This is a genomic window from Trichocoleus sp. FACHB-262 (assembly GCF_014696035.1).
In the GTDB taxonomy this organism is placed as follows: domain Bacteria; phylum Cyanobacteriota; class Cyanobacteriia; order FACHB-46; family FACHB-46; genus Trichocoleus.
Window position 1 is genome coordinate 1 of sequence record NZ_JACJPK010000085.1, and the last position, 57,671, is coordinate 57,671.

The 57,671-nt window shown below is 49.6% G+C and carries 50 protein-coding genes and 1 pseudogene (1 of these 51 running past the window's edge); 22 read left to right on the top strand and 29 right to left on the bottom strand.

Annotation, left to right across the window (positions count from 1 at the left end):
* Positions 1-137, top strand: a pseudogene (locus H6F68_RS16700) (IS1 family transposase); the annotation flags it as partial.
* 259 nt (positions 138-396) lie between these two features.
* On the opposite strand, the gene H6F68_RS16705 reads toward H6F68_RS16700, so the two are convergent.
* The 3 genes from H6F68_RS16705 to H6F68_RS16715 all read right to left on the bottom strand — a co-directional run bounded on the left by H6F68_RS16705 (position 397) and on the right by H6F68_RS16715 (position 5,020).
* Positions 397-1,533, bottom strand: coding sequence for a hypothetical protein (locus H6F68_RS16705; protein ID WP_199300136.1), 1,137 nt, complete (start codon positions 1,531-1,533; stop codon positions 397-399).
* A gap of 299 nt (positions 1,534-1,832) precedes the next feature.
* Positions 1,833-4,037: a GAF domain-containing protein gene (locus H6F68_RS16710; RefSeq protein WP_190560716.1), complete on the bottom strand. Its 2,205-nt coding sequence runs from the start codon at positions 4,035-4,037 to the stop codon at positions 1,833-1,835.
* Positions 4,038-4,213: 176 nt separating this feature from the next.
* Positions 4,214-5,020 (bottom strand): MOSC domain-containing protein, encoded by an 807-nt coding sequence (locus tag H6F68_RS16715; RefSeq protein WP_190560718.1) that lies wholly within the window; start codon positions 5,018-5,020, stop codon positions 4,214-4,216.
* A gap of 213 nt (positions 5,021-5,233) precedes the next feature.
* On the opposite strand from H6F68_RS16715, the gene H6F68_RS16720 reads away from it, so the two are divergent.
* Complete coding sequence (locus H6F68_RS16720; protein ID WP_190560720.1) at positions 5,234-6,043, top strand: hypothetical protein; 810 nt, start codon at positions 5,234-5,236, stop codon at positions 6,041-6,043.
* A 92-nt stretch (positions 6,044-6,135) separates the two neighbouring features.
* Here H6F68_RS16720 and H6F68_RS16725 read toward each other — a convergent pair whose 3' ends face one another.
* The 14 genes from H6F68_RS16725 to H6F68_RS16790 form a co-directional block, all read right to left on the bottom strand.
* Positions 6,136-6,975, bottom strand: a complete 840-nt coding sequence (locus tag H6F68_RS16725) for a metallophosphoesterase (RefSeq protein WP_190560722.1) — start codon at positions 6,973-6,975, stop codon at positions 6,136-6,138.
* A gap of 59 nt (positions 6,976-7,034) precedes the next feature.
* Positions 7,035-7,718 carry a response regulator transcription factor gene (locus H6F68_RS16730; protein WP_190560724.1) on the bottom strand — a complete coding sequence of 228 codons (684 nt, stop codon included), beginning with the start codon at positions 7,716-7,718 and terminating at the stop codon, positions 7,035-7,037.
* On the bottom strand, positions 7,715-9,196 hold the full coding sequence (locus H6F68_RS16735; RefSeq protein WP_190560726.1) for a cell wall metabolism sensor histidine kinase WalK: 1,482 nt from the start codon (positions 9,194-9,196) through the stop codon (positions 7,715-7,717). Before H6F68_RS16735 ends, H6F68_RS16730 begins: the two co-directional genes overlap by 4 nt.
* A 137-nt stretch (positions 9,197-9,333) precedes the next feature.
* Positions 9,334-9,885, bottom strand: coding sequence for an HD domain-containing protein (locus tag H6F68_RS16740; RefSeq protein WP_190560728.1), 552 nt, complete (start codon positions 9,883-9,885; stop codon positions 9,334-9,336).
* 78 nt (positions 9,886-9,963) lie between these two features.
* Positions 9,964-10,416, bottom strand: coding sequence for a nitrate reductase associated protein (locus H6F68_RS16745; protein ID WP_190560730.1), 453 nt, complete (start codon positions 10,414-10,416; stop codon positions 9,964-9,966).
* Between the two features lie 197 nt (positions 10,417-10,613).
* Positions 10,614-11,195 carry a phosphate-starvation-inducible PsiE family protein gene (locus H6F68_RS16750; protein WP_313930182.1) on the bottom strand — a complete coding sequence of 194 codons (582 nt, stop codon included), beginning with the start codon at positions 11,193-11,195 and terminating at the stop codon, positions 10,614-10,616.
* Positions 11,099-13,309, bottom strand: a complete 2,211-nt coding sequence (locus H6F68_RS16755; RefSeq protein WP_190560732.1) for a molybdopterin oxidoreductase family protein — start codon at positions 13,307-13,309, stop codon at positions 11,099-11,101. The genes H6F68_RS16750 and H6F68_RS16755 overlap by 97 nt, the downstream gene beginning before the upstream one ends.
* 206 nt (positions 13,310-13,515) lie before the next feature.
* Positions 13,516-15,033 carry a NarK family nitrate/nitrite MFS transporter gene (locus H6F68_RS16760; protein WP_190560734.1) on the bottom strand — a complete coding sequence of 506 codons (1,518 nt, stop codon included), beginning with the start codon at positions 15,031-15,033 and terminating at the stop codon, positions 13,516-13,518.
* 111 nt (positions 15,034-15,144) lie between these two features.
* Positions 15,145-15,978, bottom strand: a complete 834-nt coding sequence (locus tag H6F68_RS16765; protein ID WP_190552325.1) for a nitrate ABC transporter ATP-binding protein — start codon at positions 15,976-15,978, stop codon at positions 15,145-15,147.
* A 65-nt stretch (positions 15,979-16,043) separates the two neighbouring features.
* On the bottom strand, positions 16,044-18,089 hold the full coding sequence (locus H6F68_RS16770; RefSeq protein WP_190439729.1) for a nitrate ABC transporter ATP-binding protein: 2,046 nt from the start codon (positions 18,087-18,089) through the stop codon (positions 16,044-16,046).
* A 105-nt stretch (positions 18,090-18,194) separates the two neighbouring features.
* Positions 18,195-19,031 (bottom strand): nitrate ABC transporter permease, encoded by an 837-nt coding sequence (ntrB, locus tag H6F68_RS16775; RefSeq protein WP_190439727.1) that lies wholly within the window; start codon positions 19,029-19,031, stop codon positions 18,195-18,197.
* A gap of 85 nt (positions 19,032-19,116) precedes the next feature.
* On the bottom strand, positions 19,117-20,448 hold the full coding sequence (locus H6F68_RS16780) for a CmpA/NrtA family ABC transporter substrate-binding protein (RefSeq protein WP_190552323.1): 1,332 nt from the start codon (positions 20,446-20,448) through the stop codon (positions 19,117-19,119).
* A 317-nt stretch (positions 20,449-20,765) separates the two neighbouring features.
* Complete coding sequence (locus tag H6F68_RS16785; protein ID WP_190560736.1) at positions 20,766-22,721, bottom strand: ferredoxin--nitrite reductase; 1,956 nt, start codon at positions 22,719-22,721, stop codon at positions 20,766-20,768.
* 334 nt (positions 22,722-23,055) lie between these two features.
* Positions 23,056-23,919 (bottom strand): formate/nitrite transporter family protein, encoded by an 864-nt coding sequence (locus H6F68_RS16790; protein WP_190560738.1) that lies wholly within the window; start codon positions 23,917-23,919, stop codon positions 23,056-23,058.
* A gap of 524 nt (positions 23,920-24,443) precedes the next feature.
* Here H6F68_RS16790 and H6F68_RS16795 point away from each other — a divergent pair.
* The gene (locus tag H6F68_RS16795; protein ID WP_190560740.1) at positions 24,444-24,908 is read left to right on the top strand and encodes a ubiquinol-cytochrome c reductase iron-sulfur subunit; all 465 of its coding nucleotides are present in this window, start codon (positions 24,444-24,446) and stop codon (positions 24,906-24,908) included.
* Positions 24,909-24,943: 35 nt separating this feature from the next.
* A complete protein-coding gene (locus H6F68_RS16800) occupies positions 24,944-26,308 on the top strand; it encodes a HEAT repeat domain-containing protein (RefSeq protein ID WP_190560742.1) in 1,365 nt (454 codons plus the stop codon).
* 72 nt (positions 26,309-26,380) lie between these two features.
* Here the strand turns inward: H6F68_RS16800 and H6F68_RS16805 are convergent, their stop codons facing one another.
* The 5 genes from H6F68_RS16805 to aroA all read right to left on the bottom strand — a co-directional run bounded on the left by H6F68_RS16805 (position 26,381) and on the right by aroA (position 31,776).
* On the bottom strand, positions 26,381-26,569 hold the full coding sequence (locus H6F68_RS16805; RefSeq protein WP_190560744.1) for a CsbD family protein: 189 nt from the start codon (positions 26,567-26,569) through the stop codon (positions 26,381-26,383).
* Between the two features lie 87 nt (positions 26,570-26,656).
* Positions 26,657-27,244, bottom strand: coding sequence for a molybdenum cofactor guanylyltransferase (locus H6F68_RS16810; protein WP_190560746.1), 588 nt, complete (start codon positions 27,242-27,244; stop codon positions 26,657-26,659).
* 96 nt (positions 27,245-27,340) lie between these two features.
* The gene (locus H6F68_RS16815; protein WP_190560748.1) at positions 27,341-27,766 is read right to left on the bottom strand and encodes a hypothetical protein; all 426 of its coding nucleotides are present in this window, start codon (positions 27,764-27,766) and stop codon (positions 27,341-27,343) included.
* 85 nt (positions 27,767-27,851) lie between these two features.
* Positions 27,852-29,573, bottom strand: a complete 1,722-nt coding sequence (locus H6F68_RS16820; RefSeq protein ID WP_190560750.1) for a GGDEF domain-containing response regulator — start codon at positions 29,571-29,573, stop codon at positions 27,852-27,854.
* Between the two features lie 850 nt (positions 29,574-30,423).
* Positions 30,424-31,776, bottom strand: coding sequence for a 3-phosphoshikimate 1-carboxyvinyltransferase (gene aroA / locus H6F68_RS16825; RefSeq protein ID WP_190560752.1), 1,353 nt, complete (start codon positions 31,774-31,776; stop codon positions 30,424-30,426).
* A gap of 154 nt (positions 31,777-31,930) precedes the next feature.
* Between aroA and H6F68_RS16830 the strand changes: the two genes are divergently transcribed.
* The 4 genes from H6F68_RS16830 to H6F68_RS16845 all read left to right on the top strand — a co-directional run bounded on the left by H6F68_RS16830 (position 31,931) and on the right by H6F68_RS16845 (position 35,067).
* Positions 31,931-32,413: a hypothetical protein gene (locus tag H6F68_RS16830; RefSeq protein ID WP_313930183.1), complete on the top strand. Its 483-nt coding sequence runs from the start codon at positions 31,931-31,933 to the stop codon at positions 32,411-32,413.
* A 500-nt stretch (positions 32,414-32,913) separates the two neighbouring features.
* On the top strand, positions 32,914-33,162 hold the full coding sequence (locus H6F68_RS16835) for an Asr1405/Asl0597 family protein (protein ID WP_190552315.1): 249 nt from the start codon (positions 32,914-32,916) through the stop codon (positions 33,160-33,162).
* A gap of 152 nt (positions 33,163-33,314) precedes the next feature.
* Complete coding sequence (locus tag H6F68_RS16840; RefSeq protein ID WP_190560753.1) at positions 33,315-33,986, top strand: ferredoxin; 672 nt, start codon at positions 33,315-33,317, stop codon at positions 33,984-33,986.
* A 109-nt stretch (positions 33,987-34,095) separates the two neighbouring features.
* Positions 34,096-35,067, top strand: coding sequence for an S-layer homology domain-containing protein (locus tag H6F68_RS16845; RefSeq protein WP_190560756.1), 972 nt, complete (start codon positions 34,096-34,098; stop codon positions 35,065-35,067).
* A gap of 34 nt (positions 35,068-35,101) precedes the next feature.
* On the opposite strand, the gene H6F68_RS16850 is transcribed toward H6F68_RS16845, so the two are convergent.
* The 3 genes from H6F68_RS16850 to H6F68_RS16860 form a co-directional block, all read right to left on the bottom strand.
* Complete coding sequence (locus tag H6F68_RS16850) at positions 35,102-35,506, bottom strand: hypothetical protein (RefSeq protein ID WP_190560758.1); 405 nt, start codon at positions 35,504-35,506, stop codon at positions 35,102-35,104.
* A 107-nt stretch (positions 35,507-35,613) separates the two neighbouring features.
* Positions 35,614-36,774 (bottom strand): DNA replication/repair protein RecF, encoded by a 1,161-nt coding sequence (recF, locus tag H6F68_RS16855; protein ID WP_190560760.1) that lies wholly within the window; start codon positions 36,772-36,774, stop codon positions 35,614-35,616.
* 211 nt (positions 36,775-36,985) lie between these two features.
* The gene (locus tag H6F68_RS16860; protein WP_190560762.1) at positions 36,986-39,787 is read right to left on the bottom strand and encodes a cation-translocating P-type ATPase; all 2,802 of its coding nucleotides are present in this window, start codon (positions 39,785-39,787) and stop codon (positions 36,986-36,988) included.
* 587 nt (positions 39,788-40,374) lie between these two features.
* Between H6F68_RS16860 and H6F68_RS16865 the strand changes: the two genes are divergently transcribed.
* The gene (locus H6F68_RS16865; RefSeq protein ID WP_190560764.1) at positions 40,375-41,559 is read left to right on the top strand and encodes an EAL domain-containing protein; all 1,185 of its coding nucleotides are present in this window, start codon (positions 40,375-40,377) and stop codon (positions 41,557-41,559) included.
* Here the strand turns inward: H6F68_RS16865 and H6F68_RS16870 are convergent.
* Positions 41,492-42,382 carry a lipid kinase gene (locus H6F68_RS16870; RefSeq protein ID WP_190560766.1) on the bottom strand — a complete coding sequence of 297 codons (891 nt, stop codon included), beginning with the start codon at positions 42,380-42,382 and terminating at the stop codon, positions 41,492-41,494. The genes H6F68_RS16865 and H6F68_RS16870 overlap by 68 nt on opposite strands.
* Before the next feature lie 167 nt (positions 42,383-42,549).
* On the opposite strand from H6F68_RS16870, the gene H6F68_RS16875 reads away from it, so the two are divergent.
* The 3 genes from H6F68_RS16875 to hisA all read left to right on the top strand — a co-directional run bounded on the left by H6F68_RS16875 (position 42,550) and on the right by hisA (position 45,671).
* The gene (locus H6F68_RS16875) at positions 42,550-44,247 is read left to right on the top strand and encodes a transglutaminase family protein (protein ID WP_190560768.1); all 1,698 of its coding nucleotides are present in this window, start codon (positions 42,550-42,552) and stop codon (positions 44,245-44,247) included.
* Positions 44,248-44,332: 85 nt separating this feature from the next.
* Positions 44,333-44,713 carry an ATP-binding protein gene (locus H6F68_RS28515; protein WP_190560770.1) on the top strand — a complete coding sequence of 127 codons (381 nt, stop codon included), beginning with the start codon at positions 44,333-44,335 and terminating at the stop codon, positions 44,711-44,713.
* Positions 44,714-44,897: 184 nt separating this feature from the next.
* Positions 44,898-45,671: a 1-(5-phosphoribosyl)-5-[(5-phosphoribosylamino)methylideneamino]imidazole-4-carboxamide isomerase gene (gene hisA, locus H6F68_RS16885; protein ID WP_190560772.1), complete on the top strand. Its 774-nt coding sequence runs from the start codon at positions 44,898-44,900 to the stop codon at positions 45,669-45,671.
* 6 nt (positions 45,672-45,677) lie between these two features.
* Here hisA and H6F68_RS16890 read toward each other — a convergent pair whose 3' ends face one another.
* Together H6F68_RS16890 and H6F68_RS16895 are read right to left on the bottom strand one after the other, a co-directional pair.
* Complete coding sequence (locus H6F68_RS16890; RefSeq protein ID WP_190560774.1) at positions 45,678-46,262, bottom strand: DUF4303 domain-containing protein; 585 nt, start codon at positions 46,260-46,262, stop codon at positions 45,678-45,680.
* 25 nt (positions 46,263-46,287) lie between these two features.
* Complete coding sequence (locus H6F68_RS16895) at positions 46,288-47,220, bottom strand: TIGR02281 family clan AA aspartic protease (RefSeq protein WP_190560777.1); 933 nt, start codon at positions 47,218-47,220, stop codon at positions 46,288-46,290.
* Positions 47,221-47,459: 239 nt separating this feature from the next.
* On the opposite strand from H6F68_RS16895, the gene H6F68_RS16900 reads away from it, so the two are divergent.
* From H6F68_RS16900 to H6F68_RS16925, 6 genes are all read left to right on the top strand, one after another.
* On the top strand, positions 47,460-48,425 hold the full coding sequence (locus H6F68_RS16900) for a diacylglycerol kinase family lipid kinase (RefSeq protein ID WP_313930184.1): 966 nt from the start codon (positions 47,460-47,462) through the stop codon (positions 48,423-48,425).
* A gap of 127 nt (positions 48,426-48,552) precedes the next feature.
* The gene (gene carA / locus H6F68_RS16905) at positions 48,553-49,746 is read left to right on the top strand and encodes a glutamine-hydrolyzing carbamoyl-phosphate synthase small subunit (protein WP_190560780.1); all 1,194 of its coding nucleotides are present in this window, start codon (positions 48,553-48,555) and stop codon (positions 49,744-49,746) included.
* 149 nt (positions 49,747-49,895) lie between these two features.
* On the top strand, positions 49,896-50,246 hold the full coding sequence (locus tag H6F68_RS16910; protein WP_199295836.1) for an STAS domain-containing protein: 351 nt from the start codon (positions 49,896-49,898) through the stop codon (positions 50,244-50,246).
* Between the two features lie 151 nt (positions 50,247-50,397).
* Entirely contained in the window at positions 50,398-50,856 is a 459-nt protein-coding gene (locus H6F68_RS16915; RefSeq protein WP_190560782.1) for a ribonuclease III domain-containing protein, read from the top strand.
* 88 nt (positions 50,857-50,944) lie between these two features.
* Complete coding sequence (rlmB, locus tag H6F68_RS29820; RefSeq protein ID WP_190560784.1) at positions 50,945-52,534, top strand: 23S rRNA (guanosine(2251)-2'-O)-methyltransferase RlmB; 1,590 nt, start codon at positions 50,945-50,947, stop codon at positions 52,532-52,534.
* 68 nt (positions 52,535-52,602) lie between these two features.
* The gene (locus tag H6F68_RS16925; RefSeq protein WP_190439644.1) at positions 52,603-52,887 is read left to right on the top strand and encodes a DUF1816 domain-containing protein; all 285 of its coding nucleotides are present in this window, start codon (positions 52,603-52,605) and stop codon (positions 52,885-52,887) included.
* A 72-nt stretch (positions 52,888-52,959) separates the two neighbouring features.
* Here the strand turns inward: H6F68_RS16925 and H6F68_RS16930 are convergent, their stop codons facing one another.
* Positions 52,960-53,823: an alpha/beta fold hydrolase gene (locus tag H6F68_RS16930; RefSeq protein ID WP_190560787.1), complete on the bottom strand. Its 864-nt coding sequence runs from the start codon at positions 53,821-53,823 to the stop codon at positions 52,960-52,962.
* Between the two features lie 124 nt (positions 53,824-53,947).
* On the opposite strand from H6F68_RS16930, the gene gatA reads away from it, so the two are divergent.
* From gatA to H6F68_RS16950, 4 genes are all read left to right on the top strand, one after another.
* Entirely contained in the window at positions 53,948-55,408 is a 1,461-nt protein-coding gene (gene gatA, locus H6F68_RS16935; protein WP_190560789.1) for an Asp-tRNA(Asn)/Glu-tRNA(Gln) amidotransferase subunit GatA, read from the top strand.
* Positions 55,409-55,482: 74 nt separating this feature from the next.
* Positions 55,483-55,752, top strand: coding sequence for a hypothetical protein (locus H6F68_RS16940; RefSeq protein ID WP_190560791.1), 270 nt, complete (start codon positions 55,483-55,485; stop codon positions 55,750-55,752).
* Between the two features lie 105 nt (positions 55,753-55,857).
* Positions 55,858-56,760, top strand: a complete 903-nt coding sequence (locus H6F68_RS16945) for an alpha/beta hydrolase (protein ID WP_190560793.1) — start codon at positions 55,858-55,860, stop codon at positions 56,758-56,760.
* 281 nt (positions 56,761-57,041) lie between these two features.
* Positions 57,042-57,671, top strand: the beginning of a protein-coding gene (locus H6F68_RS16950; RefSeq protein ID WP_190560795.1) for an NB-ARC domain-containing protein. It continues 3,018 nt past the right edge of the window; the window shows 630 of its 3,648 coding nt (coding positions 1-630); the start codon lies at positions 57,042-57,044; its stop codon lies beyond the right edge, outside the window.

Sequence of the window (57,671 nt, forward strand, 5' to 3'; positions counted from 1 at the left end):
ATACCCGACTGAGGCATTATTTAGCACGATTGCACCGGAAGACCTTGTGCTACTCCAAATCAGTTGAGATGTTGAAGTGTTCACTTCGGTTGCTGCTGCATTATTTGAAGTATCGGACAATTCCTCTCTCAGCTTAAATCATTACCTATTCAGCAACGCCCAGTGTAGAAACATCACTGGTAAGCATGGCGTGCCGTAGTTTTTCTTCTAATGTTTCGATCGCTCTATTTTCCATTGGTGGCTTCTCTTTTCCAATAATCTTTGAAGATGACAGGATTCATTGATTGCCAGAGCGTTATATTTCGTGTGGCTACCAGCATTCAAAAATAAAACTCCCGCTTTGTCAAAGATAGCCGTGTGGGAGTTTCTTTAGAGTGGACGACTTGAGCGATCGCCTCAATGTAAGCTAACGAATTCCAGTGGTTCGGATGGCGTGATATACATCAGTTCGGCTCCTTGGGGTTGCGCTTCTGATGGTTTTAGTTGCAGCCATTCCTGAAAACTCATCCCTAGTTGAGCGATCGCCTCAATTTCTGATTGATAGGATTCAAATCGACGGTTCGTTTCAACCATCGATTCTATAACTTCCAAAATTTGAGGAAGACGCTTATCGGCTTCTTTCTTTAGCTCCTCTTCACTAGGACCAAACCATCCTCCTTGAACTTCAACACGAGATAAAATTGCTGGTGGAAGAGATTTTACCCAAGCGCTGCTAGCTGGATTAAAGGTCCTGCCGAGACTAAATAAGTTTTCACGTTGCAGTTCAAATACAGCAGATTCATCTAAGTTAGGATCAATCCATTGGTAAATTTTAGTCAATCTTCGCAGGTCAATTGTTTCTTTGAACTGAGGTTGCAAATAAACTGCTGGGTTAGAAGTGAGCAGTAAATCCACATATTGTTTAATACGAGAACGAATTACTTTTGATCCTTCTTGAAATCGGCGTAAGGCTGTCTCTGGTTCCTCTAATTCTAGGTAGCAACGAGCTTCAGTGATATATGCGAGTGAGAGCGTCAAGAGATACTCATCAGCAATTTGACTGTCTAATTTAAGCTCTTGGTCGGTGTAGTCAGCATAAATATGCTCTGCTTCTAAGAATCGGTTGATTGCTGCCATTGCACTACGTTCACGGTTTTCTGGCTTGCTCATCGTGAAGGCATTCATTGCCATGTCAAGTGCAGCACGAAAGTTAGCATAGAAACCTAGATCAATTTTGCGATCAACTTTGATTAAAAGTTCTTGAGCTTGTTGTAAGCGATCTTCTAGTTCCCGAAGTTGTTTCGATATTACAGCAAAACCCATGACTGAAATGCCAAGGTTGAGTATGCTAGCAGCAGAAGTAACTTGCAAGATCCCCTGAGCATGTTGTATTACGTGCTGGAGACCACTAATCTGTTGTTCAATTCCACCTAAATGTTGGTTAACATCAGAAAAACCTTTACTAGTAATAGCTACATTAGCCCCCGTAGCAGTTGTATTAACCCCTGAAACAACAAGATTAATAAAACTGCTTGGGTCAGAAGGAGTTGGCAAGTTCTCTTTAACAGAGCCTGGGGCATATTCTCGTAGCCAAGTTACAACTTGCTTCGTTGCTGTGTCTCGAATAACACCCCCATATCGCTCATAAATTCCGCTAGCCAGTCCCTTTGCAATAGGTGCTGCGATGGCAAATGTTACTGTAAGGGGGTCCATTATCTTCTTCCAAGAGACTACAGCGGATTTTGTTCAAATCCTAATTCAGGATTCCCAGAATTCTTAGATACAGGATTCCCAGAATTCTTAGATAAAAGATGATTTCTAATATTGCAAAAGTTAGAGATAGCCAGCTTTTCTTAATGGCGACTTAGTGGTAATTCGATGATGAAGCTGGTTAAATTACCAGTACTTTGAACTTGAATTGAGCCGCCTAAATGTGTGACTAATTTACGAACTAAAGCTAAGCCTAATCCGGTTCCTGCCTGTTTCCAAGGGTCAGAATTGGGGATACGGTAGAACTTGTCAAAAATCCGGGTTTGTTCGTTTGGCGGAATTTCTACACCAGAATTACTGATACTCAACTGCAAAGTTTTTGGTTGAGCAGTAGCCGAGACGGTAATATGTTCCTGAGCAGGGGTGTATTTACAGGCATTACTGAGCAACTCGGCTAAAATGCGCTCTAGATGTGAAGCATCAGATATGAGAAAAGGTAATTGATCAGGAAGCTGGAGTTGGAGCTTTTGCTGTAAATTGTTGGCTTGTTCTACAAAAGGCTCAATGATTACAGGTAGCCAATTGTGCAAATTAATTACCCCTAACTCTAAGGATTGATTGCCTGCATCCAGCCGTTGCAGATCAAGCAAATCATCAATTAAATTAATTTCTCGCTCACATTCATCTTTGAGAATTTTTAGATAACGAGTCGTTTTGCTGCCTTCCGGTTGAGGTTTAGAGGCGTACTGGATGCGCTCTTTTTCTAAAGATAATTCCAGCATGTGAGTTGCCATTTTCATGCTGGCCATTGGGGTTCGTAACTCATGGGAAACCGTGCTGAGAAATTCATCCTTAAGGCGATTCAGCTTTTCGAGCGCTTCTACTTGAGCTTGGGAAGATTGGTAAAGCCGAGCTTGGCGAATGGCGATCGCGCACTGATTTGTTACTTGAAGTACCAAGCGAATTTCCAGTTCATTGAAAACGGCATACTTTTCTTTAAACAGCCACAAATCGCCAATCACACCTTGGTCGTCAAAAATTGGGCAAGCCAACATCGCCAAGCGGCCTCGACCGGAAGCTGGGATAATTTCGCAAAACTGCGAATACTGTCCTTGGTGAAGTTGCTGATAAATTTCGGGAAATTCAACTGCTTTTGGCACTAAGCGGCAGCCTACCGTATTAGGCATCATGTACTCGTGAGGAATCTTGGCGCAGAGCTGCTCTCCCCCATAAAGGCTGGTACCACAGCAAGAAACTTCCAACACATTAACCAGTTCTGCTATTGCCGTTTCAAGGATTTGGCTCTCATCCAGGCTGTCACGAACTTTATCGGTAATCCGTTTCAGCATCGCTTCATACTCCAGCGCTCGCTGCAATTGAGTCGTGCGCTCCTGCACCTGGCATTCTAAGTCGGCGTTGAGATGTTGGACCTGTTGGTAAAGCTCTGATTGCTGAATCGCGATCGCTACTTGGGTTGTGAGTCGTTCCACCAACTTGATTTCGGAAGGTTGCCAGCGCCGGGGACCAGAGCAATGATGAGCCAGGAGTAGTCCCCACAGTTGGTCTCCCTGCAAGATCGGCACAACTAAGTTGGCGCGGACGTTAAATTGAGCTAACAAGTTAATGTGACAAGGCGCAATCCCGGCGGTGTAAATATCCTCGACTGCTCGCACATGGCCCTGCTTGTACTGCGTAATGTAGGTGAGGGCGAAGCAAGGATCTTTCGTATTCTTGCCCAATACAGAGGGCCATTCGCTTCCAACCGATTCGACTGCGATCGTGCCGCTCCAGTCTGGTTCGAAACGATAAACGCTGACGCGATCGGTCTGAAGAAACTGTCGTACCTCGACAACTGTAGTGTTGAGGATATCTTCTAAATTGAGCGATTGCCGAATGCGTTGCGAAATCACCCCCATCAAGTGTTCCCACTCGGTTTGTTGGTGCAGTTCTACCATCGCTTTGCTGGCTTGAAGCAACCGCCGCACCCGTTGCCGTAACACGGCCCAATGGATTGGTTTGGTGATGTAGTCCGTAGCTCCTGCGGCAAAGGCTTGATCAACCGAAGCTTGGTCATCTAGTCCGGTGATCACCAATAGAGGGGTACGATCGCCTCCTGGTAATGTTTTGAGCTGGCGGCAACAGGTGAAGCCATCCATCACAGGCATGATGGCATCGAGCAAGACAATGTCTGGGCGGAGGCGAGCATAAATCGTTAAACACTGCTCTCCGTCTCGCGCTTCGGCGACTCGGTATCCTTCTTCCTCCATGGTTTCTCGTAACAGCGATCGCGCCGTTTTATTGTCATCGACAATGAGAATTAGAGGAGCATCTGGAGAGACAGAACTCATGCTGGGCACTTCTAGTCTGGGGCAGACTGCATTGGGGGTGAATAGAAGCTTTGTAGTGAACTTCTAGTGAATAAAGTTTTTGTTTATAATCTGCCCTAGTATGCCCACTGTTCAAGGTTCTCTATAGGGCAAAAGCGCGGATTCTACATCGGCCACCCCAGCAAGAAAGTCCGCAATTAAGAGGATGTCACTTCGATTAAGCGATCGCCGATCGCAACTGTACCGCCTTGGATCACCGTAGCTAGGACTCCAGTTTGGCGATGACCCAAAGTGGGTTGCAAGGCCGCAAAAATTGAGCAGTCTTGGGTGCCTGTATCTGGATTGACATCGACATTGACACAACGGTTGATTGGGGCTGCGATTGCCACTTGAGCAGTACCCAGTTGAAAAGTTTTGCCTACCCAGTTCAATTCCTCCCAAGCAGGAATGCCTGTGAGCATAACGTTGGGTCGAAAGCGGCGCGGATCAACGGCATGTCCTAACTTCTGACCTAAATCTTCTAAGCTGGCTTGGTTGATCAGCGAAATATGGACAGGATCTCGGTCAGGGTAGCGGGTGCTGTTGCCGTCTCCGACTAAACGCAAAGGTGCTTTTTCGGGATGGCGAGCGGTGGCAGTGGGTTGCAGCGCCGCTAAGTATCCGGTAAAAAAAGCGCCAATGCGATCGCGCCCTTTGGGTGTGTTAGTCACTTCAGCTAATAACTCTACCCCTTGCTGCTTCACCATTAACTGGCTGGTGCCTGGGTCATACTCACAAGTTAAGCTGGCTAAACCAGGCCAGTCAGCCTGCATGGCAAAATTGTTTTTCCTCATCCACGGCACTTCGGCTTCTGACTCCACTGAGGCTGCATCGGCATACATCAGGGCAAAGCCGCGATCGCCTGGAATGCCGTGGCCTGCTTGGAGCGAGACGCGATCGCCAGCATGAGGGGTTAGCCCTTTGATGAAATAGGTAAACAGGTGGGTGACTTCTATGGTGCTCATCTATCTGTTGTGCGATCGCTCTTAGATCAAAATTTCATTTCTAATCCTGCCATTTATTCCGGATACAGCCCTGCCTTCTGAGAAGAAAGGAATGGTAGATGCACCCTGAATTCAATCCCTGGCTTCGGCTGGGGGTTTTTTGTTTCTGGTCCAGTTGTAAATTTTTCAACCCGGACTCCGTAGGTTTAGAGCTAGGCAGGTACTTTTAGATGCATGAGTATGCATCAAACCCGCGATCGCCACAAATATGCCATTCTTTCCTGGGCGGTTTTGCTGGTCAGCCTCACAGAAACCCTTCTAGGAATTCCTACTTTAGCTCAGGGGAGTAGCAAACCCGCCAACCAATTACCGTTGCCGCCCGCCTATGTGGAGGCGATCGAGGATGCCAAGTTAGCAGAGCCGCAGGAAATTTACCGCAACCTCACACCCATTGTTTGGTACAACCCTGCTTTAGTTTGGGATCGAAGCCGCGTTTTAGTGACAGTGTGGACCACTTATCCTGGGTACACCAGCCGAGTGGGTGGTTTGATGCGTTTGCCTCTCGACCTTTGGGTCACAGCGGCTCCCGATTTACAAAATTTCTGCAAAACCTACCGTCCTACTCAGGAAGTCTCCCTAGCCTATCGGCTCAACCAACTGTTGGGATTGCCTCCAGATGCAGCGAACCAGTCTCGATCCATCGTGGAATTGTGGGTAGAACCGAGACACCTGTTTCGTCCCACGCCTGACCCTGACATTAGCGATCGCGAGGCAACCTTAGAATTTCCGCTGAATGAGTTTGTCACAACCCCGCCGAGTTATCAGGAGTGGTTTAGCGCTCAGTTTGCCAGTCGCTACCCCGCTACGGGTAAGTCTTATCCCTGGACCCAACTGGGATACACCTATGACTGGGGCAGTCAATCGGATTGGCAACGGGTTAAGCCAAATCACCCCGCTCAGGTGGGCTTAAGCGAATTTGTGGTTCGCCAGGGAGCCCAGGTAACAGTTCGTTCTACTCAGAGCGCTGAAGCGTATTGCCGCTAGCTCAACCGTTGTCTAATATTAGATCGCCCTGCTGATTTAGGATAAACGACCTGAGCGGGCAGCCAACTCCAGGATAATAGCTCATGACGTCCTCACGAGTCCTGGCAAACGAGGGTAATCGCAGTGACTTCCGGTGGACAAAAGAGCCGCCCAGGGAGATAAGTGCCGAGACCCCGGTTGACGTAAAGTAAATTATCTCCGACTTGATGTAAGCCGCTAGCCCATTCCCAATGCTGCACCACTCGGTGGCAATGTTTTCTCATAGACGGAATGGCGCTGCGGATCGTTTTAGGAATGCTGTAGAAAACATCTTCGTACAATTTGGAAATTGTGCCAAAACCAGGGATGACGACTTGACCGCCGTGAGTGTGGCCAGAAAGTTGCAAATCTACCCGCCACTTTTGCAGAATTTGGGCCGTATCCGGGTTATGGGAAAGAACAATCCGGGGCAGAGCGGGATCTAGCTCGCTGAGGACTGGAGTGGGGGTAAACTCTCCTGACCAAAAATCGGCTAAACCCACAAAGGCCAAATCGCTGCCCAAGGGGTAAGCCACTTGATTCCACAAAACCTGAGTGCCAATACTGGTGAGGGCAGCCGTGACTTCAGCTTGAGAGTGATCTTCGTGCAGATCGTGGTTGCCTAAAACTGCCAAGATGCCTAAGCGGCTGCGTAATTGCTTTAGATGCCGCACCAGATCATAAATCGGTTCTGGCTCATCCGTGACATAGTCCCCGGTCAGCAAAATTAAATCTGGCTCCAAGGCATTGCTAGCGGCGATCGCCTGGATGAGTAAATCGTCTGAGAGCCGCAGGCCATCGTAGTGAAAATCAGAAAACTGCACGAGCTTTGTATTGTGCAGAGCCCGAGGGAGCCCAGCGATCGCAACAGTCACAGGATCAACGCTTAACGGTCCAGTCAGGAGTCTGTGCATGGCTTCAGGATGGCTGACTTCACTGGCCTCAGCCTAGCATTTTGGGTCTGCAAATATACTCAGTCACGCAAGACGTAACCTACCCCCCGCACGGTTTGAATCAGGCGTTTTTCTTGGTTGGCTTCGAGTTTGAGGCGGAGATAGCGAATATAGACTTCAATAATGTTGGAGTCGCCCATAAAGTCGTAGCCCCAAACTTGCTCCAAAATGCGATCGCGGGTAATTACTTGGCGCGGGTGAACCATGAGGAAATCTAGCAGATCAAATTCTTTCGCAGTAAGTTCAATAGCGCGATCGCCCCGGAAGACTTCGCGAGTTTGGCGATTCAAGCTGAGATCTGTGAACTGTAAAACTTCTGGTTCAGTTTCTTGCACTCGTCGCAGGTGCGCTCGGACCCGCGCTAGCAGTTCTTCAATACTGAACGGCTTGACGACATAATCATCGGCTCCTGCGTCTAGCCCTGCCACGCGATCGCTAACTTCATCCTTGGCCGTGAGGAGCACCACCGGAACTTTATCGCCTGTGGTGCGGAGGCGACGACAAACTTCCAAACCTGACAAACCAGGTAGCATCCAGTCGAGAATAATTAAATCTGGCTTGGCATCTCGGGCTGTGGTCAGCCCTACGAAGCCATCGTGCGCCAGACTCACCTGATAGCCTTCATAGCTCAGCTCCAGCTCAATAAATCGAGCCAACTTCACTTCGTCTTCAACCACTAGGATGTGGGCTGGAGGGGCGGTCATAGTTTTACAGAGGGATTGGGTAGAGTGACCGTAAAGACGCTGCCCTCCCCTAGTTTGGAGCGCACCGTAATGCTGCCTCCCATGCCTTCGATCAAGGTTTTCACAATCGACAGCCCTAGGCCACTGCCTCCAGTCGAGCGAGAACGAGCTTCATCCACGCGGTAGAAGCGCTCAAAGATGCGGGTTTGGTGGGGGAGATCAATACCGCAGCCGCGATCGCTGACTTGGAGAGCGACAAACTCATCAAACTGATGCAAGCGTAAAGTTACAGGGGTGTGAGGTTCAGAATATTTAACCGCGTTATCGATCAAATTGATCAACACTTGGCGCAAACGGCTGCGATCGGCTTTGACATGAATCGATTCTGCCCCAGAACCGTGGGCATCAAGGCGCTCAATTTCAACTTGAATGGTATGACTACTGAATGGGTCGGCCATGCTAGCTACTTCGCGCAACAGTGCAGCTAAATCAATCGGTTCCCAGGAGAGATGCAAATAGCCGCTGTCGGCTCTGGCGAGATCGAGGAGATCTTGCAACAACCGAATAATGCGCTCGGTTTCGACCGCAGCAATATCCAGGGCTTCCTGCTGAGCTTCTGTTAAGTTCTGGCTACGGCGCTGCATACTTTGCAGATAGCCATGCACAATAGTCAGCGGCGTGCGTAATTCGTGAGAAACATTGCTGACGAATTCTCGCTGTTGTGTCCAAGAGTCAGACAAGCGAGACAACATCGTATTGAAAGTCTGCGCTAAATCAGTGACTTCGCTAGGGGCACTATCGAGTTGCAATTGTGCTTGTCCTAAGTCATCCACCGAAATAACTTGAGTCATCTGGCTCATCTCTCGCAAAGGTTGTAGCGATCGCCGAATATAAGACGCGATCGCCATTGCCAACGCCAGAATTGCTAGCAAATTGACTAAGCTTAAGCTGCGAATCAAGCCCAAAAACCGAGCTTGATCCCGGGTAATATCTTGAGCAATATAGAGTTTGCCGATGCGAGTGCCGTTAATGGCTAAAGGCTCGCTACTGAGCAACAAATAAGAGCCATTAATCCAAGAACTTTGGGGTTTAGTCGGCAGCCAGGGCAGAGAATCCACTGCCGCTACAATTTGGCTGGCCCGCTCCGTTTTCAAAGTTTCGGCTTGCGCTAAAACACTGCCATCCGGTGCCCTGGCCCAAATGAGCAGATTCGGACTAGTGACGTTGTTGATTGCCCGTCGCAACCCAATGTCTACCGGAATCATTTCGCTGTAAAGTTCCACATCACGCGGCAAGCGATCGGTGAGATAGATAATATTTTGTTTGTGAGAATCAATCAGAATTTGGTAGGTCGTCCAGGTTGTCCAGATGGCCACCCCACCAAAACTGAGAACTGATGCCCCTATAATGCCAACCGTGAGCCGAAATTGTAGCGAAAATGGATCGATTCGCCCCTTGTTTTGAGTAATTTTTGTGAGCAAATCGCCAATGAGATTCATTCAACTAGCTATTGGTGAAGATTCAATTTTGTCTACTCAAACCTATTTTTTTACTTCACAATCAAGTAAAAGTAAAACTTAAAAAGATGATGTGGCTCTAAACCAAATATTAGTTTTTCCTGAGAAAGTTAGATGCTTTAGCGATCGCTCAATTGACTGATACCTTGTTGATAAACCTGATCAAATACAGCTTCTAACGGAGCATGGTTACCTCGCATCTGATCCACCACTTGCTTTGCCCAGACAAAATATTCGCGCTGGCGATCGCGAGACCAGTCCGCCGGAGGTGAGGCAATAATATCTCGCAAATTAGAGATTTTGTCAGCCAGTTTCACCAACTTTGCCTTGTCACTTAAATGCGCTGCATGCTCAACTTGCTGTTGTTTTCGCTCTGGTTTGGGTAGAGATTTGTCATCTGTCACCTCTTTGACCAACTGCTGCACTTCCTCGCCAAACTCCTGAGCCAACTCTGCAAAAGTTGTTGCAGTGTCCTCAACCGTGTCATGGAGTAGTGCTGCCATAATTACCGCTGGATCTGTGACTCCTCCGGTATTCCACAACAAATTCACCAAACTAATTGGGTGATTAATGTAAGGAGAAGCCTCTAAATCTTTGCGTCGTTGGTCTCGATGCTTACGCGCCGCAAAATCTAAAGCTTGCCAGATCAACCCAGCTTGTTGCGATTCCATAGAACTGCTCCACGTCAGTACCTTTAGTCTATGAACTACAAGACTGATTTAGCTCTGAGTAATTTCGCGGAGTTTTTGTCAGACCAACTGGAACTCCTGCATGGCTGGCAAAAAATTGCTGTTTTCGTGACCCGACCGACTAAGTTTGAGCAGCACAAAGCGTTGCAGCGGTAAGAGCGATCGCCATTGCTCCAGCGTCAACCCTACCCCAGTTTCCGTAGCCTTCTCCTGCACACTCGCCGGAATTGCAGTTTCATCCATCCAAACAGGGCAGGCCTCAATCGGCAAATCACTCGCAGCGTGACCCGTATGCTCCATAACTATCCGCTGCAAATGCTCCCGATAACTCACAACCTCCGCCTCCATCAGACAAGGGAGATCTACCAAAGATTGCCGCTCCCCTTGCGTAAACTGATGCCAATGTTGCAACTTCAACTTCACACCACAAGTATCCAGCTTGTAGCGCACCTGCATGGGAATACAACGGAGAGACTCAACAAAATCAGCTTCAAACTGAAAAAAATCAGACATGAGGGAGGGGAGTAGAGGAGGGATGAAGGAGACAAAAAAGCCGAGAATGAGGAGCCAGGATTTAAAGAATAGAAGCTACGAGGTAGAGAGGCTCGAAATGCTGATAGTTAAACTCGTTTGGAGGGGGTCTGGGGGACGCAACCGTCCCTCAGCGGGGGTTTGGGGGCGAGTGCCCCCAAGGTTCGGATTTCGTAAATTTAGTGCTCCTTAGCATTCACATGACGAACCACCCAATAACTAATAGAGAGAGAGAAAATCGCGATCGCCAAACCAATCAACTCCACCCCCGTCGTCTTCTCAAAATCCAAAATAATAATTTTACGCGCCACCGCAATCAGCGAAGTCACCACCACCAGTTCCACTTGCACCACATGCTTGCGCAGATAAGCCGCAATATTTTCCAGAATCTCTAGCGCAATCAAGATATTGAGAAATAGCCCAAAGATCTCAATCAGCGTGGTGCTAAATAACCCAAAAGGCTCAGAAAAGATCTCTAAAATCAGAAATCTCACCAAATCAATCACTGCTACGGCTAAAACCACCACCATAGCAATCGACAAAGCTCTAGAAACTAATGCCTCAGCCCCACCCAGGAACCTGAGAAAGTTCTCATTGCTGCCAGCATCGGCACATTGTCTGGTGACTTTTTTCAGCGATCGCATCTTTACAGCGCTCAGCCAGATTAAGAAGATGGTGCGAGAATACTCGATCGCGCGGCGGGATGCAAATTCTCTTGAGGACTCATACCCGCTTTGATCGGCACCAATTGCACCGCGCAAGCTTTCAACTCTGGCTGTTTAGAATCGGGGCAACACTCTGGATGCGTCAGGGCATTCGCTTCGGCCTGGTCAGCCCACAAAAAGCCCCAATGCATCGGCACAAACACCGTCCCAGGTGCGATCGCCTTCGTTACCGTGACCGGAAAACGGGCTAAACCCCGCCGCGATCGCACCTCCACCCAATCTTTGTCCTGTAAGCCCAATTCAGACGCATCACGAGGATGAATTTCTAGAAAAGGATTAGGGTGCATTTGCCGCGTTTTCTCAATTCGTCCGGTGCGAGTCTGGGTGTGCCAGTGACCGTAAAGGCGGCCTGTCGTCAGCACCAAAGGATATTCTGGGTCAGGCCGTTCGGCTAAACCGCGAGAATGGTAAGCCCCAAAACGCGCCCGCCCATCGGGAGTGTGGAATCGAAGCTCTTGATAGAGTCTGGCAGGTTCTCCAAGCTTGACCTGACCCGAGTCTCGACAAGGCCACTGAGCCGGGCCTTTAACTCGTAGGCGTTCGTGGCTCAGTCCCGTCATTTCGCAAGGGCGATCGCGAGTAACTTGAGCAAATTCAGCGTAGACTTCCGCAGAAGTCGTAAAGGCAAACTGTTGAGCAAATCCTAAGCGCCGTCCCACTTCCGCAAAGATTTCCCAATCCGCTTTTGCTTCACCCGGGCGATCGCGAAACGCCTGACAAAGGGTGACTCGTCGCTCCGAGTTGGTCATCACTCCAGTTTTTTCACCCCACTGGGCTGCTGGTAAAAGTAGATGAGCATACTCAGCTGTTTCCGTGGGGAAGTAGGCATCTTGGTAAATGGTGAAGGGCGATCGCTTCAGCGCGGCTTTGGTGCGCTCCAAGTCAGGCATACTCACCGCAGGATTGGTGGCAGCAATCCACAGTACACCCACATCTCCCTGCTCTAGCCCGGTGATCATTTCCCAAGCCGTCCGACCTGGATGCGGAGAAATCTGCCCAGGCTTAAGGCCCCAAAACTGCTCCAGTTCCGCTCGGTGCTGGGGATTTTGCACCACGCGGTAGCCTGGAAGCAAGTGAGCTAAGCCACCTGCCTCTCGGCCCCCCATCGCATTGGGTTGACCAGTTAGAGAAAATGGCCCTGCTCCGGGCTTGCCGATTTGCCCTGTCATCAGGTGCAGGTTGATCAGGGTTCGGACTTTAGCCGTACCTTCGCTAGATTGGTTGACTCCCATCGACCAGAGGGAAAGTACTCGCTCAGATTCCCCCCAGTAACGAGCCGCGGTTTCTAAATCTTCCACGGCAATGCCACAGCGCTGCGCCGTCATCTCCGGCGTGTAATCTTGCATGACCTGAGCAAAGGCCGGGAAGTTAGCAGTGCATTCATCGATAAAGCTGACATCAAAGTGGCCCCACCGCATCAGCAAGTGAGCCATGCCGTTCATTAAGTCGATATCAGTGCCAGGACGAATAGCTAAATGGAGATCTGCGGCTTGGGCGGTGGCGGTTTCGCGCGGATCGACCACAATCATTTTGACGTGGCGGTTTTGCTTGTGGTACTTCCGCAGGCGATTAAAAATGATGGGATGACATTCGGCAGTGTTAGTTCCAATCAGAAACGCGCAATCGGCCAGTTCTAGATCGTCGTAGCAGCAGGGAGGACCATCGGCCCCGAAGCTTTGAATGTAACCAGAGACCGCTGAAGACATGCAAAGACGCGAATTGGCATCAAAGTTGTTGGTGCCGAGACACCCCTTCAGCAGTTTTTGTGCCGTATAGTAGTCCTCGGTTTGGAATTGACCAGAACCGTACATGCAGATCGCTTCTGGCCCTTGCGTATACCGGACGGTTTGCATGCGCTGCACGATGCAGTCATAAGCTTCTTCCCAGGTGATGCGGCGAAACGGCTGGGTTAAAGTATCCCGCAGCATGGGGTAGAGCAGGCGATCTTTATTCAACGATTCTGCGATCGTGGCTCCCTTGACGCAGACCATTCCTTGGCTAGAAGGATGAGCGCGATCGCCCCGGACTTGCCAAATGGGTGTACCAGCACTATCTCTGTTAATCGGCTTACCAGGCTGCGCGGGTGGCAGCACTTCTAAGCCACAGCCAACACCGCAGTAAGGACAGAGAGTTTTAGTCGAGTCAGTCATAACTGTCGTCTATTGGTAACCGTACGTCTAAGGGAAAAAATGGTAGCGTCAAGCGGCGAGAGCTATAGTGCTGCCTGCTTGACGCTTTTTCTCTGTTAGCGGTACGGATGTTCGATGGGCTTACACTTTTGATAAGCATAAATACTTACCATTCTAATGTAGGCAACCTGAAAATGAGGCAGCACGCCCCCTTTAGGGATGGGTGATTAGGAATTAGTATGTGATTCATCCGCCAACATAGGAATGGACTGGAGATCTGAGGTTTCAGCTTGGTCATCGTAGTGAGCCGCAAAGGAACCTTGGGGTTCTTGCAACAAGAAGGCGCACAAGCTGGCGCAAATCAGCGCGGCGATTCCCATCGTTTGGAATAGCACCTGAGCATTGGTAAGGCTGAAGATGGTTAGATAAACCACGCCACCAAAGTTGCCGTAGGCACCGACATTTCCAGCGACTTGTCCTGTGATCTCTTTTTTAATCAGAGGCACGATGCTGTAGGTGGCTCCACAACCAGCTTGGGCAAAGTAAGCCGAAAACATGGTGACAGCGATCGCCAAAGGAATGGGCCAGTTTTGGTTAATGTTATAGGCCAAGAGATAGCCAACGCCGATGCCAAACATGAGGAGGGTCATCGTCCATTTACGGCTCCCAAATTTGTCGGAGATCAAGCCGCCGCTGGGACGAGAAACTAAGTTGAGGAAGGGATAGCAAGCTGCGAGCATCGCTGCCATCACATGCTCTAGCGCAAAGGTGTTCTCGAAAAAGGCAGGCAGCATGGAAACAGCCGCGAGTTCAGAGCCAAAGCTGGTGACATAAGTGAACTCTAGCAAGGCAATTTGGCGGAATTGGTAGCGATCGCTAGGTTTATAGATTTTTTTGCCGCTCAACAATTCGCGGTTGACATCCCAAGCTTTGTGAGTTTGGTAAGCAAACAGAGCGGCCAGTAAACCCCAAGCCACCAACATTTGAGGCGTTTTGAAAAAGTTGATTTGGGGTTGCGCTAAATGCCATGCTAACAAGGCCAACGCCAGGATCAAACCTAAGTTGGATAGGATCAACGCCCAAAAGCTTTTAACACTGGTGACTTCGAGCGAGCCGCTGCGCTTGGGACGGTGATATTCCTGCCCGGAGGGAGTGTCTTGCGCCATCCGCATGTAGATGTAGCCGTAAATGGCTGCAACGATGCCACTCAGGGCGATCGCCACCCGCCAGCCGCTACTGCTGCCGACTAAAAAAGCACTAGCAACGGCAAGCGAGGGGAGAGCAAACTCCGCTGCAAAGGCTCCAAAGTTTCCCCAGCCGCCATATACGCCTTCGGCCACCCCAATTTCTTTAGGCGGAAACCACTCGGACACCATGCGAATGCCAACGACAAAGCCAGCGCCAACAATACCCATGAGGAGACGGCTAATCACCAACTGGCCGAAGTCTTGGGATAGAGCGGTGGCTAAGCAAGGAACGACAGCAAACATCAACAGCACGGAATAGGTAATCCGGGGGCCGAAACGATCCAACAGCATACCAATGATGATGCGGGCTGGAATTGTAAGAGCCAGGTTACAAATGCCTAACGTTTTAACTTGCTCAGTGGTGAGGTCTAAGTCTTTGCCAATGGTAGTAGCAAAGGGCGCAAAGTTAAACCAGCAAACAAAAGTGAGAAAAAAGGCAAACCACGTCAGGTGAAGAATGCGGTAGCGACCCCTGAATGACACCAATCCTTGAAGCACGTCAAAACCTTTGAATTCAACAGAGGGATCAATCCCTAATTCCAAGCGGGTAAAGTTGCGGGTACGGAGTGAGAGATAGCCCCAAAACCGATGAAGTTGTCAGAGCCAGAGTTAGTGCGCTAGGGCAAAGCGACTGTAGAGGAAATCGAGAGCGTAGTTACGGAGGCTGTAGTATTCTGGGCTTTCTAGCAACTGAGCGCGATCGCGAGGACGAGGGAAGGGGATCTCTAGCACCTCACCAATCTGAGCCGAGGGGCCATTGGTCATCATCACCAGGCGATCGGCTAGGAATAGCGCCTCATCAATGTCGTGGGTAATCATCATCACGGTGCAACGATGATCCCGCCAGATTTGCAGCAATTCCTCTTGCAGTTCTTCTTTCGTGATTGCGTCTAGCGCTCCAAAGGGTTCATCCAAGATCAACACTTCCGGACGAATGGCCAGAGCACGGGCGATCGCGACCCGCTGTTTCATCCCGCCCGACAGTTGCCCTGGTTTTTTGTCAGCGGCTTCTGTTAGACCCACCATTGCCAGGTGCTCCCGGACAATCTTTACCTTCTCGGCCCGTGGCTTGTCGGGATAGACTTCATCCACGCCGAGATAGACGTTGTCGAAAGCGCTCATCCAGGGCAGCAAAGCATAATTCTGGAACACCATCATCCGGTCGGGTCCAGGCTGAGTAATGCGTTTGGTTTGCAGGCGCACTTCTCCGGTGGTGGGTTTGTTAAAGCCTGCCACCATGTTTAGGAGGGTTGACTTACCACAGCCAGAGTGACCGATGACGCAGATAAACTCGCCTTCGTAGACCGTGAGATCAATGCCATCTAAAACTGTGTAGGGACCGTTGGGTGTGGGGTAGACCTTAGAAACGTTGTCAATAACCAAGAAGGGGTCTCGGTTCATGGCTGGAGATGAATCTAAGGCTTGACCGTCGAGAATTTGCATGGTTCCTAGGGGAGGAGGGATGAGAGGAAGGATGAAAAGGGAGGGAGGAGGATGAAAAACAAAAGCTAGGCGGCGATCGTGGGACTTGTAGAAGTAGGAGTGGTGGAAGTTGGGGTGGGGGTGGGTTGATCGAGGATGATTTCTTCGATGCGGATATCGCGATGGATGGTGAGGCGATTGAGATAACCGATGGGATCGTCGGGATTGAAGAGAGTGCCATCGAAGAGCTTGAAGGAATCACGATCGGGTTCGGTATCGGGCCAACCGAGTTGTCTAGCGGCTTCTCCATACAGATCGACCCGCCGGACTCGATCGAGAACTTCGACCCAATTTTTGGGGAAAGCAGTAATACCCCAACGAGCGAGTTGAGTCAAAATCCACAGCCCTTCTACGCGACCAGGACAGTTGGCTTGACCGACGTGAAACTGGTTGTAGCGAGGCAAGTTTTGGGGTGCTTCGCCGTTGCCGCGATTGTAAGGGTCGATGAAACCAGGCCGAATGTACTGGGCGGCGGTGCCGACATATTCAGGCCGAGCTAGCAGTTCTACAATCTCTTCCCGGTGGCGGCGATCGTCACAGTATTCGCAGGCTTCCAGTATCGCTTTGAGCAGGGCAATGTGCGTTTCAGGATGCTCGTTTGCCCATTCTTCACGCACTCCTAAGACTTTCTCTGGGTGTCCGGGCCAAATGTCGAGATCAGTGGCGATCGCATATCCCAACCCTTCCTGAATCGCCCGCGAGTTCCAAGGTTCACCTGAACAATAGCCGTCGATGTGGCCTGCTTTGAGGTTGGCGACCATCTGCGGCGGCGGAATGACAGTTAAGCTGACATCTTGATCGGGATCAATGCCTCCGGAAGCTAACCAGTAGCGCAACATCAAGTTGTGCATGGAAGCAGGATGGACAACTCCCAGGGTATGAACTTGGTCGGGAGCTTGACGGATGGCGTTTCGGAAGTCGGCTAGAGTTTTTACCCCTTGCTCATGAAACTTTTTGTCGAGGGTGATGGCATTGCCATTGCGATCGAGCACCAGTGCTGTTACGACTGGCACAGGCGCATTGCCACCCACACCAATGGTCATCGAAAGGGGCATGCCTGCCACCATCTGCGCGGCATCGAGTCGGCGACTGGTAATGCCTTCTGCAACCGTCTTCCAACTCGATTCTCGGACCAGATTGACTTCGTCTAAACCATGCTTCTTGAAGAAGCCCTTCTCTTTGGCGACTACAAGAGGAGCACAATCCGTGAGGGGAATAAAGCCAATGTCTAAGTTGACTTTTTCGAGGCCGTGACGGGCGATCGCAATATTCTGCTTGGCTTGCCGCTTCTTCGCCCGTTTTTGCTGGTTCAGGAAGTAGATAATCTCACTCCGCATACTGTAGTAATTGGGGTGGTTCACGACTTCTAAACGATGGCGGGGTCGCGGAATCGAGACTTCTAGAATCTGACCAATATGCGATTCGGGACCATTCGTGAGCATGACGATGCGGTCAGACAGGAGCAGCGCTTCGTCTACGTCGTGCGTCACCATCAGGCAAGTCACACGGCTCTCTTCGCAGATTTTCATCAACTGCTCTTGCAGGTTCCCTCTGGTGAGCGCATCTAATGCTCCAAAGGGTTCATCCAGTAAAAGTAACTTGGGACGAATGGCTAAGGCACGCGCGATCGCCACCCGCTGTTTCATCCCACCTGACAACTGACCCGGACGCTTATCCGCCGCCGCTCGCAACCCCACCAAATCAATATGGTGTTCGATGATGCCCCGTCGCTCTCCTTTAGGCAGGTTCTTAGCGACTTCATCGACAGCCAGGGCAATGTTTTCGCGCACTGTCAGCCAAGGCAACAACGAGTAGTTTTGGAACACCACCATGCGATCAGGTCCGGGGGACGTCACTTGCCGACCTTCCAAAACCACACCACCGCTGGTGGGCTTATCCAAGCCTGCCACGATGTTGAGTAGGGTCGATTTGCCGCAGCCAGAGTGCCCGATTAGAGAAACAAACTCACCTTGGCGAATTTTTAGCTCAATATTTTTCAGCGCGACATAGCTGCCGCCATTGGAAAGCGGGAAGACACGGTCAATGTGATCGACTTCAACGAAGGCAGACATGGTGCTAGGAGGGATGAAGGATGAGGGATGAAATTAGATCGGTGATTGAGAGAGAGATGGTAATCGCTGAGTCATGCTGAGCATCAATATGGCTCACTCAGGCATTTACTTCTGTTCTTCAGTAACAACCAGAGAAGCGACGTAGTTGACTAGCTTGTCCAGGAGTAATCCCACCACGCCGACGTAAACCAGGGCCAAAATAATTTCGCTGATGCGGGAGCTATTCCAGGCATCCCAGATAAAGAAGCCGATGCCAACGCCACCCGTAAGCATCTCAGCCGCTACGATCGCCAGCCAGGAGAGACCAATGCCAATCTTGAGTCCCGTGAAGATGTAGGGCACCGTGGCGGGAAACAGGATCTTGAAGAAGTACTTTTGCTTGGAAAGCCGCAGGACTTTAGCGACGTTGTTGTAGTCTTGCGGAATTTGCTTCACGCCAACGGCTGTGTTGATCAAGATCGGCCAGATGGCGGTAATGAAAATAACGAAAATTGCGGAGGGGTTGGCTTGGCGGAACGCAGCCAAGGAGATCGGCAACCAAGCCAGAGGCGGAACCGTGCGCAAAACCTGAAACAGAGGGTCCAAGGCCCGAAACATTAACTTGTTCGTGCCAATCAAAATTCCTAAGCCGACTCCCACAATCGCAGCCAGAGAGTACCCGATCGCGACTCGCTTCAGGCTGGCAAAGATTTGCAGAGCTAAGCCTTTATCGGTGTCACCGTTATCGAAAAAAGGATCAATAATCAAATCCCAAGTTTCGGTGACGACTGTGGTAGGTGCTGGCAGAGGAGCTTTGGGGCCTGAGCAGAGAATTTGCCAAATTACCAAAAAGATGAGGATTGCGACTACAGGAGGAATCACATTGATTGCCTGCTTCCGTAGCTGAGGCAGCAAGTTGGCAGGGAAAGAATTGATGGCGTTACTACTCGATCTAGCTGTCATGCTCTCTTGTTCCTCGTTAGGTCGCAGGTGAGAAAAGAAGGGTAGGAGCTTAGACAATCAAGCCCCTACAAATTCACGGTTGGACTTAAACTTCGACTTTCTTGATTTGCAAACTCTTGAGGTAAGCTTCTGGATTCTCAGGGTCAAACTTGACGCCATCAAAGAAGGTTTCCACACCGCGAGAAGGGCTCTTAGGAGTCATGGCTTCTTGGCCGAGTGCCTTAGCCGCTTCCCGCCAGATGTCTTCCCGGTTCACAGCATCGACTAGTTTCTTGGTGTCTGTTTCTGGCTCAAAGTAACCCCAGCGAATATTTTCGGTGAGGAACCACTGGTCATGGCTCTTGTAAGGATAGGAGGCATTGTCAGCCCAGAACTTCATGATGTGGGGGCTGTTCTCAACCACTCGACCATCTCCGTAATCGATGCGGCCTTGGGCTCGCTCAATAATGTCTTTGGCTGGAACCTTGAACCATTCCCGTTGGGAGAGGATGTCACACATCTCCTCTTTGTTTTCTGCCTTGTCGCACCAGATCTGGGCTTCTTGTACTGCCATCAGGAGGGCCTTGGCTGCTTTAGGGTGCTTATCAACCCATTCAGCCCGCATGGCGAAGGCTTTTTCTGGGTGGTTATTCCAGAGTTCTCCAGTGGTGAGAGCGCTGTAGCCGAGTCCTTGGTTGACGAGCTGAGCATTCCAAGGTTCGCCAACACAGAAGGCTTCCATGTTGCCGACTTTCATGTTGGCGACCATTTGGGGCGGTGGCACCACGATGGTAGAAGCATCTTCATTCGGATTTAGGCCACCCGCTGCGAGCCAGTAGCGCATCCACAGATCGTGAGTGCCACCGGGGAAGGTAACGGCGCACTTGGTTTCTTTCCCGGCGGATTTAGCTTGGGCAAAGGCATTTTTGAGCGCATTGCTCTGCAAACCCACTTTCAAGTCTTTGTAGGTATTGGCAACGGAGATGCACTGACCGTTGACGTTTAAACGCGCCAAGATGTACATCGGTACTTTCTTGCCATCAGTCACTTTGCCTTCTGAAATCAGATAAGGCATCGGAGACAGGATATGAGCGCCATCGATCCCACCGCCCTCGGAACCCAGCACAATGTTGTCACGGGTCGCTGCCCAAGAAGCCTGCTTGGCCACTTGGACATCCTTCATGCCGTACTTCTCAAATAGACCCTTTTCCTTAGCGATGATCAGGGGAGCGGAATCTGTTAAAGCAATGAAGCCGAGCTTGGCCGTGGTGACTTCTGGCGCATCAGCGGCGGCAACATTAACCGCAGGAGCAGCACTGGGGGAAGTGCTAGCAGCAGTATCGGTCGAATTGGAGGACGTACAGCCGTGGGCGAGTAGAGTACCTGCGGCTGTAACGCCTGCTGTCAAGATGAATTTCCGTCTCGAAAACTTCGTCATCCTCGTTCACCAATACTCAAGTTATAAGTTGTGAAAATTTTGGGGTGTTGGTAGTTTTCTATACCAACAGCTTGTCATTACCCTACCGATGTTGCTCTAGATAAAATGTTACCCATGAGCAATTTTGAAGTTTTTCTACAGGTTTTGGCGTTTTTGTCTGTAGCGAAACATACTTGTGGCTTTTAAGCCGTAACTACCTACCTCGCAATCCATCCTGGGGATGTGAGGCTTGGGGTGCGAGCAGGGATCTCTCCCTCAATGTGCCTCTCGGTTATCACCGTGATTGAGCGAGAGGCAGCGAGGAAAACAACGGCTAATCAAGCATCAATCACAACCTTGCCGATGGGATGAGCAATACAGGTTAGAATCCAGCCTGCGGCTTGCTCACTGGCATCCAATGCATCCGGTTCACCTTCATATCGCACTTGTCCTTCCAGCAGTTTTTGCTTGCAAGTGCCACAGGTACCCGCCTGACAACTGCTATCTAGCTCTACTCCTGCTTGAGTTGCCACATCCAATAACGTATCTGCTTCGGTACAAGCAACTTCTTTGCCAGACTTAGCAAAGCTAGCGATCGCAGGTTGAGCGGGAGGAGCAGGGGGAGCCGAGGGAACTGGCGTTGCCACTGCCACAGGTTGATAGCTGGATGCCGCAGGGACATTGACAGCCGCAACCGGGCTAGGAACTACCTCTTCTTCTACGGAGAATTGAATTTGAGCAGAAGTTTTTAGGGGAGTCGTGCGGATTTGAGCGCCAAAGTTTTGGATCAGGAGATTCGTGAGAAATGGTTTGAGATCTTCGCAAGGAATCGACTTTTGGACACAGGTGCCTAAAACAGCATGTTTGCCCACCTTGCCACCCATGTAGAGGTCTACGCCTTCCACCGTTTTGCCATCTTTGCGAACTTTAGTCCCCATGAGGCCAATATCAGCCACTTGAGGTTGACCACAGGAGTTGGGGCAACCTGTCCAGTGAATCCGCACCGATTTCGGCAAAGAGAGTTCTGAATCCAATTCTTGAATCAGGGCTGCGGCGCGGTTCTTGGTTTCAATCAGGGCAAAGTTGCAAAACTGAGATCCGGTGCAGGAAACCAGCGATCGCGAGAGCGGCGCAGGATCAGCGGTAAAGCGTTGCAGCAGAGGTTCTTTCAGGAAGGGGCCTAAGCGAGAATCAGGAATATTGGGAACAATCACATTTTGTTCAACACTGAGGCGAACCTCTCCACTGCCATAGACTTCGGCGAGACGCGCTAAGTCGAACATATCTTGGGCGTAGAGGCGGCCTACCGGAACATGTAGTCCCACATAATTTAGTCCGGGTTGCTTCTGAGCGTGAATGCCGACATGGTCACGCTTATCCCAGACAATCTCATCTTTGGGAGCAGCCGTCTGGAGCGCATGACCCATTTGTTGCTCAACTTCTGAGCGGAACTTGTCGAGACCCCACTCATCAATCAGCCACATCAAGCGCGCTTTTTGGCGATTAGCCCGCAGACCGTGGTTGCGGTAGACCAAGAGAATCGCTTCACACAGAGCCACCACATCGCGGGGGTCAACCCAGACATTCATGGGGATTGCCGCTTCACAGCGCTTGGCGGAGAAGAAGCCACCGACTAAAACATTGAAGCCTAGGTTGTTGTTTTTGTAGGCGGGGACAAAGGCGATGTCATTGATTTCCGCATGGACTGAGTTATCTCGGCAGCCCGCGATCGCAATATTGAATTTCCGGGGCAGGTTGGTAAAGGAGGGATTGCCTTCACCGTTGTTGGTGATCATGTCCTGCACTTTACGGACGATGCCGCGAGTGTCGATTAACTCGTCTGCATCAATGCCTGCAACAGGAGAGCCTGTAATGTTGCGGACGTTGTCCATGCCAGACTGGATACTGGTGAGGCCCGCTTCCTCGAAGCGACGGAAGATATCGGGTAAATCTTCGATGCGGATGCCGCGTAATTGAATATTTTGCCGAGTGGTGATGTCACCAGTGCCATCTTCACCATAGCGCTGGAGTACTTCGCCGAGGACTCGGACTTGGCCGCTAGTGAGGATGCCGTTGGGAATCCGCATCCGCAACATAAATTTGCCAGGAGTGACAGGTCGGAAGAAGACACCCAACCATTTGAGGCGGTAGTCGCGATCGGTTTCATCCATCGCTTCCCAGCCAATTTGAGCAAAGCGATCAAGTTCTTTTTTGACCTCTAAACCGTCTTTTTCAGCTTTGAGCTTCTCAAATTTATTGCTTCCAGTCGCTGGATTGGTTGCTGCGGTTGTCATGAATCTACCCGTGTCACTGCTGGCTTTAAGCAAGGTTTGAATTCAGATGAATTCAATGTAATTTGCCGTTTAACGTTTCTTACCAGCTAAGGTTATGAGTACTTAGCTAGTGAATTCGTATCTATAGTTACAAAATGTTTCTATATATGAAACACTTGCATGTAAGTCATGCTGTTTTGACATAACTCGTTGATTTCAAACGATCTAAAAAACATTTGATTTTGCAACAAAGGATACAAAAGACCTGATTAATAGGTGCTGCTTCAAAAAATAAAAGCCTATCCAAATAGTCTGGATAAGCTCTTTAACTAGGAGAATGAGTTCGCTTAAGCAATTAATAAGTTGTTTTCTCTCTAGGTTCTGTTTCCCAAGTTTCAAAACTGGGCACTGATTCCAACTTTTTAGCTTTTTTGGGTTTGCGAGATGGGCGATCGCTGCCTACATACCAGTAAGAGGCTCCAACCAGGCAAGCACCGCCAACCCAGTTACCCAGAGAGACAGGAATCAAGTTTTTGACATACCCAATCCAAGAAATTTGCTCGGGATCATGAGGGATAAATAGACCCAATCCCATTAGGGTCATGTTGGCGACGCTGTGCTCAAACCCAGCACCCACAAAGGCAAACAGACACCAGAAGATCAGCACTAACTTCGCGATATCCTCTTTAGTCTTAGCAGCCATCCAAATCGCTAAACAAACCAAAATGTTGCAAAGAATGCCGCGAAAAAATAGCTCCATGAAGGGAGCCTGCATTTTTCCAGCTACAACTTCTAAGACAAAATCCTTGATCGGTCCTTTAGCCAAAAGCCCAGACTGAACCAAGAGCAGTGCTAGCAGCAGAGAGCCAGCCAAGTTACCAATAAAGCTGATTCCCAAAACTTTCCAAGTGTCTTTCCAGGTAACTTGTTTAGCGAGACTGGCAATTGTCATGAACATATGATTGCCAGTAAATAGTTCGGACCCAGCAAAAATCACTAATGATAAAGCGACCGCAAAAGAGGCTCCCATTAAGGCTTTAACCGCAGGTGATCCAGCCGCATGCAAGGGTGCACCAATGGAAAAAACCAGCATCACTCCAAAGCCAACGTAAATTCCTGCCAATACAGATAGAACTAGGAATTTGGGCAAGCTGTTTTCAACCAGTTCTGCTTTGGTGCGGGCAGCACTAATAATAGTCGCGATCGCTTCTTTCGTCATAATCAAGTCCCTTTAAAGCTGCTTTGAGCCAGGATATTTAATTTCAAATCAAAATCTTTGACTTTGAATTTGAAAGTGTATCTCTAGCTGCAAAATCTATGTTTATGTAACTTCTGCATAGAAAGAATATTTGTATCTTTAACTACAAAACTCATCAATCAATGCAATTACTGCATGAATCCCATGCTTATCAAAAGTTGTTTTCTATACAGTTTTCTGAGAATCTGCATCATTCAAGACAGTTTAAAAAAACTGGATTAAGCTAAAAACGCAATCTGTTTGAAAAAAATTACTTATTTTCTAATTAATTTATGCGGTTCTTGTATTAGCTTAATGAACCAAAAAATGTGATCAATTATACAAAAACTGCATAATCCTGGTGCAATCTGTACTATTCACAAAGCATGTTCAGGTAGATTTTTTAGGCAGTTAGGAGGCTGGAAATCCCCGTGATTCGGTAGTGCAGGAACTGATTTAGAGCCTTATGCGACAATTGAACGAGCAGAACTTCTATAGACTGAACAATGGATCGTCGTACTTTCTTAACTTGGGTTGGCGTTGGTGGAATTGCCAGTTCTTTGCCAGTGGCGATCGCAGCTTGTTCTAACAAAACAACCACAACTTCCAACGAAACAGCATCGAATCCTGCGGTCAATTCAGGCGCGGTTGCTCGTGCAGATGGTTTTCAACCTGTAGGAACTGTGGCGACTTTAGACCAGAAAGGTCAGTTGGGCGATCAGAAGTTTGTTTCGGGGCCTTTGCTTGTGGTGCGTAATCCAGATAGCCCTGACACTTTAGCCGCAGTCAATGCTAGCTGTACTCACAAGGCCTGTCTCGTAGACTGGCAAGCCGAGCAGAAAGTTTTTGTTTGTCTTTGCCATGATTCTAAATTTGGTACGGATGGCAAAGTGTTGCAAGGACCTGCGACAGAGCCGCTCAAAACTTACGAGACCAAGCTGGAGGGAGATACAGTTTTAGTGAAAGTATAGATTTTAGTGAAAGTATTAACACCCCCGATTTGCCAATGTTAGAGGTTTTGGAAAAAGCTCAGGCTGCGGCACAACAAGCCGATTGGCCGCTACTGAATCAGTATTTGCAACAATTCTCTGCTGCTGTAAAAACGACTCCTGAGGCTGGGGGAGATGAGCAAACGGTAGTAGGGCTAAAGCAAGTGCTAGATTTGGCGATCGCGGCTCTCGCGACGGGAGACTTCCAATCGCGCTGGGATCTAGCCAAAGTGTTTCCTACCTTAGCCGCAGCGGTTGGTCAGATTGGGCAAAGTGTAGATGGGTTGATTGCACCGTTGATCGAGATTGTGCAAGACGATGCAGCCGATGTGGAACTGCGTTGGTTTGCAATCCGAATTCTGGGTCAGTTCAACCATCCAGCAGTCATCAAAATTTTGGTGCAGTTGCTGCAAACCGAGGATATAGAAGCAGAAGAGTTGAGTGAAATTGCCGCCACTACCTTGGCAAGTTTTGGCCCTGATGCGATCGCCGCTTTAACAGAGCTACTAGCCGACGAGCAATCCAGAGGGTTGGCAGTGCAAGCCTTAGCTCAGATTCGCAGCCGTGAAACCATTGCTCCCTTATGCAGTGTGGTGGATGACCCGCAAGTAGAGGTGCGATCGACCGCGATCGAAGCTTTGAGTAGTTTTCATGACCCACAGATTGCGCCGATTTTGGCCAATGCTCTCAATGATGTGGCGGCTACAGTCAGACGAGAGGCTGTGGCGGGTTTAGCGTTGCGAGCCGATTTAGCCCCTGACCTGGATGTGGTAGCCCTCCTGCGCGATCGCCTGTGGGATTTTAATTTAGCGGTGTGTCAACAAGCAGCTACTTCCTTAGGACGCTTGGGTACTCCCGCCGCCGCTGCCGCCTTGTGGCAAGTATTGCAATCTGCGGCCACTCCTGCCGTCCTGCAGCTAGAAGCAGTACGAGCTTTGGGTTGGATGCAACATTCAGAAGCTTTGAACTATCTACACCAAGCATTGCAGCTAGAGTCGCTAGAGGTTTATCAAGCAGTGCTCACGGCACTCGGCCGAGTGGAAGCACCTGAGTTAAAACCACAAGCTGCCGAAATTTTATTGGCAGCCTTAGCAAGTCAACACCCTGTTGTGCAACAACCCCACACGCAACAAGCGATCGCTCTCGGCTTAGGACAGTTAGGAGAACTGGCTGCTGTAGAACCCTTGATTCAACTATTAGCCACTCCAGACATCGGAGTGCAGTTGCACGCGATCGCAGCTTTAAAACAACTAGCGCCTGAAATCACTCATCAAAAATTACAAACCCTGGCAGCAGATCCAGCGGCATCACCGGAACTAAAACAGGGAGTAGCGATCGCTTTGCAAGAATGGCAAATGAATGAGATTGCTGATAGCAACTAACATAAAAAATCAGCAGAATTACTAGAACTCTGCTGAAGCGAAACCAAGGTTTAAGCTTACTAAAAGAGCATATTAAGCATGATCGATCAGCCGTTTAGCATGATCTTTCATGTCTTCTACCGTGTGCATAGCAGCGGCTTGATTCTGTTTGGCCTGTCCTTCGGCTAGGCCTTTAGGATCGCCTGTCACATTGCCAACTGCTTCTTGAACTTTACCTTCAATGTTTTTAGCAACAGCTTTAGCTCTATCCTCAATACTCATAGTGTTAAGCTCCTTAGTTAAAAATATTACTATCTAAACCGAGCTTAGCCATTTACTTGAGAACTTGGCATCTTACTGGTGGCGCATTTAATTTAAAGCCGCTAAGTCGTTGGGTGTATTGCAGTTAAAGAGCATGCGTTTGTCAGCGTCCGGAATGGCTTGCACTTCATTGTGGTCTAGCCACCGTTGGAACGATCGCCCGCCTCGGCTGATAAAAGCATTTAGGAGAGGTAAGCAACTCCGGCGATAGAACCCACACAGCGGGTCCCAACCTTGGGCATGGTACGGGACAAAGGCGATCGCAAGTTCTGGGACTGTATCTAACTGTTGCGCCCAACCTTGCAAAACTTCGCCCCTAAGCCGAGGCAGGTCGCAAGCCAGCAACAAAACCCAATCTGTTTGGACCTGGGCTAACCCTTGAGCAAATCCCACTAAAGGGCCTTGGGGGTGAATATCTTGATGCAGCGGTCGTTCTTGCACAAAACGACAACTATTGGGCAATAGCTCACGGTAACGCTGTGGCCAAGGCGTCACTACATAAATTTCGTTAGTGCACTCGGCTGCAACATCACAAACGTGGCGTAGCAGTGGTACTCCCTGGACCGGAATCAGAGCTTTGTCCTGACCCATCCGGGAGCTTTGACCTCCGGCTAATACAATGGCAGCGAGTGACATAACCCTAAAGGTGAATGCTTGAGCTTTACAAGCAGATTAGGAGATTCAAAGGACGTTCTACTAGGTTCGCAACACCTCATATCAGCGTCACCTGACTTAGGAGTGATTCACGGAGAGCAATTGCTGATTTAAGAACATGACAAATTCTTCAACGGTCGAGAGGTCTTGCATTTCCAAGTAGTCCTCAATCCCCACTCCTAAGTGCTGCTCAAAATCTTCGCAAAGGGTGAAATGCCAGTCAAACCAGCAAACTAAGGTCAAATGCAAGTCTTCCTCTAAGCGATCGCTGGGTAGGATTCTGGCCGTTTGCAAACCGGAATATTGCTCTAAGTAAGTATAGGCAAACGTTGCGACAGCGGGTGAAACTTGGCGGGCTTGCCAAAAATACTCGTACCATTCGTCTGATGTTAGAGCAGGGCGATCGCGGAGCCAACGATTCACCTGCCGCCGAGTTTTGACATCAGGGCTAAGGTCAGCATAAGTGCGAAAACTAAGGAAGAAATTTTTGACCCTTTGCCACATGCCCTGCAAGCTACCAACCTAGGATTCACCGAAGCTTGCTTTCAGTATTCCCACTTGCTCAGTAATCTCTCAGGTATACCAATCGTTAATCAGCGAGCCGCTTACCAGTCACGAGTAACTGCTCAAACTCAGGAGCCGGAACAGGCCGACTAAAGAAATATCCTTGCATTTCATCACAGGCTTGCTGCTGTAGAAAAGCTAGCTCTGAGTTGGTCTCAACGCCTTCTGCAATTACTTTTAAGTCAAGATCGTGAGCCATCTGGATCATGGCAGTGGTAATGGCCGCATTTTTAGAATCACAGCTAATATTTTGCACAAAGCAGCGATCGATTTTGAGAGTATCAAAGGAAAATTGCTTTAAATAGCTCAAGGAAGAATAGCCAGTCCCAAAGTCATCAATGGCAATTTGAATTCCCAGCGTTTTTAGCTGATCCAGTTTTTTAATGGTGGCATCGGTATTTTGCATAATCACACTTTCAGTCAGCTCAAGCTCTAGGTACTGCGGCTCCAGCTCAGTTCTTTGCAAAATTTGGGTTACCCGTTCCGTGAGGTCAGTTTGGTGAAATTGCAAACCTGACAAGTTGACTGCAACCTGGAGGGGTGGTAAATCGGCTAGTTGCCATTGCTTAGCTTGGGTACAAACTGTTGTCATCACCCATTCATCCAACGGCACAATCAATCCTGTTTCTTCAGCTAAAGGAATAAAATCAACGGGTGAGACAAAGCCTTGACTAGAAGAAAACCACCGAATTAAGGCTTCCGCTCCAACAATTTCCCCCGTGACCAAGCTCACCTTGGGTTGGTAGTAAACCTGAAACTCTGAGCGCTCTAAGGCATGACGCAAATTAGCTTCTAGCAGAAACTGATTTAGAGAGCCGACAGTCATCCCGGAAGCATAAAACTCATAGTGGTTGCCGCTCTGTTTCTGCGCGGTTTGCATGGCGGCATCAGCCTGCTTAATTAGCAGGTCAACATTGTCAGCAGCGTCGCTATGAGTAGTAAGACCGATGCTGGTCGTGATAAAAATTTCTTGTCCTTCCAAGACAAAGGGAATAGATAGGCGGTCTAGGACGAGCTGGGCCACTGCCGCTGCCTGATTTTGCTCGGAGTGCGACAGAATCACAATAAATTGCTCTGGATTGAGGCGAATGACGCTGTCTATGGGTTGCACACAAGCAACAATCCGCTCCGCCGTTGTTTGAATCAGCAAGTCCCCCACTTGATAACCCATGCTGTCATTGATGCGATTAAACCGATTCAGATGGATCAGCAGAATGGTGACTAGATGGTTCGCTTGGCTCGCTTGAGCCAAAATCTCCGTAAATCGCTCTCGCAGAGCTAAGCGGTTGGGTAAGCCCGTTAAGCTATCATGCCGAATTAACTGATTGAGCTGCTCTTGCGCCTGATTCAAAGCGGTGGTGTACTGCTCGGTGACGGCGGCTTGTTTTTGGAGGCGCGCTGCGATCGCCCCTAGCAGCTCATCCGCAGTGCAAGGTTTGGTCAAATAGTCATCGGCTCCCAAATTCATGCCTTGGCGAAAGTCAGTTTTGTCAGCTTTGGCTGTCAAGAAGATGAAAGGAATCGCAGCTGTAGCGGGATCTGTCCGTAAAGTGGCCAGCACACCGTGACCATCCAGTTCTGGCATCATCACATCACAAAGAATTAGGTCTGGTAGATGTTTCCGAGCCATTTGCACGCCTACCGCACCATTTTCTGCCCCAATGACATCAAACTCTTCGGCTTCTAATAGTTCTAGGATGTTTTCTCGAACTGGGAGATCATCCTCAATTACAAGAATTTTTTTCATGATGTTTTTAGACGACTGTCAAAATAAGTACGAATCCTGATGACTAAATTTAGGTTTGTGAAAACCGTAGATTCAACTAATTATTTCTTATAAAAGAATTAAATTTATGGTTTGGCGTCATCATAATCCTTTCACATAATGTCAGTAGATAACCGAAGTTGCATCCTAAACAATACAGAGGCCGAAAGTGCTGATTTGCTGCTGAGTACTTACGTAGTATGGCTTTAAAAACTCCAACTAACCATCAAAGCTGAATCATGGTAAGCGTTCCTTTAGCATCATCAAGACCGAAGTCCATGATCCTTAGACTTCCAATTTTATGATTACTAGCTGTTACTAATAGCTATTATTCTGATGCAAAAATTGATGTGAAAATAAAATTTAGCTGATATTTAGTTAGTTGTTAAATAGGCTGGAACTGATTTGCTAACTTGGCTAGAAACTCGGTGATCTAGCATCCGATTAAAAAATCCTTGCTTAATTACAACTTCTGGAAAATTACCCCTCTGTTCCAGCTTGAAAACCACAGCTTTAGCTCGCTGACTTCATTCAACTCTGCCTGACTAGCGGGAACTAGCTAGCGTAAAACCTAAATTTGAGTCCAAGATAGCCGCTTCCCCTAGTATTCAAGGCAAGGCAGCTTGATTCCTGAAGGTCCTCAAGATTTAAAGGCAGGCAAAGAATAGAGGAAGCAAGCCATTAGCCCCCTAAGTTAACAAGTGCCGACTTTTAGCAGTTGAACCTGAGATGCTCAAGTCATGACAAAAATAGCGATCGCTGCGGTTGCAAACTAGATCGCTGAGTGGCTGCTAAGCCTTAACTTTGCCAAATCTCAATAGCGAGTTAAGCGCTACAAGGGGTGACAGATCTGCTGCAAAGTGCTGGTGAAGTTGGGGTAGGAGATGGCGGCTGCTTCAGCTCGGTGGATGGTGGTGGTGCCCGTAGCGTTTAAAGCTGCGATCGCCAAACTCATGGCAATCCGGTGATCGGTGTGGCTATCCACTTCAGCACCCTGGAGGGCAGCACCTCCCGTAATTTCTAAACCATCCGGCAACTCTGTGACTTGCGCCCCCATCTGGTTAAGCTGGGCTGCCATGACGGCAATGCGATCGCTCTCCTTCACCCGTAGTTCTTCCGCATCCCGAATCACGGTGGTGCCTTGAGCAAAGGCTGCGGCTACGGCCAAAATCGGAATTTCATCAATTAAGCGGGGAATGATATCGCCTTTAATCTCACAAGCTTTCAGGATGCTATGTCGGACGTGCAAATCAGCCACGGGTTCGCCCGCTACAATTCGTTGATTTTCTAAGGTAATGTCGGCTCCCATCATTTCTAGAGCATCTAGAACTCCCGTGCGGGTGGGATTTACCCCAACGTTCTCTACCCACAACTCAGAACCAGGTACGATCGCCCCTGCTACTAGCCAAAATGCCGCAGAACTAATATCACCCGGAACAATCACGGTTTGTCCTTGTAACCGTGCTGGGCCTGTGACCGTGACGCTCTTCGTTTCTGGATCGACCGTCAAATCAGCGCCAAAGGCCCGCAACATGCGTTCGCTGTGGTCGCGGGAGAGAGCAGGCTCGGTAACGATCGTTTGGCCCTCAGTCATCAGTCCTGCCAGCAGAATGCAAGACTTGACCTGAGCTGAGGCAATGGGCGAGTGATAGTGGGTGGGTTTAAGGGCTTGTCCTTGCACTGCTAAAGGCGCCAAAGCTCCTCCTTGACGACCCCAAATTTGGGCACCCATTTGTTGCAAAGGTTTGACGACGCGGGACATGGGGCGCGATCGCAAAGAGCTATCGCCTGTCACGGTAAAAAAACGATCGGGATGAGAAGCCAAAATGCCTAGCATTAAACGCAGAGTAGTACCAGAGTTCCCCGCGTTCAAGACATCCATTGGCTCTTGCAGATTGCCTAGGCCAATCCCCCGCACGCGCACCAGATCCGTGTTTAACTCTGAGATTTCTGCTCCCATTGCCTGAAAGCAGCTCGCTGTACTGCAAGGATCTTCGCCTAGCAGCAGCCCTTGGATTTGCGTTTCTCCCTCGGCCAAAGCTCCTAACATCAGGGCTCGGTGGGAAATGGATTTGTCGCCCGGAATTTGAACCCGGCCCTGCAAAGCAAGACCTGCAGTGGGTTGGGCAATTGTGAGCTGATGCTGATTTTCTGCGGTTGTCAACGTTACGATCGGAGCTGGCATTGAGATAGACTGACCTAGAACTGCGTAGTAATCCTACCGCTTTCTTTAGATGTTAAGGCTGAGTTGTTCGTAGCTATCCGAAAACATCGCCACCTCCTCACACTCCTCACACTTCATGCTGACGCATCACCGCAAGCCTGTTTGCTTATCTTTTGTGTCAACAGACCTGCCGATCTGGTCTGTGGTTGATACCGCTGCAACTCTATACCAGAAGGACCAAGAACGGTTTCACCTGTTGCTAACTGAACCAACGCTCCAAGACCGAGAAGGCCATCTGGAAGCTCTAGATGCTGGCACCACAGGCGTGGGGATTTCGGATCAAGAGACGTTGGCAGCCACTCCTGCGCCTCGGTTGTTGTGGCTAGAAATTTCGCCCTATCGCGTCATTATGACTATGCAGGGCAACGGTCGCTTTAGCTATCGCCACTTCTGGGAGCAAGGCGTTTACGGCTTGAGCCGCTATTGGTTGCAAAGTGACTTGCTCAGCAGCAGCGGCCAGATGCGGTTGCGCAACTTTACCCGCAGTCTCAAGCTAGAGGGCCAAGCTCTACCCCACCATTTGCGGATTGAGTATGAGTTGTGGTCGGAAAAAGTACAGCTTGGCGCTTACGTATTGAATTTAGACATTGAGCATTAATCTACCTCACTAAAGCTGAGCTGACGCTCCAGATCAAGGCTGCGCTAGCACTCTAGGCGTCTCTGCAAGCGATCGCCGAACTCGGGTAGTGACCTCACTGCCCAGCTTTTGCTTGCCTCAAATCTGGCTTTGATAGCAGATCTGATGAATTCTTAATGAAAAGAGTTTTCAAATACACAGTTTTTGTTATATTGTTTTTAACGAAATTATTGACTATTATTCTCAATAATTTAGAGTCTTGCCCCTGACTTAGTGAGCCGATCCAGCCATGTATTAACGAAACTGATCAATCACATTAGCTCCTCTGTGGGCAATCTAAGTTCATCACCTGCTAGCGATCGCCTAATCGGAATACGGAATTTCACGGCTGCTACCCGTATTTACTCAAAAGCAGACGCCATTAAATGTCTACTTGCGACTCCTTTGCAGCACCTCTTTTAATTTGTTCGGCTTCTCTGGCGCTTGCAACTAAGAATCTCTTGCATTTAGGAAGACACCTTATGAACCAATCTAGTCTGAACTCCCCCGTCGGCCAAGTAGTTACGGTGTCCCGGTGCGATCGCTGGCAAGTTTACCAACGGTTGCAAGAGCTAGGAGTTCAGTGTTGGTGTGCTGGAGATGGCACCTTGTCGGTAGAAGTCCAGACAGTGGGAGAAGCGGTTCAACTCCGTAGCGTGATACAGCATTTAACTGCTGCTCGCACTGAGTTAATCGATTGGTTAGACCTCTGTTGGCAACTTAAAGCCTAAATTCTTCCGCCAATCAATATTTGTGCAGATTTAATAAGCAATCATACTTACTAAACTTTAGAAAACTCATATCTATCTTCGATTCACCGCATTGCACGTTGCATTACCCCTTTTGAGAAAAACGTAAACCTATCAAACCTTGGGATGTCATCATGAGTAAGTCCAAATTCGGTCAAGTTCTAGAATTCAGCTTGGAAGGGCGCTTTCTGGGTTTTGAGATGGAAGATGGCTACAAGTTCAAGCGCATCCGAGTGGCTACCCCTGAAGGCGAGGTTTGCATCAAGCTCTCTAAAGAGTCACGAGCTAGCGTCGTGGCCTCATTTATTGCTGAAGGTAAGGTGTTAAACCTAGGCGATTGGATCCGAGTGACTGGCGAGAAAAAGCTGGATTCCAAAACTGGATTTGCCAAACTCAAAGCTTACGCCATTTACCCCGCTGTACCGGGTGAAGCGGCTCCAGCGGCCCCCCAAAAGGCAACGCCTGCTCCAGGCAAAACCACAATTTTGGTTTGCCAAAAATCAGACTGTATGAAGCGGGGTGCCAGAGCGGTGTGCCAGGCGTTGGAGTCGGAGTTGGGCGATCGCGGCCTCACCAATCAGGTAACCATTAAAGGGACAGGCTGCATGAAGCATTGCAAGGCAGGCCCCACCATGGTTGTGATGCCTGACAAGACTCGCTATACCCGCATCCATCCAGAAACTGTTTCCACCATTCTCGACGAGCATTTTCCCACTCAACCCGCTCTCCCCGCGAACGAAGGTGACAGCGCCAGCAAGGTAGAAAAATTCGCGATCGCCTCTCGCTCGGTATCTGTGGGAAATTAGATAAACTTTTTCTCTAACTTGTGGCTAATTGCTACTCAGCACGATCGGGGTTATAAATTGGGCGTAGAATCTAACCAAACTTCGCGTATTTGGCGTTGCTGGAGTTAAGATGACCAATTCGTTGCCCCCTGATCCTCAGCCATCCCGTAGAGACCCCTTGGGATTTGATGAATTCATTGGTATTTTTCTAGCCTTTAGTGTGATTGGCGGGATCTTGTTTTGGTCGTTAGGTCGAGAAGGACAAGGGTTTAACTTAGGCGGCCTTCTAGACCCAACCTCAACCCCATCTGCAACACCCACTCCCACTGCAACGCCAACGGCATCCCCTAGCCCAGTTGAAGGAGTGTTGACCCCCTCTCCAACCCCCAACCAGCCAACCCCAACAACCGTACCTGCGCCGGAGCCTGCCCAACCTAATGTAGTGCCAGTTCCCTTTGCGGTGCGGCCACCTGCTACCCCAACGCCCAGCCCCACCCCAACAACCGCTGAGCCAGAGGGCTTCTCAGACGTTGAGACAAATTATTGGGCTTATCCCTTTATTACTGCTTTAGTTCAGCGCGATATTATCAGCGGTTTTCCGGATGGTACATTTCGCCCGGATGCTCCGGTGACGCGAGCAGAGTATGCGTCAATGCTGCAAAAAGCCTTCGACAAACCAGCGAAGCAGCAAGCAGTCAGTTACAAAGATGTTGCTGGTGATTTTTGGGCCACTGATGCGATTCAAGAAGTGTCTCGAAATGGTTTTTTGGCAGGCTATCCCAAAAATATCTTTCAGCCCACCCAACAAATTCCGAGAGTGCAAGCGTTGGTGGCTCTGGCAAGCGGCTTAGAACTGCCTCGCTCTACTGCCCCCACCCAAGTGTTGCAAACCTATCAAGATGCCGCACAGATTCCTAAATATGCGACGGGTGCGGTGGCCTCTGCAACGCAAGCGGGTTTAGCCGTGTCTCATCCACGACCAAACGTTTTAGAGCCTAACGAAAAGGCAACTCGGGCGGATGCTGCGGCTTTTATTTACCAAGCATTAGTCGCGTCTGGTAAGGCGGAGAAGATTTCCTCGCAGTACTTAACGCAACCTTAAGCTGGAATAAAGCAATCATGGATTAGTTGGATGGTCAAGTTTGGGCTTGGCTGTCCAGCAGGGCGATCGCTTGCTGAAATACAGCTTCATCTGCTCTCGTCTGCAAAATGGCTCGAACTAACTGCACAAAATTTTGATCAACCGTGTGATTTGTTTGAATCAATTTGCTGCCAGCGTAGTAAGTAGTGTCGTTAATTCGAGGTTCGTCAGTTGTGCCTGTTTGAACGTTTTTAGCTCTTTGGCTCCAAGAGAGAGATTTGCCTCGTAAGGTAAATTGAAACCAGCGGAGGTGGTCGTCTTGTAGCTCAAAAAAAATGTCGAAGTAAGGTTCACCCCCCTGATACCACAGCCGAACCGCACCAGCCTCACCCGAGCGAATTGAGGTTTGCTTAATCTGCCGTAGCGAAGACCCTAATTGATTAATTTCATGGTTCTCCATGACAGCTTTTATCACTTAGAAACGTGCTCATAAAATGGGATAAGTCAGCCAACAGAGGTCGTAATTACGATTACGAAGTGGAAGCAGATGCATCAGGATTACCTGCATTAGATCGGCAAAATCTGTCCTGCCCGTACTGCCAAGATTTGTGAAGAATTTAGCCATTGGGCATCGAAAGAGCCGAGATGAGTGGTGGTAATTAAGGTTTGAAACCGATCTTGAATGGCATCGAGTAATTGATTTTGCCGATTCAGGTCTAACTCAGCTAAAACGTCATCTAATAACAGCAGAGGCGGTTCACCCACGACCTCTTCAATTAGTTTGAGTTCTGCTAACTTCAAGGCTAGAACTAACGTGCGTTGCTGACCTTGAGAACCATATTGACGAGCAGGCGTTTGGTTAATGGTGAACTCCACTTCGTCGCGGTGTGGACCAACCAGGGTAGTGCCTTGGTGCTGTTCGGCGATCGCCCGTTGCTGGATTTTGTCTAGAAAAGCTTGCTGTACCTGAGCGGGGTCGTCCTCTGTCAACACCACATTCGGTGCATATCTAACTTGCAACACCTCGGTACTACCACTAATTTCTTGGTGCCATTTCTCAGCTAAAGGAGCTAGCCGCTCCAAAACCCGTGCCCGGCGGCGAATCACGCGAGACCCTGCGGCGGCAAGCTGCGTATTCCACAACTCCAAGGTTCCTGGTTCATCGATCGCTTCTATAGGCTCTGGCGGCGGAGAAAATAAGCTGGCTTCTGGGGTGCGTTGTTGCCGCTGCTTCAGCAGGGCGTTGCGTTGCCGCAAGATGTGGTTGTATTGCTGCAAGATATGGGCGTAGATCGGCTCTAATTGCGTCAGTAGGGCATCTAACCAGGCTCGGCGCTTTTCCGGTCCACCCCGGACTAAATCTAAGTCCAAGCTGGAGAATTCTACGGCGTTGAGAACCCCTAAAAAATCGAGTTGGCGACGTAAAGGTTCACTGTTCAGCGCTACGGTGCGACGACCATTACTTCTTAAGGTGAGGGTGAGGTCAATGGGGCCAGTGTCCCGCTCCAGCAGGGCGGCAACTTGGCCGATCGGCTCTCCTTCTAGCACCAAGTCCCGATCGCGGCCAGCCCGGTGCGATCGCAGAGTTGCCAGTAGCTCAACTGCTTCCAACAAGTTGGACTTACCTTGGGCATTGTTGCCGACCAAGATAGTTTTGGGAGCAGAGAAATCCACCCGCTGATCCAAATAATTGCGAAAGTGGCGCAGATGAAGACTTTTGAGATACATAAGTCACGGACAGCGGTCGGCAATAGGCGATGAGCTAAGAGGAAGCGATCGCTCAAAATTATTGTAGGGGCGCACCTTAGCACACCCCTACTACTGCACTCTATTAGATTTGTGGAGTGGTGTAAGTTGGGTTTTGCCTACCCAATACCACCCTAGCCAGCAAGTTTAGCCATTAGACTTTTAGCAGTTGGATAGCAATTGGCCTAAGCGTTTAACCGCGTCGAGCCGATTGCCAACGGAGAAATAGCTTTTCTAGCTCGATCCAAGTGAACATCAAAGCACTAAAGCCAAAACAAATAGCTAACTCCAAAGGACTTAACCAGAAGGTGTCAAAGAAGTTTTGGAGCGGTGGGACATAGATTAGCAGTAATTGCAGAATCGTTGTCAGCGTCACAGCCCCTAGGAGATACGGATTTGAGAAGGGGTTAAGCTCAATGGTCAAACGCACATTGGAGCGGATGGCGATCGCGTGGCCCATCTGCGCGAGGCAAAGGGTGGTAAACACCATTGTTTTCCAAGTATCAGGTGAGCGATCGTATCCTGGGGCATGGGTGTAACCATAGGCCCAAGTCATCAGGATAATGGTTAGAATCGCAAAAACAATGCCCACTCGGATCATGTAGGAACCCAAACCCCGCGCAAAAATGCTTTCGTTGGGGTCGTGAGGCGGTCGATTCATCACATTGGGTTCTGGGGGTTCAACCGCGAGGGCTAGAGCGGGTAAACCATCCGTCACCAAGTTCATCCACAAAATTTGGAGCGGCGAGAGGGGAACCCCGCCTAGACCAATTAGGGGAGCTGCTGCAATGGTGAGTACTTCACCAATGTTGCTGCCTAGAATGTACTTGATGAAGCGGCGGATGTTGGTATAGACGGTGCGGCCTTCCTCGGTCGCGGCGACGATGGTGGCAAAGTTGTCATCAAGCAGCACCATGTCACTGGCTTCTTTGCTGACGTCAGTACCCGTAATTCCCATCGCAATCCCAATATCGGCTTGCTTTAGGGCTGGAGCATCGTTGACTCCGTCTCCCGTCATGGCGACGACTCTACCTCGACGTTTTAAGGCTTGCACAATCTGTAGTTTGTGCTCCGGTGAAACGCGGGCATAGACGCTGACTTGATCGACTTGATCTTCGAGTTCTTGTAGACTCATGCGATCGAGTTCTTGACCACTGACGACGCGATCGCCTAGTTGGGCAATCCCTAGTTCTTGGGCAATAGTTTGGGCCGTCAGTTGGTGGTCGCCTGTGATCATCACCACCCGAATCCCAGCGGCGCGGCAACGAGCCACAGCTTCTTTCGCCTCAGGGCGAGGTGCGTCTAGCATCCCGACCAAACCAAGCCAAATCAGTTCCCTCTCGGTGGCTTCATCTGTGCCTTCGGCTGGCTGTGTAGCTAGTGGCTTGTAAGCAAATCCTAAAACGCGCAGCCCCCGACCTGCCATTTGGTTGTTCTGGTCGAGGATTTCGGCGCGTTGATCTGCGTTCAGAGCCTCTAGGCGATCGCCCACCTGCATATGGGTACAGCGTTCCAAAATCAACTCTGGAGACCCCTTGGTGAACATCAGATATTGAATTGGGTCTGCCGCTGTGGCTGCAATGGGTCGGTAATCACTCGCTTCGCAAATTACGCTCATGCGCTTGCGCTCAGACGAGAAGGGGAACTCGGAAACCCGTGGCAGTTTACGCGCCCAAGTTGCTTTGTCAACGCCTGCCTTCGCACCTAAAGTGAGCAACGCCCCTTCGGTAGGATCACCAAAAATGATCCATTGGTCTTTTTCATACTGCAAGGTCGCGTCGTTGCAAAGAATACAAGCAATTAATAAAGTTTGTAGCTCTAAATATTGCTCTGGAGAAACAGCTTGTTGCTCTAGCTGAAACTCCCCGACTGGATCGTAGCCGTTGCCAGAAACCCGGAAAGTATGCCGCTCGGTATCGACGAGTTGCACAACCATCTTGTTTTGAGTCAGCGTTCCGGTTTTATCGGAACAGATGGTGGTGACAGAACCGAGGGTTTCCACCGCAGGCAACTTACGAATCAGCGCTTGTCGACGGACCATGCGCTGCGTGCCCAGAGCCAACGTTACGGTAATCACCGCAGGCAAGCCTTCTGGGACGACCGCAACCGCCATACTCAGGGAAACTTCTAGTAACTCCTCAAAGGTGCTGAAGTTTCCGGTTCGGATCACGCCACCAATGACGACTAAAGCCACTAGAGCCAGCGAGCCGCTGACGAGAACGTTTCCTAACTGAGTCATCCGCTGCTGTAAAGGCGTTTCTTGCGCCTCCACAGACTGAAGCATTGTGGCAATGTGGCCCAGCTCAGTCTTCATGCCAGTATTCGTAACTAGCACAGTAGCCCGCCCCTGGACGACCTCAGTACCCTGGAAGACCAAGTTGAGGCGATCGCCCAAAGCTGTTTCTTCCGACAAGTGAGTTTCTGCGTGCTTAGTCGATGGCTGAGCTTCCCCAGTCAGAGCCGATTCTCGGACTTGCAGATTTGACGCTTCTAGGAGGCGACCATCCGCAGATACCTGAACCCCTGCTTCAAGCAGCATGACATCGCCTGGGACCAACTCTTTTGAGTTGACTTCAACAATTTTGCCATCACGGATCGCCCGAACCCTAGGAGAGGCCAGACTTTTGAGAGCAGCTAAAGCCTTTTCAGCTCGGCTTTCTTGCACGTAGCCCAAGATAGCGTTCAAAACTACGATCGAGGTAATGGCGATTGCGTCTTTAGGGAAGCTACCAGAACGCAAATCCAAAATGGCAGAGACGACCGCAACACCCATCAGCATCAACAACATGATGTTCTTGAACTGATCCCACAGGATGGCTAAGGTACTGCGGCCCGCAGACTCAACTAGCTCGTTGGGGCCGTACTGTGCTAAGCGCTCTGTCACCTGTTGAGTCGTTAAGCCAGATTCGCGATCGCTTTGAAGAACCTCTAGAGCTTTCTCAGCCTCTAGGGTATGCCAAGCCACAACAGAGTCTGGCGGTGAATCTGAAGCCATGGATAGAGTCACGGGAAATAAAACAACGCCTACAGCACTTAATCATAGTGCTTAAATTTGGTTTCCATCTGCTCCTAGGCTGTTGTAACCGCAATCTGAGCGACTTTGAGCCCGTTCCAGTTCTAGCTCTGTGTTGGCCACGAAACCCTAAGCGATCGGGAATTGGTTGAGCTTGGAGTAACTCGGCTCGTCCCAACATTCAAATTTTTGATAAGTAAATCTTTTGATGCCAATTTAATAATTTTAATCCTCAGCCCAATCCTTGTCTAAAAGCATCCAGCCCTAACATTGGGAAAACATAAGTATAAAAAGAGTATAGAAGGATACAGGAATTGAATAAATTGTTAGTAAATAATTACTAAGCCCTAAATCCAGGAAAGATAATTTCCGCTTAAGTTTTAAAGTAACAAGGCATTCAATTAATTAGCTGAGCAGTAAGACATGAGCTGATATGTTAAGTAATAAATTTGTCTTGATTGCACAGGCAGACTCAGCATTTTGCGGGATATTATTCAGCTACTTCATCATTCCTTAATGAAACGCCTTTACTTAAAATTTAAGCAGCGATAGAAAAAGGTTCCTTGTTTGTGTCCCCTATTGATACCTCGGTGCTCTCCAATTCCTTTAAGCTGATTATTCAACCTCATAACCCAGAGGTGAAGCAGTGCCTGCATGGCTTAGGGTTTCAAAATCTTCCTAATATTCCTCAACTGCTTTATTTGGCCGTTACCGATCAACAGTTGATCGAAATTTGCTTGCAAATTGGCCAGACTGTATCCGACGAGAGCCAACTGCTTTCTCGTTGTTTCTTTACGCGATCGCCCCTGAACTCGGAAGGATTACTGATTGAATTTCTCCATGCTCAACCCCTCAGTGCCTTGACGGCATCGATTAAATACAGTTGGTTTTTTGAAGTTCTAATTAATCAAACTTTATTCTTCAAATATCAACCTGTTTTTAACTTGTCTTCTGGAAATGTGATTGCGCATGAGTGTTTAGCGAGAGCGACTGGTAAAAATGGGGTGGCTTTTAGTGGTAAGCAGTTGGTAGATGCTGCACTTTCTAGTCGATGTGTGCATGAGTTTGATGAACTAGCGCGTAAAACTTGTTTAGAAGCGATCGCTAACTTTAATACTGAACAAACCTTTTTTATTAACGTTTTACCGAACGCTATTATTCAGAACCCTCAAGCTTTAGCCCAGAACTTTCAGCAAGTTTTTGACTTAGGCTTACGACCTCAGCAAATCGTGTTTGAATTGACGGAAGTAGAAGCTCTACTGGACTGCCCAGAGTTGAGCGAACTCGTTCCTTGGATTCGCGAGCAAGGCTTTGGCATTGCCGTGGATGATCTGTGCGGTAATGTTTCGTTCGACCACTACTTTACGGGCTTTTATCCTGACTTAATTAAGCTCGATCGTCAACTGGTGCATGGCTGTAGCCAACATGCCCTCCAGCAAGTGCTAATCAAGAGCTTTCTCCACTCAGCCCACGAACTGGGAATTTTAGTTTTAGCTGAAGGTCTAGAAGATATTGCAGATATAGAATTTTGTCGGGAACTAGGAGTCGATTTTGGTCAAGGCTATGGCTTAGGCATGCCAGAACTCACCTTGCAAGAGCAACCCCTCAACTGGTCAGCGCTTGATTTGCCAGAATTGCTCTCCGGCGATCGCCTAGCCGCTCAAACTACAGAATCGCGTTCCTGGTTTAACTTGTCGGAGGCGGGGAGTTGGGAACCAAAACTGATAGCGCCTTGGGAACGACTCGAAAAGTAGCTGGCGTGTAAGTAGTAATTTCGCCATCGGTATTAATCGGACGGGGTCTGCGAGTATGCACTTCAAATTCTTTTCCAGCTAATGCCCGGACCTTAGACGACTTAATGTGCTGCCCGCCTCGCATGGCGGGTAATAGGGGAATAATCTGCCACCAATTTTGAATCTCTAAGCTATACAAATCGAGCCGATTATCATCGATCGCGGCATCTTCCACCACAGTCATGCCCCCACCGTAATAGCGACCATTCCCCACGGCAATTTGTACCGTTTTCACTGGGATAGATTCTCCCCGACAACGGATTTCGGCCCTAAAGGGGCGAGATTGTCTTACAACCCGAAGGGCAGTCGTTAAGTAAGCAAACACACCCCAACGACGCTTTACTTCTTTGGTCATCTGCTGAGTGATTTGGACGCTCAGGCCAAGGCTGGCAACGTTGAAAAAATATTTGCCATTCACCCAACCTAGATCAATCCGTTGCACCCGACCTTCGGCAATAATTTGGCACGCCTGAGCTAAGTCTGTGGGGATGCAGAGTGTCCGAGCTAGGTCATTGGCCGTGCCTAAGGGCAAAATTCCCAGAGGTAACTGAGTGTCAACCAAGCCTTCAGTGACGGCATTCATGGTGCCGTCCCCACCACCTACAATGACTAAATCAACGCGATCGCGGTAGCTACGAATCAAATCAGGTAGCTGCTGAGGGTCAGCGGTTGATTCTTCTAGTAAATCTAGACCCCAACCTTGCAAGTGAGCGATCGCTTGAGTGAGAGCCTCCTGGCCCCGCCGAGCCTGCCGATTGACTAGTAATAGTGCGCGTTGATTCATAAATTGCCAACCATACCTTGAAGATAAATGCTCCGCTGGTGGGCTACCGGGACACAAGTATCTGGAGTACGAGATCAAAATTCTGTCCAGAGAGTATGGCTGGGATACGATCAGCCCGGAGGGCTTTTGTTTATTATGAGGAGGCCATTGCTGGAAAACCTGCAACTATGCCGCTTGAACCGCCCCCTTCTCTCCAACCATTGACTGCTGTAATTGGACCACTCGACCCTTGGTTAAGTACCATTCGTCCCTTTGGCACTTATGCCCTCCAGGGGTTAAGTTTTTGGGAAGACACTTTGCTGGCAGTGGATACAGTCCGGGGATACCTGCTCCAAGTCACTGTGACCAACGGCGACACGCAGATTCTAAACGCACATCACACGGCAGACTTTTTAGATGCGACGGGTTTAGCGGTTCAGGGGGACAAACTTTGGTTTACACGAGGCAGTAGCGTTTACTATTGCACCCTGAGCGATCTGACACCGCACCACTTTGTCACTTTGCCCTACCAGATTGATGGCGTGGCGGTTTGGCAATCCACTGTTTATGTGAGTTCTCAAAAACTCGGTTACATCGTGATTTTTGAGGCGGCTACGGCTCGGCAAATTACCCGATTTCCTACGCCGGGGGTAGGCAGCGAGCACCTAACTGTAAGGGACGAAGAACTATGGGTCAGCGATCGCATTGAGCAAACTGTTTACTGTCTCGATCGCGGCACCGGAGAGATTCGCTTCAGTGTCCTAACGCCTTTCGATCAGCCCACAGGTTTAGCCTTTCACCGTCATCCTGCCACTGGGCAAGACATTCTCTATGTGGCTTATGCGGGGGAAGAACCCTACATTCGCGATAACCCCAATGCTGATCCGTCCCATGAACTCGCCATTCGCGATCGCACGTTCATCCATCCCTTGCACTTTCACTATTACGAAGACGAGCGCTATGCCCTCTCTAACGGCTACTTGATTGAAATGTCTTATGTAGAGGAACTGCAACCGCTAGAGGAAGTGCATTTAGAAAACGTGGAGTGGCGGATTGCGCTGCCTGCGGAAACTAATCGGCAAAAGGTCAGGCAGGTGGAACCGGTTGGGGTGCCGTTTACAGAAGAACTGCACGATGGGCAAAGGGTGGCAGTATTTAAGTTTGCTGCGTTGAAGCCTGGAGAGCGGCGATTATTGGGCTGGAAGGCGCTTTTAGAAGTGTGGAGTATTAAATACCAGCTTGCTCCACGTGAAGTAGAGAATGCTCCAGCGTTATCGCCGGAGTTTCAGACTCGCTACTTAGTGGATGATGATGAGTTGGCAATGGACAAAGCTCCCATTCGTTGGGCTGCCCAAGCCGCAGTCGGCACAGAAACCAATCTGTTGCGCCGAGTTTTGAAGATTCGTAATTATGTTTACGATCGCCTCTCCTATGGCATCAAACCGCATATCGACACTCCTGATGTTGTGCTAGAGCGGGGCATTGGTTCCTGTGGGGAATATGTGGGCTTAATTTTAGCGTTGGCTCGCCTGAATGGAATTGCCTGCCGCACTGTGGGTCGCTACAAGTGCCCACCTTATGCTGAGCGCCAATTTGTCCCTTTAGAACCTGACTTCAATCACGTTTGGATTGAGTTCTACATCCCAGGATTTGGTTGGCTACCAATGGAATCCAACCCAGATGATGTGGTCGATCGCGGCCCCTACCCAACTCGTTTCTTTATGGGCTTGGCTTGGTATCACGCTGAAATGGCGAAAGGTGTTTCGTTTGAAAACGTCAGAGTTCAAGGTGCGCCGATTAGCGAATCCCACGACATTTCTCTGGGAGATTTATCGATCAATCACATCAAATTCAAAATATTAGGAGAACTCGCTCCATCTGCATAAAGGCTACGAAAGCCAACCGAGAAAGATAAGACATTTATCAATTAGGTTGGGCCACTCTATCGGCAGGGCAAACTGAAGTTGAAGGGTGAACCTCACCTCAAAATTTCTTTGCCCTTTCAATTCAGTGCGTTATGACTTCTTTGTCCTCGAAGCAAGTTGTCTTAGAATCGTCGTTAGCGCAAGGGCGATCGCTTTAGCTTCTAGATTTGAGAAGTCAGATCAAATCGAACTCACGATTCAAAACTCTGGTTGTGAAATTCCTGAGCCTGCCTTATCTCACATCTTTGAGAAATTTTATCGAGTTCCCAGCCATGCCCCTTGGAAACAGGGAGGCACAGGTTTGGGGTTAGCTTTAGTAGAGAAGCTGGTAGCACTGCTCAATGGCGAGATTAAAGTTGAAAGTCGAGTAAATCAAGTCATTTTTAGGGTGACGTTGCCAGGACAAGAGTTGGGCGAGATGAACTGAGTAAGTTTGTGTATTGGAAGCACTTGTTGAATTCTTAGCCGCAAATCGAGACTCAGGTCGTGGCTTGGAGTCTGTAGCCTTACTCCTGAATGAGAACAAACCTGCTTCAATGAGAACTGGGTAGCGCGATCGCAAACCTGAGTTGTAGCAAGTTTGGTGTTTACGGGGAAGGGATAGTGAAGTCATGGATGTGATTCCAGCTATTGATCTGCTAGAAGGTCGCTGTGTCCGGTTGTACCAGGGTGACTACGCCCAATCACAAGTGTTTGATGAAAATCCGGTGGCAGTGGCGCGGCAGTGGGCGGAACAAGGCGCACCTCGATTGCACTTGGTGGATTTAGATGGTGCTAAAGCTGGACATCCGGTGAATTTGCCAGTGATTGAGGCAATTGTGCGAGCGGTGGATGTGCCAGTTCAAGTGGGGGGCGGTTTGCGCGATCGCCAGAGTGTGGCTAATCTGCTGGCTACAGGCGTGCAACGCGCTATTTTGGGCACCGTGGCCGTGGAGCAACCGGATTTAGTGGCCGAACTCTGCCAAGAATTTCCCGGTCAGATTGTGGTGGGGATTGATGCCCGCAACGGCAAGGTAGCCACACGCGGTTGGCTGGAAACCTCGGAAGTGTTAGCCACCGAGTTGGCGCAGCGTATGGCCCAACTGGGCGCAGCCGCAATTATCTACACCGACATTCACCGCGACGGCACGCTGCAAGGCCCCAATCTAGACGCATTGCGAGAATTAGCTACAGCGATCGCCATCCCAGTCATTGCGTCGGGTGGAGTCAGCTCTGTCACCGATTTACTGAGCTTACTGGGGCTAGAACCCTCCGGGGTGACAGGGGCGATCGTCGGTCGAGCGATTTACACCGGAGACGTAGACTTGAAAGAAGCGCTCCGAGCCGTGGGCCAAGGTCGCTGGCAGGATGTTCCTCCTGATTTCGGCACTTCTGCTTTTGCCTAGTTTTGTCTAACGGGCTTTTTGGAAAAACACAGTTTGGCCTTGGTGCAATTCCACAGCGAAGCGATCGCAAGCTTTCGGGCTATTCAGGTAACGGGCTTCTTGCAAGAGTTGTGCCTGAGTTTGGTCACTCTTGAACAAATTGAGCAGAAGAGCTTCACGCACGTTACCAGTGTCGAAAACGGCTTGGCGATCGAGCTGTGCTAGAGCTTCACGGCAAACCTGAAACACCTTTTGAGCTTCTAGAAGGTATCGGCAATCTGCTTCAGACCAAGTACTTTCTAGAAGGTCTTCTACCTCAGCATAAAATTCTTGGCCTTGAGCATGGTAGGTCCAGTCCCAGGGCGACCAGCGTAAACTTTGTTGATACAAGTTGCTCGGCTTGCCGTACTTATGAGCATACTCTTGGGCCAGCCGAGTCAACCCTGCTTCTGTGTTGGCAGTGGGTGTAATGGAAGTGCCTTCCCGGCAAATGTAGAGGCCGAAAACATAGAAAGACTCAGCTTCAGCAACTGCTTTGGTTTGGGCAAATGCTTCAGCTGTGGCAGAAATCAAAGCCTTTTTCAGCTTTGCGTAATCGAAATTCAGTTGCATACAAACTCAGTACAGTAGGATCGCGTTATCGGACTCGAAATTCCACCACGTCGCGCCGAATCGTGACATCAAAGTTGCCAAAGAAATCGTGACCGAGCAATCCAGTATCTAAGTCAGGCCCCGCGATCGCAACTGATACATTGCTAGCAACTGCACCATCTACTTCAATCGAATCGACAAAGCCGACGGGAATTTCTACTCCTTTTTGGCTGGCTGTGTCTACCAAGGCTTTGGTAACGGGTTTGACACCCATAGCAGCTGCCATTTGCTGAGTAATCAAGGTGCCGCTTGCGCCCGTATCCACAATCATCTCAAAGGTTTGATTGCCGTTAAAGGTGACATCAATGACGGGAGTGCCGCCTTCTCGGCGCTTGATCGGAGCCTCAAAAACTCGTTCGCGTCTAGGTGCAGATTGAGTCGGTCGGGTCGCAACATTAGAGCGTGATGCCTCTACGGGTTGTGGGATCGGGGGAGGCGCTAAAGCAATCACGCTCTCAGCCGGAGGCTCGGCCGCCCCATCTGGCTTGGTGGCTTGTTTTTTGGCGTACGTGAGTTGCTGTTGATACTCGCTAATTTTTTCTTTAACTAGCAATTGGTAAGGGCTGGAGTTTGGCACCTGTTTGAGGAAGGCGATCGCTTCTTGCCACTGGCTCACCACTAACTTCCAGTCATCTTGGGATTGCGCGGAGGCTCCAATGCTAGCAGCACTGGCAGCGCGATCGAGCGCAAACTCAAAGGGGTCCAGTTCTGGAGTAGGCGGAGACGCAGGTTCTTCAATCACTACAGGTGAGGGATCAATCGGTAATGCAGCCACTGGCGCAGCACTGGGAGTAGGCGTGGGGGCAGGCTGACTCTGCGCCGAAGGCTTGATCGAGGAACCGCTGCAACCTGTACTAGCCAGCGTTAAGACACCCGACACAATCAGCAAAATCGCTCTCGACGGAAAAAGCTTTGGCATAGGAAGGCAAACAACTGCCGTGGGATGGTTTAAAGTCTACAAGCTAGATATTTTCAGTTTTCACTCTTCTACTTTAGACTCACCGACCCCAGCTGAGATTCCGTACAGGGCGATCGCCTACTCAAAAGACGGTTGGCTTGTTTAGTCAATTGAGCGGCACCAAGCTGGAATCAGCTAGGTTTAGTTTAGACACTGAATAAGTTGATATTGATTCACAACATCCAAGTGGGGCCAAGCCAGTGAAGCGTGCAAGTTTGATCATGAATCCGGTTTCCGGTACGGATGAGCCTAACCCCATGAAGCTGCCCGATATCATTGCTGCCTTGGAGACAGAAGATATTCGAGCTGATCTCGCATTTACCAAGCCAGATGAATCTCCGGCGCTACTGGCCCAACGAGCCGTAGAAGAAGGATATGACATGGTGATTGTGGGGGGTGGAGATGGCACGGTCAGTGAAGTCGCAAAAGGGCTGATTCACGCTCCAATTCCGCTGGGCATTGTTCCCATTGGCACGTATAACAACATTGCTCGTAGCCTCAGCATACCGACCGATCTGGCTCAAGCCTGTCAAGTGATTGCCCAAGGGCAAATTAAAAGTATTGATGTCGGACAAGCTAACAACGACGCTGAGCACTACTTTTTTGAGGCCGCTGGGGTAGGGCTAGATGCGGCTCTCTTTCCCTTAGGGGAGGAAGTGAAAGATGGGCAATGGGGACGAACGCTGCAAGCTGTCCGCTTAGCCATCAGTTATCAACCTCAGCGCTTGAAAATTGAGTTAGATCGTCCCTTGGCAAACGCGACGACACGCACCTCCCTGCGTCAACGATTTTTGCGCCGCCAACTCGCAACTCGCAGCGAATTTCAGCTCCAAGCTCTGCTAGTTGTGATTGCCAATGGTCCCTATTATGGAACCGGATTTACGGTGGCTCCTGATGCACTGATGGATGATGGGCTGCTGACTGTCAGCGTTTATCGCAAGTTCAGCAAATGGGAACTAGTGCGTCATTTTTGGTCTATTAGTCGAGGTCAGTACCACTACAACCCCAAAATTGAAACTTACCAAGTGGCAAAGGTGCGTCTTAGTTCACCTACCAAGCTGCCTTTTCATATTGATGGGCATCAAATTGGTGAGTTGCCTGTGACATTCCAAGTTGTACACCAGGCTCTGAAAGTGCTCGTTCCAACAGAGACAAGTTCGCCCTAATGTGCTCCTACTGGGCCAGTCGGATTCGGCAGTTTTCGATACGACACTTACAATTGGGCATGGGATAATAGCGTCCGGCAAGTAGTTTTCAAGTATCAGTTTCCAAGGTCCTCCTATCTAGACTTCTATGGCTCTTTCTGCCCCTCAACCTGCTCTTTTAGTTCTTGCGGATGGTTCAGTTTACCGGGGGTGGTCTTTTGGTGCGCCTGGGACCACCATTGGCGAAGTTGTGTTCAACACAGGAATGACGGGTTATCAGGAGGTTTTGACCGATCCCAGCTATTGCGGTCAAATTGTTACCTTCACTTATCCTGAGTTGGGAAATACTGGCGTAAACCCTGAAGATGATGAATCTGCACGGCCTCAGGTACGAGGGGCGATCGCTCGCAATATTTGCCCACGCCCGAGCAATTGGCGATCGACCCAATCTTTATCGGACTACCTGAAGCAACACAACATTCCAGGCATTTACGGCATTGATACCCGCGCCTTGACGCGTAAGCTTCGCTCTGCTGGAGCCATGAATGGGGCAATCTCGACCGAAATTCTTGATCCCACAGAACTGCTGGAGCAGGTGCAAAATGCACCCAGTATGGCTGGTCTCAACTTAGTCCAGGAAGTAACGACCTCAACGATTTACGAATGGTCTGACCCCACCGATTCCGTGTGGGAGTTCAGCCCTACTGCTCAGAACGATGAGAGTGGCTCGACTTTGTTAACCGTGGTGGCGTTGGACTTTGGGATTAAGCGCAATATTTTGCGTCGTCTGGCTAGCTACGGTTGCCGAGTCCTTGTGGTTCCAGCCGACACGCCTCCTGACGAAATCATGAAATACAATCCAGACGGGATTTTTCTCTCGAATGGACCCGGTGACCCGGCGGCAGTAACCGAAGGTATTGCCACGACCAAGGCACTCTTGACCAGCCAAAAACCCATCTTCGGCATATGCATGGGCCACCAGATCTTAGGGTTGTCGTTGGGGGCAGAAACCTTCAAGCTCAAGTTTGGTCATCGAGGACTCAATCAACCTGCTGGATTAAAGCAGCGAATTGAGATCACCAGCCAAAATCATGGCTTCGCGATCGCGCCAGAATCCTTGCCTGGTGCAGATGTGGAGATCACCCACCTCAACCTCAACGATCGCACGGTAGCAGGCTTGCGGCACAAATCCTTGCCATTGTTCTCAGTGCAATATCACCCGGAAGCTAGTCCTGGGCCGCATGACGCAGATTATTTGTTTGAAAACTTTGTACAGGCCATGCGAGCTGCCAAAACTAACGGCGATCGCCCTACAGCCGTCGCCACCGAAGCAACGTCCTAAAAAACTGAAAGTTGCAAACTTGAGGTTACAGGCATGGAGCTAAGGATTATACTGGCATGAGTTGTCCTGAAAACTGGCTAAAGTGTATACTGGAGCCTCGAATTATGGACATTTTTTGTTAGGAGGGATTTATTCCTGAGCCACTCACCCTGACCGTTAGCCTTAGAGGCACACGCGAAGTCAGAGATAATTGCCAACTCTTCCGTCTGACGGGTCTGTTAGATGCATTTTCTGAACCTACCTTTCGTAAGGTGCTCACAAAATGCGTCGAAGAAGGCCCCAAGCATGTCATTTTGGATCTTTCCCATATCGACTTTGTTGATAGTTCTGGACTGGGTGCACTGGTGCAGCTAGCCAAAAAGGCGCAAGCCGCTGAGGGAACCTTGCAGATTGTCACTAATCCTCGAGTGACCCAAACTGTGAAGCTAGTTCGTTTAGAGCAATTCTTAGCTCTGCAAACTTCAGTCGATGTGGCCTTAGAGAACGTCAAGTCAGCTTGACTCATGCAAAAGTCGCGCCATCAAGCTATCCAGTTAGGCCTGGATAGCTTGTCATTCTGCAAAAATGGCTAGGCTGTAGCGAATCAATCGACTGACCTATGATGGAAAATAACGGTTCTGTGAGATCTAGCTGACAAGGTAAGAGCTGTCTGTGAAAGCAGAAGAAGATTGCTTAGAAATTTCGGATACACAGGCAGCTCAAGACCTGGCTAGCCCAGCTAATTTTCTGCCCACTGCTCAGTTGCAGACGATTTCACCAGGTGCGTTGGCTTACTTGGGAGATGCGGTTTATGAATTGTATATCCGCTCTCAGTACCTGCTTCCTCCCAAGCGACTGCAAAGCTATCATCAGCGAGTTGTGGCGCAAGTTCGAGCTGAAAGCCAGGCTCACCATCTGCGATCGCTAGAGTCTTTGTTGACCGGCGAAGAGTTAGAAATTCTGAGACGAGGACGTAACGCCGCTTCTAGCCGCTCTAAGCGAGTGAATCCAGAAATCTATCAGCAGGCGACTAGTCTAGAAGCTTTAATGGGCTATCTATACCTAACCAATCCCCAGCGTTTGGCTTACTTATTGGCCCAACTGAAACTAGACCCAACGCTAGAGGAGTAGCTACCTCCTGGTCAACATAATGAGCCTCAGACCAGTGGGGACTTGAAGGCTCCGGGATATAAATTTTTCGAATTATTGAGAGAATAATATGGCCGCCAAGAAGAATTACTCTAAAGACCGCGGTAGAGCCGCTGAAGGCAAAGGGTCTCAATCGCAAGGTCAGTCAGGAGACCGCCAAGGCCGCCCCATCCCGAAGGATGCGTCTCGCAGCTCAAGTCCTCGTCTGCGCACAAAATCTGCTAAGGAGCGCCCCTCTGGTAAGGGAACCGATTATAGAGCGGGAGAATACCGAGGCAGCGACCGGAGGGGGACAGGTGACGGAGAGCCTAGAGTCAGGCCTACTGCAAACACAGGAGATTTCCAGGCTCCTCGGCAACGCTCAGATAAACCCATTCGTAACTTTGATAAGCGGGAGCCCACCTCTGAGAGCCGCGATCGCAGCTTTGGAGAGCGCGATCGCAGTTCTGGTCGTCCCGAAGGACGGGAGCGTAACTTTGGCCCCCGTGAACGCAGTTTTGAGCCGCGTGAGCGGGGTTCGGAAGGGCGGGAACGCAGCCCTGAAAATCGTGGCCGCAGCTTTGGAGAGCGCGATCGCAGTTCTAGTTCTGAAAGCCGCAGCGAAGGCCGCAACGAAGGCCGCGATCGGAGTTTCGGTCGTCCTGAAGGACGGGAACGTAACTTTGGCGGTCGTGAGCGCAGCTTTGAGGGTCGCGGTGGCTCAGAAGGACGGGGTCGCAGTTTTGAAGGGCGGAGTGAAGGTCGCGATCGCAAGTTTGAGGGGCGGAGTGAAGGTCGCGATCGAGGGCAGGAAAACCGCGATCGCCGTTTTGACGAGACTTCCACTAAACCTGCTGGCGAGTCCGAAGAAAGCGACTTGATCTATGGTCGTCATCCGGTGCTAACGGCCTTGGAAAACCAACATCCGCTCAATCGGATCTGGATTACTCCTCGACTGCGTTATGACCCTCGATTTCATACCGTGCTGCTGCAAGCCAAAGCCAATGGCACTGTCATTGACGAAGTAGAGCCGCAACGTCTCAGCTACATTGCGCCAGGTGCAAATCATCAAGGTGTGATTGCCCAGGTTGCACCCTATGAATATGCTGATTTAGGCGATTTGATTGCCCAAGCCCAAGCAGCAACGGCTCAGCCCTTAATCATTGTGGCGGATGGGATCACCGACCCCCACAACTTAGGAGCGATTATTCGGACTGCTGAAGCGCTAGGAGCCCAAGGCCTGGTGATCCCACAACGCCGAGCTTCGGGGATTACATCCGTTGTGAAGAAAGTAGCAGCAGGGGCTTTAGAAACATTTCCTGTTTCTAGGGTCGTCAATCTCACCCGGGCTTTAGAAGAACTCAAGACTGCCGGATTCTGGATTTACGGTACTGCTGCGGGAGCGAGCGAGCCCGTCCCCACGGTGAAGTTTTCTGGCCCGATTGTCCTGGTTATCGGTTCGGAAGGGGAAGGTTTAAGCTTAACGGTACAGCGCTGCTGTGATGTTTTAGTCTCCATTCCGTTAAGCGGCAAGACTCCCAGCCTCAATGCTTCCGTTGCCACAGGAATGGTACTTTATGAAATTTATCGACAGCGGCATGGCACCTCCTTTGATTTTGTCAACATGCCTAACAAGGAAGGAATTGAAAAAAGAAATGCAACAGAGTATAACAAAGTGTAAATAATAACGACAGTAAAAGCCTGCGTAGCACCCCGTAAAACGTTGGTAATCGGCACAGAAAAAGAATCATGAAAGAAGTTTTGGTCAGTTTTCTCGAGACTCTTGGGCTCGCTTTTTGGGTTGAGATTGTTACTGATAGGCCTCGGTGTACTTACTACTTCGGGCCATTCCTCAGTTCTCAAGAAGCTCAAGTTGCCAAATCTGGTTACGTTGAGGATTTGGAGCAAGAAGGCGCTCAAGGGATTCGAGTCACAGTAAAGCGCTGCAAAACCCCTGCCGACCTAACAATCGCGGATGATTTGGAGGTAAAAATGCCTCTGGGAAAGTCTCGGATTCTTAGCGGGCAGTTTTAGTAGTGTGAGTTGTCACGCTCAAAATTGCCTTTAAACCTGTGGCTACCCTTGAGGTTCGCTAAGAAAACCAACCTAATTTGATTTCACCACTTCTGGATGGAGAGCTAGCCACCGATCAATATCTTTTACGACTTGATCGGGGATCTCCCAAGGGAACAGGTGAGCTGTGTTTGAGTAGCAATGCCATTGACTGTTCTGGAGGTGCTGAGCAGTCTCCCAACTAGATTGAGCCGTGATGTGGCGATCTTCGGCACCCGCTAAGACTAAGCTGGGACAAGTAATTTGAGCGAGATCCGCTAGGCGGTTATAGTCTTTTCTCAAAGCGGCTGTCAGAGCTTGGGTGGCTTCTCGTGAGGTGCGGAGGTAAGCAACTAGTGCCTCATCGGCTAAATATTGGTAGGCGATCGCGGTGTGCTGCTGAATCAGATAGCGGTAGAGCGATCGCTTGCCAAAGGCTTCAATATTCCACTGCCAACCGGGGGAAAGGCGATTGATCATCGATGCTAACCCCGTATAGAAATTGTCCTGCCAAGTGATGGGCGGATGGCTACCACGTGGGCGAGCTGCTGTCGCAACCAAAATTAAGCCACTGACTCGTTCGGGAAATTTTAGGGCTAGCTCCATCGCCAAAATGCCACCTAACGACCAACCCAAAACTAAGCAACGCGAAACTTGATAGCGATCGAGCACCGCTTCTAGATCCAGTAGATGATCTTCCATCTCAAAAGCTTGCTGAGCAGGGCTGTTGCCATAACCCCGTAAATCCGGCGCAATGGTCTGGAAACGCTGCGATAAATGATTGGTAAACACTGACAAACTACTGCCTGATCCGGGATGGCCGTGCAGACAAAGAATGGGAAATCCTTGCCCTTGGTTCTGCACATGTAAACGAGCAGCTTGAGCAGTGCGATCGAAACTCGAATTTTGCGATTGCATCTTAACCCCTAATTTCTCAATTTCTATAGTGGCTGACCAGAACTTTATTCGCCTAAACAGATAAGGTGTATTTGCAGAAACGTATACTAAAGTTTTGGACTTTGAGTCAGGAAGAGGTCGCTGCATGGCATCCATCCGCGAGTTGCATCAACAGCTTGTCAGCAAAGAGCGCTCGGCTGTGGAAATTACCCAAGAAGCTCTAGAGCGTATTCAAGCCCTAGAGCCGAAATTGCATAGCTTTCTGTGCGTCACGGCAGATCGGGCGCTAGAGCAAGCACGGCAAGTCGATGCCAAAATTGCGGTAGGGGAAGAAATCGGACTGTTAGCAGGTATCCCTGTAGGGATTAAGGACAATCTCTGTACGCAGGGTATTCCCACGACCTGCGGTTCGCGAATTTTAGAAAACTTTGTGCCGCCCTACGAGTCCACAGTGACCCAGAAGCTTGCTGCCGCTGGGGCTGTAATGGTGGGTAAAACCAACCTAGACGAGTTTGCGATGGGTAGCTCCACCGAAAACTCAGCGTATCAAGTCACTGCCAATCCTTGGGATCTAGAGCGTGTGCCTGGTGGCTCCTCTGGTGGCTCGGCGGCGGCGGTTGCGGCTAGAGAGTGCGTAGTCGCTTTGGGATCGGATACCGGCGGATCGATTCGGCAACCCGCTTCCTTCTGCGGCGTGGTGGGTCTGAAGCCAACTTATGGCTTGGTTTCGCGCTATGGTTTGGTGGCTTATGCTTCTTCGTTAGATCAAATTGGGCCGTTTGGTCGCAGTGTCGAAGATGCGGCCGTGTTGTTGCAGGCGATCGCAGGCTACGATGCCAAAGACTCGACCAGCCTTAACGTAGAAATCCCGGACTACTCAAAATTTCTCAAGCCTGATCTCAAACCTAGAGGTCGGCGCAAGATTGGGGTAATTCAAGAAACCTTTGGCGAAGGACTTGATCCGGTCGTAGAAGCAGCAGTCACCAAAGCGATTCAACAGCTTCAAGATTTGGGTGCGGAAATTCAAGTAATTTCTTGTCCTAGTTTCCGCTACGGTTTGCCGACTTACTACATCATTGCGCCCTCTGAAGCTTCGGCTAATTTGGCTCGCTATGATGGCGTGAAATATGGCTTCCGCTCGGAAGACCCTGATAACATCCTGGCGATGTATACCAAGACCCGGGCTCAAGGGTTTGGCTCTGAGGTGAAGCGGCGGATCATGATTGGCACCTATGCTTTGTCTGCTGGATACTACGACGCTTATTACCTGAAGGCGCAAAAGGTTCGGACTTTGATCAAGCAAGACTTCGAGCGAGCCTTTGAACAAGTGGATCTGTTAGTTTGTCCCACTGCCCCTTCTACGGCATTTAAGGCAGGTGAGAAAACGGCTGATCCGTTAAGCATGTATCTGTCTGACTTGATGACCATTCCGGTGAACTTAGCGGGCTTACCAGGCTTGAGCGTTCCCTGTGGCTTTGATGACAAAGGCATGCCCATTGGTCTACAGATGATCAGCAATGTGCTGCGGGAAGATATCTTGTTCCAGGTTGCCTATGCCTATGAGCAATCTACGCCTTGGCACGAGCAGTTGCCCTATCTGGGTTAACTCTGTTTTCTCTCTAAAGATCCATTAGTGAACATTGAGAGTCTAGTTATTATGCCTTCAGTCTTCCTATAGGGATGACGCAATTTCTAGACTCTAAGGCAGGATATATGAAGTTAGGCTCATTTTGGCAACTCTCCTCCCTGACGCTAGCTTTAGTGGGTGCTGTTCACGCGATCGCCCCGAGCGCTCAAGCTCATCATGATCCGATCCACTCTGCTGAAGAAACAGTGACTCGTACAGTTGCGAGTCCTGACACCACAATGCCTCTGGCGCTAGGAAGCAGCTTGTTACTAGGAGTCGCGGCAGCAGGCTCCTACTATGTGTTCAAGCGGCGCTCTATTTAGCTGGAGTGGCACTTAGCTAAAGTGGTACAGAGAATGGCGCTAGTCAGTAACAACTTCAACGGGCGTTACGGCTAGCGCTCTTCATTGGCTCTGGAATTGAAACTTATGTCCACGCTGGTTTTGCTGTTCAAACTCTTGCTGAAGTTACTGCTGGTCTTGGGAGGAGGACTGGCGATCGCCTATTTAGCAGCTTGTGTCTTCCTGTTGTTTCGACAAAATCGTTTTATCTTTTTTCCTGCTCCCGTTAGCGAAACCACACCCGCAGTTGTCAATCTGGTTTATCAAGATATCTGGATACCCATCACCACTCCTACAAGCAAAGCAGAGCGCTTACATGGATGGTGGATGCCCGCTACAGGGCCAGAGCAAGGCGTGATTTTGTATGTACATGGCAATGGGGCGAATGTGGGAGCCACTGTATCCCAGTCTCAGCGGTTTCATCAACTAGGGCTGTCTGTCTTTGTGTTTGACTACCGAGGATATGGTCGCAGCGAGGGCAGTTTTCCTACCGAGGCGCAGGTTTATGCAGATACGCAAGCTGCGTGGAACTATTTAACTCAAGTCCGGGAGATTCCATCGGAGCAAATTTTTCTTTATGGTCATTCATTAGGTGGGGCGATCGCGATCGACTTAGCCATCAAGCAGCCTGAAGTCGCTGGGCTGATCGTAGAAAGCAGTTTTACTTCCATGCGCCGGATGGTCGATGTTCGAGGTGGATTTGGTCTATTTCCAGCAGATCTGTTGTTGACGCAGAAGTTTAACTCCTTGGAAAAGGTGCGATCGCTGAAGACACCTGTGTTGTTCATCCACGGTACTTTGGATTTGACAGTCCCCGCAGAAATGAGCCGCACTTTATTCCAGGCAGCACCAGAACCCAAGCAACTTTTATTGGTGGAGGATGCGGGACACAATGATGTCGCTGCCATTGGTGAGGGCCGCTATCTTCAAGTGATTCAACAATTTGTGGAGCAGGTGCAGACTAGGCAAAAACAAACTGCTATTTCTTAGTGATTGAGGAGTGAGGCGCTAAGTTAGCGATCGCCTAAAATTAGGAGGTAGCAGGGCTTTGCTGAGAACTGTATACCCAAGCTACTTAGTTGTGAAGTGTTGTTTTGAGCGATATCAACCTTGATCTCCCTGATTTGTTCGTCTGGGAAGGTTGGAATAAAGTCAGATAAACCGTAAATTTGCGGATAAGCTTATTGAGGGGTGCGTAAACGGCTAGTACGCCTGGTGAGCGTGCTAAATGTCATTTAATTCACTGGAAGCCAAGATTGAGTTGCAGGTTGATGACTGCTGAAGAAGCATTAGGAATTGTTGAGCAGGTTCTAGAGGTAGGCCGTTTAAATAAAGTGCAAGAGACGGTATTTAAGCGAGCTTGGGAAGGATGGTCATATTCAGAAATCGCGAAAGAATCTGGCTATGACCAAGGCTATATCAAAGATACGGGTGCTAAGTTGTGGCAGTTACTCTCGGATGCTTTAGGCGAGAGAGTCACAAAATTCAACTGCCCAACCGTGTTGAAGCGATCGCAAGCCAAGCGCCAGGAAGTTGCAGTTAGCGATCGAGGAGACAGTAGCACCTCCTTAGCTCACGCTTCTAGCTCCTCACTCCCGGCTCAAGATTGGGGAGAAGCGATTGATGTGTCGATCTTTTATGGTCGAGCCGATGAACTCAGCACTTTGCGTCAGTGGGTGCAGCAAGATCGTTGCCGTCTCGTCACCCTTTTGGGGATGGGAGGGATTGGTAAAACAGCTTTGTCTGTCAAAGTTGGGGAGCAATTACAGGGTGAGTTTGAGTATCTGATTTGGCGATCGCTGCGAGATGCCCCGCCGCTACCAGAGCTACTCGCAACTTTGATCAAGTTTTTATCTCGTCAGCAAGACATCACCTTGCCAGAAAGTTTAAGCGGCCAGCTT

Bases quoted from the DNA above. Each gene is read 5' to 3' on its own strand.
- H6F68_RS16815 (WP_190560748.1), bottom strand. From the start codon at position 27,766: ATGTGGCAAAGGGTCAAAAATTTCTTCCTTAGTTTTCGCACTTATGCT.
- recF (WP_190560760.1), bottom strand. From the start codon at position 36,774: ATGTATCTCAAAAGTCTTCATCTGCGCCACTTTCGCAATTATTTGGAT.
- H6F68_RS16810 (WP_190560746.1), bottom strand. From the start codon at position 27,244: ATGTCACTCGCTGCCATTGTATTAGCCGGAGGTCAAAGCTCCCGGATG.
- H6F68_RS16840 (WP_190560753.1), top strand. From the start codon at position 33,315: ATGAGTAAGTCCAAATTCGGTCAAGTTCTAGAATTCAGCTTGGAAGGG.
- H6F68_RS16930 (WP_190560787.1), bottom strand. From the start codon at position 53,823: ATGCAATCGCAAAATTCGAGTTTCGATCGCACTGCTCAAGCTGCTCGT.
- H6F68_RS16715 (WP_190560718.1), bottom strand. From the start codon at position 5,020: ATGAGCACCATAGAAGTCACCCACCTGTTTACCTATTTCATCAAAGGG.
- H6F68_RS16890 (WP_190560774.1), bottom strand. From the start codon at position 46,262: ATGCAACTGAATTTCGATTACGCAAAGCTGAAAAAGGCTTTGATTTCT.
- H6F68_RS16785 (WP_190560736.1), bottom strand. From the start codon at position 22,721: ATGACAACCGCAGCAACCAATCCAGCGACTGGAAGCAATAAATTTGAG.
- H6F68_RS16765 (WP_190552325.1), bottom strand. From the start codon at position 15,978: ATGCAAATTCTCGACGGTCAAGCCTTAGATTCATCTCCAGCCATGAAC.
- gatA (WP_190560789.1), top strand. From the start codon at position 53,948: ATGGCATCCATCCGCGAGTTGCATCAACAGCTTGTCAGCAAAGAGCGC.
- rlmB (WP_190560784.1), top strand. From the start codon at position 50,945: ATGGCCGCCAAGAAGAATTACTCTAAAGACCGCGGTAGAGCCGCTGAA.
- H6F68_RS16850 (WP_190560758.1), bottom strand. From the start codon at position 35,506: ATGGAGAACCATGAAATTAATCAATTAGGGTCTTCGCTACGGCAGATT.
- H6F68_RS16945 (WP_190560793.1), top strand. From the start codon at position 55,858: ATGTCCACGCTGGTTTTGCTGTTCAAACTCTTGCTGAAGTTACTGCTG.
- H6F68_RS16800 (WP_190560742.1), top strand. From the start codon at position 24,944: ATGTTAGAGGTTTTGGAAAAAGCTCAGGCTGCGGCACAACAAGCCGAT.
- H6F68_RS16745 (WP_190560730.1), bottom strand. From the start codon at position 10,416: ATGTCTGATTTTTTTCAGTTTGAAGCTGATTTTGTTGAGTCTCTCCGT.
- H6F68_RS16875 (WP_190560768.1), top strand. From the start codon at position 42,550: ATGCCGCTTGAACCGCCCCCTTCTCTCCAACCATTGACTGCTGTAATT.
- carA (WP_190560780.1), top strand. From the start codon at position 48,553: ATGGCTCTTTCTGCCCCTCAACCTGCTCTTTTAGTTCTTGCGGATGGT.
- H6F68_RS16845 (WP_190560756.1), top strand. From the start codon at position 34,096: ATGACCAATTCGTTGCCCCCTGATCCTCAGCCATCCCGTAGAGACCCC.
- H6F68_RS16740 (WP_190560728.1), bottom strand. From the start codon at position 9,885: ATGGAATCGCAACAAGCTGGGTTGATCTGGCAAGCTTTAGATTTTGCG.
- H6F68_RS16805 (WP_190560744.1), bottom strand. From the start codon at position 26,569: ATGAGTATTGAGGATAGAGCTAAAGCTGTTGCTAAAAACATTGAAGGT.
- H6F68_RS16870 (WP_190560766.1), bottom strand. From the start codon at position 42,382: ATGAATCAACGCGCACTATTACTAGTCAATCGGCAGGCTCGGCGGGGC.
- H6F68_RS16780 (WP_190552323.1), bottom strand. From the start codon at position 20,448: ATGACGAAGTTTTCGAGACGGAAATTCATCTTGACAGCAGGCGTTACA.
- H6F68_RS16790 (WP_190560738.1), bottom strand. From the start codon at position 23,919: ATGACGAAAGAAGCGATCGCGACTATTATTAGTGCTGCCCGCACCAAA.
- aroA (WP_190560752.1), bottom strand. From the start codon at position 31,776: ATGCCAGCTCCGATCGTAACGTTGACAACCGCAGAAAATCAGCATCAG.
- ntrB (WP_190439727.1), bottom strand. From the start codon at position 19,031: ATGACAGCTAGATCGAGTAGTAACGCCATCAATTCTTTCCCTGCCAAC.
- H6F68_RS16820 (WP_190560750.1), bottom strand. From the start codon at position 29,573: ATGAAAAAAATTCTTGTAATTGAGGATGATCTCCCAGTTCGAGAAAAC.
- hisA (WP_190560772.1), top strand. From the start codon at position 44,898: ATGGATGTGATTCCAGCTATTGATCTGCTAGAAGGTCGCTGTGTCCGG.
- H6F68_RS16835 (WP_190552315.1), top strand. From the start codon at position 32,914: ATGAACCAATCTAGTCTGAACTCCCCCGTCGGCCAAGTAGTTACGGTG.
- H6F68_RS16735 (WP_190560726.1), bottom strand. From the start codon at position 9,196: ATGAATCTCATTGGCGATTTGCTCACAAAAATTACTCAAAACAAGGGG.
- H6F68_RS16710 (WP_190560716.1), bottom strand. From the start codon at position 4,037: ATGAGTTCTGTCTCTCCAGATGCTCCTCTAATTCTCATTGTCGATGAC.
- H6F68_RS16770 (WP_190439729.1), bottom strand. From the start codon at position 18,089: ATGTCTGCCTTCGTTGAAGTCGATCACATTGACCGTGTCTTCCCGCTT.
- H6F68_RS16860 (WP_190560762.1), bottom strand. From the start codon at position 39,787: ATGGCTTCAGATTCACCGCCAGACTCTGTTGTGGCTTGGCATACCCTA.
- H6F68_RS16720 (WP_190560720.1), top strand. From the start codon at position 5,234: ATGAGTATGCATCAAACCCGCGATCGCCACAAATATGCCATTCTTTCC.
- H6F68_RS16940 (WP_190560791.1), top strand. From the start codon at position 55,483: ATGACGCAATTTCTAGACTCTAAGGCAGGATATATGAAGTTAGGCTCA.
- H6F68_RS16895 (WP_190560777.1), bottom strand. From the start codon at position 47,220: ATGCCAAAGCTTTTTCCGTCGAGAGCGATTTTGCTGATTGTGTCGGGT.
- H6F68_RS16730 (WP_190560724.1), bottom strand. From the start codon at position 7,718: ATGACCGCCCCTCCAGCCCACATCCTAGTGGTTGAAGACGAAGTGAAG.
- H6F68_RS16755 (WP_190560732.1), bottom strand. From the start codon at position 13,309: ATGACTGACTCGACTAAAACTCTCTGTCCTTACTGCGGTGTTGGCTGT.
- H6F68_RS16925 (WP_190439644.1), top strand. From the start codon at position 52,603: ATGAAAGAAGTTTTGGTCAGTTTTCTCGAGACTCTTGGGCTCGCTTTT.
- H6F68_RS16725 (WP_190560722.1), bottom strand. From the start codon at position 6,975: ATGCACAGACTCCTGACTGGACCGTTAAGCGTTGATCCTGTGACTGTT.
- H6F68_RS16795 (WP_190560740.1), top strand. From the start codon at position 24,444: ATGGATCGTCGTACTTTCTTAACTTGGGTTGGCGTTGGTGGAATTGCC.